This is a genomic window from Actinophytocola sp. (assembly GCF_009379765.1).
GTDB lineage: Bacteria > Actinomycetota > Actinomycetes > Mycobacteriales > Pseudonocardiaceae > Actinophytocola.
Genome location: NZ_WHTD01000026.1, coordinates 1 through 57,671, shown reverse-complemented (window position 1 = coordinate 57,671; position 57,671 = coordinate 1). Strand labels below are relative to the sequence as shown.

Below are 57,671 nucleotides of genomic sequence, written 5' to 3'. Positions count from 1 at the left end.
CGACGAGGTGTGCGCCGCGCTCGACCCGCACCTGGACCACCCGCTGCGCGCGGTGATCTTCGACCGGGCGGACCTGCTCGACGAGACCCAGTACACCCAGGTGGCGCTGTTCGCGATCGAGGTCGCGCTGTACCGGCTGGCCCGGCATTGCGGCCTCACCCCGGACTTCGTGCTCGGCCACTCGATCGGCGAGCTCACCGCGGCGCACGTCGCGGGTGTGCTGTCGCTGGCCGACGCCGCCGAGCTGGTCGCCGCCCGCGGCCGGTTCATGCAGTCCGCCCGGGCCGGTGGCGCGATGGTGTCGGTACAGGCCACCGAGGACGAGGTGCGTGCCGCGCTGACCCCGGGTGTGTCCGTCGCCGCCCTGAACGGTCCGAAGTCGACGGTCGTCTCCGGCGACACCGAGGCCGTGCTGGCGCTCGCCGAGCGGTTCGCCGCAGAGGGGCGCAAGACCAAGCGGCTGCGGGTGAGCCATGCCTTCCACTCGGCGCACATGGACTCGGCGCTGGAGGCGTTCCGCGCGGTCGCCGAGCGACTGACCTTCCACCCGCCGGCCATCCCGGTCGTCTCCAACGTCACCGGGCGCCTGGCCACCGAGGAGCAGCTTCTCTCGCCGGACTACTGGGCGAGCCACATCCGCGAGGCCGTGCGGTTCGCCGACGGCGTGCTGACCCTGTCCGACCTCGGCGTCGGCACGTTCGTCGAGCTCGGTCCGGACGGCGTGCTCACCGCGATGGCCCGGGAGTGCCTCGCCGACCGCCCGGTCGGCGCCCTGGTCTCCGTGCTGCGCAAGGACCGCGCCGAGCCTGACACGGTCACCACCGCGCTCGCCACCGCGCACTGCGGCGGGGTCGCCGTCGACTGGGTCGCCGTGCTCGGCGGCCGCGGCCGGCGCATCGCCCTGCCCACCTACCCGTTCCAGCGCCGCCGCTACTGGCTCGAGGGCACCCCTGTGCCCACCACCGCTGGTGTGCGGGTGGTCGCGGACGAGGAGCCGGTCGAGCTGGACGCGGCCGGTGAGCTGCGCCGGAGCCTCACCGGACTGTCCACGGCGGACGCGACGCGGCGGCTGCACGACCTCGTTCGGAACAACGTCGCCGTCGTGCTCGGCCACGCCGGCACCGACACCGTCGACACCGACCGCACGTTCAAGGAGCTCGGCTTCGACTCGCTCACCGCGGTGGAGCTGCGGGACCGCCTCGTCACGGTCACCGGCCTGCCGCTGCCGTCCGGGATGCTGTTCAGCTATCCGACCCCGGCCGAGCTGGTCGAGCACCTGCGCGAGCGGCTCACCGGCGGTGCGGGCACGACCACGGTCGAGACGCGCGAGCGGGTGGCCGACGAGCCGGTCGCGATCGTCGCGATGGCCTGCCGCTACCCGGGCGGGGTCGCGTCGCCCGAGGACCTGTGGCGCCTCGTCGCCGACGGCACCGACGCGATCGGCGGCTTCCCGACCAACCGCGGCTGGGACCTCGCGAACCTCTACCACCCGGACCCCGAACAGCCCGGCACCGTGTACACGAAGGACGGCGGGTTCCTGCACCGGGCCGACGAGTTCGACCCGGAGTTCTTCGGCATCAACCCGCGCGAGGCCGCCGCGATGGACCCGCAGCAGCGGCTGCTGCTGGAGATCGCGTGGGAGGCGTTCGAGCGGGCCGGCATCGTGCCCGAGTCGGTGCGCGGCGAGCGGGCCGGCGTGTACGTCGGTGCCACCACCCACGAGTACGGCCCTGGCCTGCACCGCGGCGCGGACGGCGCGGAGGGCTACCTGCTCACCGGCACCACGCCGAGCGTCGCGTCCGGCCGGATCGCCTACGCGCTGGGTCTCGGCGGCCCGGCGATCACCGTGGACACTGCGTGCTCGTCCTCGCTCGTCGCGCTGCATCTGGCCGCGCAGGCGTTGCGGCAGGGGGAGTGCACGCTCGCGCTCGCCGGCGGCGTCACCGTGATGCCCACGCCCGGCATGTTCCTCGAGTTCTCCCGCCAGCGCGGCCTTGCCGCCGACGGCCGCTGCAAGGCGTTCGCCGCGGCCGCCGACGGCACCGCGTGGGCCGAGGGCGCCGGCATGCTGCTGCTGGAGCGGCTGTCCGACGCGCGGGCCAACGGGCACCCCGTGCTGGCCGTGATCCGTGGCTCGGCGGTCAACCAGGACGGCGCGTCCAACGGCCTCACCGCACCCAACGGCCGCGCCCAGGAGCGGGTGATCCGCGCGGCGCTGGCCGGCGCAGGGTTGGCAGCGTCCGATGTGGACGTCGTGGAGGCGCACGGCACCGGCACCGAGCTCGGCGACCCGATCGAGGCCGAGGCGATCATCGCCACCTACGGCCAGGGTCGCCCGGCCGACCGTCCACTGTGGCTCGGCTCGCTCAAGTCCAACATCGGCCACGCCCAGGCCGCGGCCGGGGTCGGCGGCGTGATCAAGATGGTGGCCGCCATCCGGGACGGTGTACTGCCCAAGACCCTGCACGTGGACACCCCGACGGCCAAGGTGGACTGGACGGCCGGCGCGGTCGAGCTGCTGACCGAGCGGCGCGACTGGCCGGGCGTGGACCGGCCGCGGCGCGCGGCGGTGTCGTCGTTCGGGATCAGCGGCACCAACGCGCACCTGATCGTCGAGCAGGCCCCGGCCACCGAGCCGGCCGATGAAGAGCTGCGGCCGGTCGAGACGCCCGGCCTGCCGTGGGTGCTGTCGGCCAGGAACGACGCGGCGCTGCGCGCGCAGGCCGCACGGCTCGCCGAGGCAGTGCGGGCCGAACCGGAGCTCGACCCGTTGGACGTCGGCCTGTCGCTGGTCTCCGGCCGGGCCGCGTTCGACGAGCGGGCGGTGCTCGTGGCCGACGACCGGGACGCGTTCCTGCGCGGGCTGGACGCGTTGCGCGACGGGCAGGACAGCCCCGATGTCGTGCGTGGCCGGGCCGAGGCGGCCGGGCGGGTCGCGTTCCTGTTCACCGGGCAGGGCAGCCAACGACTCGGCATGGGCCGCGAGCTGTACCAGGACAACCCGGTCTACGCGGCCGCGCTGGGCGAGGTGCTCACCGAGCTCGACCGGCACCTCGACTGGCCGCTGAGGAAGGTCCTGTTCGCCCCGGCGGACACCGTCGACGCCGTGCTGCTCGACGAGACCCAGTACACCCAGGCCGCGCTGTTCGCTGTCGAGGTGGCGCTGTTCCGCCTGCTGGAGCACCACGGTCTGATGCCGGACTTCCTGTTCGGCCACTCGATCGGCGAGCTGGCCGCGGCGCACGTCGCCGGAGTGCTGTCGCTCGCCGACGCGGCCGCGCTGGTCGCCGCCCGCGGCCGGCTGATGCAGGCCGCGCCCGAGGGTGGCGCGATGGTGGCGATCCAGGCGTCCGAGGCCGAGGTGCTCGCCTCGCTCGCGGGATACGAGGACCAGGTGTCGATCGCGGCGCTGAACGGTCCGAACTCGACGGTCATCGCGGGTGACCGCCGGATCGCCAACCGGGTCGCCGGCGACTGGCGGGCCCAGGGCCGCAAGATCAAGCAACTGCGGGTGAGCCACGCCTTCCACTCGCCGCACATGGCCGGCGTGCTGGCGGAGTTCCGGGCCGTCGCCGCGGGCCTCGAGTTCCACCCGCCGCGGATCCCGCTCGTCTCCAGCCTCACCGGCGCGCTCGCCTCGGCCGAGGAGCTGGCCTCGCCGGACTACTGGGCCCAGCACGTGCGGCAGGCGGTCCGGTTCCTCGACGGCATCCGCTGCCTCGCCGACCAGGGCGTCACCGCGTACCTGGAGGTCGGCCCGGACGGCGTGCTCACCGCGATGGCCGCCGACTGCCTGGCCGATGCCGAGGTGGCGCCGGTGCTCGTGCCCGTGCTGCGCGCGAACCACCCGGAGGCGCACACGGTCACCGTGGCGCTCGCGCACGCCCACGTGCACGGCATGAGTCCGAAGTGGACGACGTTCTTCCCCGGCGCGGTCCGGGTCGACCTGCCGACCTATGCCTTCCAGCGGCAGCGGTACTGGCTCGCCGCGCCGGTCGGGGCGGGCGACGCCACCGGCCTCGGGCTCGGCCCGGCCGACCACCCGCTGCTCGGCGCCACCGTGGGCCTGGCCGACGGCGACGGCGTGCTGCTCACCGGCCGGCTCACCCGGCACACCAACCCGTGGCTCGCCGACCACACGATCGCCGGTGCGATCCTGTTGCCCGGCACCGCGTTCGTCGAGCTGGCCGTGCGGGCGGGCGACCAGGTCGGCCTGGACCGGGTCGAGGAGCTCACCGTCGAGGCGCCGCTGGTGCTGCCCACCGAAGGCGGGGTCGCGCTGCAGCTCGTGGTCGGTGGTCCGGACGCGGAGGGCCGGCGGACGGTCGGTGTCTACTCCCGGGTGGACGGTGCGGACGCGTGGACGCGGCACGCCACCGGGGTGCTCGCCGCCGGTGCGGTGGAACCGGCCTCGTTGACGGCGTGGCCGCCCGCCGGCGCGACTCCTCTCGACCTGACCGACGTGTACGGCCGGCTGGCCGGGCGCGGCTACGGCTACGGGCCGGCGTTCCAGGGTCTGCGTGCCGCGTGGCGCAAGGGCGACGAGCTGTACGCCGAGGTCACGTTGCCGGAGGACGTGGACGCGGCGCGGTTCGGGCTGCACCCGGCGCTGCTCGACGCGGCGCTGCACCCGCTCGTGCTGGACGCGCCGGACATGCCGGTCCCATTCGGGTGGAGCGGGGTGTCATTGCACGCCACGGGTGCCACCGCGTTGCGGGTGCGCTGGTCGCCGAGCGGTTCGGGGATGGCGCTCACCGTCGCGGACGCCACCGGCGCGCCGGTCGCGTCGATCGACTCGCTGGCGATGCGTGCGGTGTCCGCCGAGGCGCTGGCCCGGGCCACCGCCCGGCAGGACGACTCGCTGTACCGGGTGGACTGGGTACCTCTGTCCATATCGGATGCCACGGTCACCGTGACGGCGATCGGCGACGACGTGCCCACGCTCGGCGACCTCGTCGAGGTGCCGGACTTCGTACTGGCGCCGGTCGCGGGGGTCGGCGAGATCCCCGACGTGGCCCGGGCCGCGCACGCCGCCGCGCACGACGCGCTGGCGCTCGTGCGGGAGTGGCTCGCCGCCTGTGCTGTCACTGACCGGTTCGCCGCCGCCCGCCTGGTGCTCGTCACCCGGGGCGCGGTCGGCCCGGACGTCACCGACATCTCGGCCGCCACCGCGTGGGGCCTCGTCCGCTCCGCGCAGACCGAGCACCCGGACCGCTTCGTGCTGCTCGACCACGACGGTGGTTCCGGGGACGACGCCTCCGAGGACACTGTCGCGGCCGCGCTGGCGACCGGCGAGCCGCAGCTGGTCCTGCGCGACGGCGCCGCGTTCGTGCCCCGCCTGGCCCGCGCCCCGGGAAGCCCTGAACGACGCGCTGAGGACACTGAACGTCGCGAGCGCGTCGTTCAGGGCATGGTGCTGGTCACCGGCGCGAGCGGCACTCTCGGTGGGCTCGTGGCCCGGCACCTGGTGACCGAGCACGGCGCCCGCCGCCTGCTGCTGGTCTCCCGGCGCGGCCCTTCCCCCGAGTTGGCCGAGGAGCTGACCGCGCTCGGCGCCGACGTGCGGCTCGCCGCGTGTGACGTCACCGACCGCGCCGCGCTCGCCGAGCTGCTGGACGGCGTGGACCTGTCGGTGGTCGTGCACACCGCCGGCGTGCTCGACGACGCCACCGTCGAGGCGCTCACCCCGGACCGGATCGACACCGTGCTCGCTCCCAAGGTCGACGGCGCCTGGCAGCTGCACCGCGCCACCGAGGGCATGGACCTCACGGCGTTCGTGGTGTTCTCCTCGATCGTCGGCACCATCGGCATGCCCGGCCAGGCCAACTACGCGGCCGGCAACGCGTTCCTCGACGCGCTCGCCCAGCACCGCGCGGCGGGCGGCCTGCCCGCCACCTCGCTCGCGTGGAGTCTCTGGGCGCCGACCGGCGGGATGGCCGCCACCCTCGGCGACGCGGACCTCGCGCGCTGGCAGCGCAGCGGCATCGTCCCGCTCGACCCGGCACACGCGCTGACCCTGCTCGACGCCGCCCTCGACACCGGCGCGCCCGCGCTGGTCCCGGCCCGGCTCGACCCGGTCGCGCTGGGCGCCCAGGCCGGTGCGGGCCTGCTGCCGGCGATGTTCCGCAACCTCGTCCGCGCCCCGGCCCGCCGGGCCGCCACGGCGGCCCCGGTCGGGACGGGACTGGCCCAGCAGCTGGCGGGTGCCGCCGAGGCGGACCGGGAGCGGACCGTCCGCGATCTCGTCCGGGCCACGGTCGCGACGGTGCTGGGACACGCCTCGCCGGCCGCGATCGACGTGGACCGGGCGTTCAACGAGCTGGGCTTCGACTCGCTCACCGGCGTCGAGCTGCGCAACCGGCTGACCGCGGCCACCGGTCTTCGGCTGCCGACCACGGCGGTGTTCGACCACCCGTCCCCGGCCGCGCTCGCCCGTTTCGTGCTGGCGCAGGTGTCCGGCGCCGCGAAGCCCGCGCCCCGCAAGGCAACGGTGTCCGTGGCGAGCGACGAGCCGATCGCGATCGTCGGCATGGCCTGCCGCTACCCGGGCGGGGTCACCTCGCCGGAGGAGCTGTGGCGGCTCGTGGACACCGGCACCGACGCGGTCGGACCCTTTCCCGACAACCGCGGCTGGGACGTGGACAACCTCTACGACCCGGACCCCGACAAGCTCGGCAAGTCCTACGCCCGCGAGGGCGGCTTCCTCCACGACGCCGACCGGTTCGACCCGGAGCTGTTCGGCATCAACCGGCGCGAGGCGTTCGCCGCCGACCCGCAGCAGCGGCTGCTGCTGGAGATCGCGTGGGAGACGTTCGAGCGCGCCGGCATCGACCCGAACACGGTGCGCGGCAGCAACACCGGCGTGTTCGCCGGCGTGATGTACAACGACTACGGCTCGCGGCTGGCCAAGGCGCCGGACGGCTACGAGGGATACATGCTCACCGGCAACACCTCGAGTGTCCTCTCCGGACGGGTCGCCTACACCTACGGGCTGGAGGGCCCCGCGGTCACCATCGACACCGCGTGCTCGTCGTCGCTCGTGGCGCTGCACCTGGCCGCGCAGGCGCTGCGGAACGGCGAGTGCGACCTCGCGCTGGCCGGCGGCGTCACCGTGATGTCCACGCCCAACACGTTCATCGAGTTCTCCCGGCAGCGCGCGCTGTCCGAGGACGGCCGCTGCAAGTCGTTCGCCGCGGGCGCCAACGGCACCGGCTGGAGCGAGGGCGTGGGCCTGCTGCTCGTCGAGCGGCTGTCCGACGCGCAGCGCAACGGGCACCGGATCCTCGCCGTGGTACGGGGATCCGCGGTGAACCAGGACGGCGCGTCCAACGGCCTCACCGCGCCGAACGGCCCGTCGCAGGAGCGGGTGATCCTGGCCGCGCTGGCCAACGCCGGTCTGTCGACGTCCGATGTGGACGCCGTCGAGGCGCACGGCACCGGTACGACGCTCGGCGACCCGATCGAGGCGCAGGCGCTGCTCGCGACCTACGGCCAGGACCGGGAGCACCCGCTGTGGCTGGGCTCGCTGAAGTCCAACATCGGCCATGCCCAGGCGGCGGCCGGGGTCGGCGGGATCATCAAGATGGTCGAGGCGATGCGGCACGGCGTGCTGCCGCGCACCCTGCACGTCGACGAGCCGTCGCCGCACGTGGACTGGACGAGCGGCGCGGTGTCGCTGCTCACCGAGCCGCGGCCGTGGACGGAGCTGGACCGGCCGCGCCGCGCGGCGGTGTCCTCGTTCGGCATCAGCGGTACCAACTCCCACGTGATCATCGAGCAGGCACCGTCCACTCCGGACGCACCGGCCGGCTCGGTCTCACCGGCGCCGCCGGTGGTCCCGTGGGTGCTGTCGGCCAAGACTCCCGAGGCGCTGGCCGCCCAGGCCGCCCGGCTGCGCACCCACGCCGGCGACCCCGCCGACATCGGCTTCTCGCTGGCCACCACGCGGGCGGGGCTGCCACACCGGGCGGTCGTCCTGGGTGCCTCGTCCGACGAGCTGCTGGCCGGGCTGGACGCGCTGGCCGCGGGCGGCTCGTCGCCGGACGTGGTGACGGGCGAGGTCTCCTCGGGTCGGCTGGCGGTGTTGTTCACCGGTCAGGGGTCGCAGCGGGTGGGGATGGGTCGTGATCTCTACGAGCGGTTCCCGGTGTTCGCGCAAGCGTTCGACGAGGTGTGCGCCTATTTCTCCTTCGCGGTGCCGGTCTGGGACCTGGCCGAGGAGGAGCTGAACCGGACCGGGCTGGCCCAGCCCGCGTTGTTCGCGGTCGAGGTGGCGCTGTACCGCCAGTTCGAGTCGTGGGGCATCACCCCCGACCTGCTGGCCGGCCACTCGATCGGTGAGCTGGCCGCCGCCCACGTGAGCGGGGTGTGGTCCCTCGAGGACGCCTGCACGGTCGTCGCCGCGCGCGGCCGGTTGATGCAGGCGCTGCCGAGCGGGGGAGCGATGCTCTCCGCTCGGATCACCGAGCCGGAGGTGGAGCTGCGCTCTGATCGCGTGAGCATCGCCGCCGTCAACGGCCCCAGCTCGCTGGTCGTGTCGGGGGACGCGGACGAGATCGGTGCTCTCGAAGCGGAGTGGGTGTCACAGGGCCGGAAGGTCAAGCGGCTCGCGGTGTCCCACGCGTTCCACTCACCGCTGATGGAACCGATGCTCGACGAGTTCCGGGCCGTGTTGGCGACGGTCGGGTTCAACGAGCCCAGCATCCCGATCGTCTCGAACCTCACCGGCGAGCTGGCCACGCCGACCACCCCGGACTACTGGGTCCGCCATGTCCGCGAGGCGGTCCGGTTCGCCGACGGGATCAGGACGCTGGTCACCGAGGGCGTCACCACGTTCCTCGAGCTGGGCCCCGACGCCGTCCTGTCTGGCATGGGCGCCGAGACCGACGACCAGGCCGCCTTCGTCCCCGCGTCGCGGCGCAACCAGGACGAGACCGCCACCCTGATGAAGGCGCTGGCGCAACTGCACGTCCGCGGAGTCAGTCCGGAGTGGACGGCCATCTTCCCGGGTGCGCGGACCGTCGAGCTGCCCACGTACGCCTTCCAGCACCAGTCCTACTGGCTGGAGGCGCCGGAGGGCGCGGGTGACGTCACCTCCGCCGGCCTCGGCGCCACCGAGCACCCGCTGCTCGGCGCCGCCGTCACGCTCGCCGGCACCGACACCACCGTCTACACCGGACGGCTCGCGCTGGCCACCCACCCGTGGCTCGCCGACCACGCCGTCGCCGACACCGTGCTGGTGCCCGGCGCCGCGGTGGTCGAGCTCGCGGTGCACGCGGGCGACCGGCTGGGCTTCGGCCGGCTCGACGACCTGACCCTGGCCGCGCCGCTGGTGCTGCCCGAGCAGGGCGGCGTCCAGCTGCAGATCGTGGTCGGCCCTGTCGACGGCACCGGCGAGGACGACGGGCACCGCCCGGTGACCGTCCACTCCCGACTCGACCGGGCCGGCGCCACCGAGTGGACCCAGCACGCCACCGGCACGCTGTCCGCCGATCCCACCGACGGGACGCGGCTCATCGCATGGCCGCCCGCCGACGCGGAGGCCGTCGACCTCACCGGCGTCTACGACCGGTTCGCCGACCGCGGCTACGACTACGGCCCCGCCTTCCAAGGCCTGCGCAAGGTCTGGCGGCGCGGTGCCGACACGTTCGCCGAGGTGAGCCTTCCGGACGGCATGGGGACGACCGGCTTCGGCCTGCACCCCGCGCTGCTCGACGCCGCGCTGCACCCGCTGGTGCTCGCGGCGGTCGAGAGCGAGGGCACCGAGCTGCGGCTGCCGTTCTCGTGGGGTGGCGTGCGGATCCACGCCACGGGTGCCAGCACCCTGCGCGTCCGGCTGACCGGCACCGGTACCGACACGACCACCCTCACCGTCGCCGACGGCAGCGGTGCCCCCGTCGCCACGGTCGAGGCGCTGGTGCTGCGGGGTGTCTCGCCCGAGCAGCTCGCCGGCGCACGGGCCGCCCAGGACGACTCGCTGTTCGGGCTCGACTGGCCCGCTCTCGACATCGACGCGACGACCGAGCCGGGCGGGGGCGCCAGCTGGGCCGTCGTCGGCGGCACCGTCGGGGCGGCCGACCTCGACCGCGACACGTTGCGGGACAACGGGGTCTTCGCCGAGAACTACCACGACGTCACCGCCGTGCTCGAGGAGATCATCTGGGGCGCCCCGGTGCCCGACCTGATCGTCCTCACCTGCGCGGTACCCGAGAGCTCGGGCGACATCGCCGCCGCGGCACGCACGACCCTGCGGCACACCCTCACGGAGCTGCAGGCCTGGCTCGCCGAACCGCGGTTCGCGAACACCCGGCTGGCCGTCGTCACCAACGGCGCGGTCGCCGTCGGCCCCGACGAGCTGCCGAACCTCGCGCAGGCCGCCGTGCTGGGCCTCGTGCGCAGCGCGCAGGCCGAGCACCCCGACCGGATCACGCTGGTGGACACCGACGGCCACCCGCTGTCCAGGGGGATCCTGCCCGCCGCGCTCACCACCGGCGAGCCCCAGATCGCGCTCCGGGCCGGTGCCGTGCACGTGCCGCGCCTGGCCCGCCTCGCGTCCGATGTGGACGGTGTGGCCGCGCTCGACGGCACCGTGCTCGTCACCGGCGCCACCGGCACGCTCGGCAAGCTCTTCGCCCGGCACCTGGTGACCCGGCACGGCGCCACGCACCTGCTGCTGGTCAGCAGGCGCGGCCCGGCCGCGGCCGGGGCCACCGAGCTGGCCGGCGAGCTCACCGCGCTCGGTGCCGAGGTCACGCTCGCCGCGTGCGACGTGGCCGACGCGGACGCGTTGGCCGAGGTGCTCGCCGGCATCCCGGCCGAGCACCCGCTGGTCGGCGTCGTGCACACCGCGGGCGTGCTCGACGACGGCATCCTCTCCTCGCTCACCCCGCAGCGGCTCGACACCGTGCTGGCGCCCAAGGTCGACGCCGCCGTCAACCTGCACGAGCTCACCGGCGACCTGGCGATGTTCGTGCTGTTCTCCTCGATCGCCGGCACCGCCGGCACCGCGGGGCAGGCGAACTACGCGGCCGCCAACACCTTCCTCGACGCGCTCGCCGAGCACCGGCGCGCCACCGGGCAGGTCGCCACGTCGATGGCGTGGGGACTGTGGGGGCCGACCGATGACGAGGGCGGCATGGCCGACCACCTCAGCCAGGCCGACCTCGCCCGGCTCACCCGCGGCGGCATCGCGGCGCTGTCCGTCGAGCACGGCCTCGCGTTGTTCGACGCGGGCCTGCGCACCCGCCGGGGCATGGTCGTGCCGGCCAAGCTCGACATCGCGGGCCTGCGCACCGCCGCCGGCTCGGGCACCCTCGCCCCGGTGTTCCGCGGCCTGGTCCGCACCCGGCAGGCCGGTGCGGCGTCCACGTCGGACGGTCAGCAGCTGTCGCTCGCCGAGCGGCTCGGCACGCTGTCCGAGCCGGAGCGGCACCAGTTGCTGCTCGGCCTGGTCGCCGAGCACGTCGCGCCGGTTCTCGGGCACACCACGCCGGACACGATCACCCCGCACCGGCCGTTCACCGACCTCGGCTTCGACTCGCTGACCGGCGTGGAGCTGCGCAACCGGCTCAACGCGGCCACCGGGCTGCGGCTGCCGGCCACGCTCGTGTTCGACTACCCGTCGCCCAGCGCGCTCGCCGGCTACCTGCTGGGCGAGCTCGCCGGTGGTGGCGCGGACGCGCCGGTGGCGGTGGCGGCTCCGGTCGTCCAGGCCGTCGCCGACGAGCCGATCGCGATCGTCGGCATGGCCTGCCGCTACCCGGGCGGCGTCGCGTCGCCGGAGGACCTGTGGCAGCTGGTCGTCGAGGGCCGGGACGGCATCAGCGGGTTCCCGACCAACCGCGGCTGGGACCTCGACGGGCTCTATCACCCCGACCCCGAGCGTTCCGGCAAGTCCTACGTGCGGGAGGGCGGCTTCCTGCACGACGCGGGTGAGTTCGACGCCGAGTTCTTCGGCATCTCCCCGCGCGAGGCGCTGGCCACCGATCCGCAGCAGCGGCTGCTGCTGGAGACGTCGTGGGAGGCGCTCGAGCACGCGGGCATCGACCCGGCCTCGCTGCGCGGCAGCCGCACGGGCGTGTTCGCCGGCGCGATGTACCACGACTACGGCACCGGCATCATCGCAACTCCCGACCAGGTCGAGGGTTTCCTCGCGACCGGCACCTCGGGCAGCGTCGCGTCCGGCCGGGTCGCCTACACCTTCGGCCTCGAGGGCCCCGCGATCACCGTCGACACCGCGTGCTCGTCCTCGCTGGTGGCACTGCATCTCGCCGCGCAGGCGCTGCGCAAGGGGGAGTGCGACCTCGCGCTCGCCGGCGGCGTCACGGTGATGGCCACCCCGGCCACGTTCGTCGAGTTCTCCCGGCAGCGCGGGCTCGCGCCGGACGGGCGGTGCAAGCCGTTCGCCGGCGCCGCCGACGGCACCGCGTGGGCCGAGGGCGTCGGCGTGCTCCTGGTCGAGCGGCTGTCCGACGCGCAGCGCAACGGGCACCCGGTGCTCGCGGTCATGCGGGGCTCCGCGGTGAACCAGGACGGCGCGTCCAACGGCCTCACCGCACCCAACGGTCCCTCGCAGCAGCGGGTGATCCGGGCCGCGCTCGCCGACGCCGGGCTCACGACGTCCGATGTGGACGCGGTGGAGGCGCACGGCACCGGCACGGCGCTCGGCGACCCCATCGAGGCGCAGGCGTTGCTCGCCACCTACGGCCAGGCCCGGGTGGGCGACCCGCTGTGGCTCGGCTCGCTCAAGTCCAACATCGGCCACGCCCAAGCCGCCGCGGGCGTCGCCGGGATCATCAAGATGGTGCAGGCCATGCGGCACGGGCAGCTGCCCCGCATCCTGCACGTCGACGCCCCAACGTCCAAAGTGGACTGGACGGCGGGTGACGTGGAGCTGCTCACCGAGCCGATCGCCTGGCCGTCCACCGGACGCCCGTACCGGGCCGGCGTGTCCGCGTTCGGCATCAGCGGCACCAACGCGCACGTGATCCTCGAGCAGGCACCGGCCGTCGAGCCGGCCGAGGTGGATGACGACGGGCAGCCCGCCACGGTCCTCCCGCTCGTGCTGTCCGGCCGGTCCGACGAGGGGCTCGCCGCGCAGGCCGAGCGGCTGCGCGAGCTCGTCGCCGACCCGGCGGTCGACCTCGCGGACGTCGGCTTCTCGCTCGCCACCACCCGCGGCGTGCTGGCCCACCGCGCGGTGGTCACCGGCGCCTCGCGCGACGAGCTGCTCGCCGGGCTCGCCTCGCTCGCCGCGGGTGAGCCGGCCACGAACATCGTGCAGACCACCGGGGGAACGGACGGCAAGGTCGCGTTCGTCTTCCCGGGGCAGGGCGCGCAGTGGGCCGGCATGGCCGCCGGGCTGCTGGACACCGCAGAGGTGTTCGCCGCCCGCATGGCCGAGTGCGCGCAGGCCGTCGAGGAGTACGTGGACTGGTCGCTGATCGACGTGGTCCGCGGCGCGCCGGAGGCGCCGTCGCTGGACCGCGTGGACGTCGTGCAGCCCGCGCTGTGGGCGATGATGGTGTCGCTCGCCGCGCTGTGGCGCTCCTACGGCGTCACCCCCTCCGCGGTCGTCGGCCACTCGCAGGGCGAGATCGCCGCCGCGGTCGTCGCGGGTGCACTGTCCATCGAGGACGGTGCGCGCGTGGTGACCTTGCGCAGCCAGGCGCTGAAGGCGCTGTCCGGCCTCGGCGGGATGGTGTCGGTGCCGCTGCCGGTGGCCGAGGTCCAGCGGCTGCTGCTCCCGTGGGACGGCGTGCTCGGCGTGGCCACGGTGAACGGACCGTCGTCGGTGGTCGTGTCCGGTGAGGTAGCCGCGCTCGACGAGCTGCTGGCCGAGTGCGAGCGCCAAGAGGTCCGGGCTCGCCGGATCCCGGTGGACTACGCGTCGCACTCCGAGCAGGTCGAGCGGATCCGGCACCAGGTGCTGAACGCGCTCGCGCCCATCCGGCCGCGGTCGGGCGAGACTCCCTTCTACTCCACGGTGAGCGGCCAGCTCATCGACACGGTCGAGCTGGACGGTGAGTACTGGTACCGGAGCCTGCGGCACACCGTCGAGTTCGAGCAGACCACCCGCACCCTGCTGGTGGACGGCATCCGGCACTTCGTCGAGGTGAGCCCGCACCCGGTGCTCGCCGTCGGGGTGCGGGAGACCGTCGAGGACGCCGGCGTCGACGCCACGGTCGTCGGGTCGCTGCGCCGCGACCAGGGCGGGCTGGACCGGTTCGTCGGTTCGGTCGCCGAGGCACACGCGCGGGGCGTGGCACTGGACTGGGCCGCGGTCTTCCCCGGTGCCGGGCGGATCGACCTGCCCACCTACGCGTTCCAGCACCGGGCCTACTGGCTCGTGGCCGGTTCGGGCTCGGTGGACGCGGTCGGGCTCGGCCAGGTCGCGGCCGGGCACCCGCTGCTCGGTGCCGCGGTGGACCTGCCGGAGACCGGCGGGCACGTGTTCACCGGCCGGGTCTCGGTGCAGTCGCACCCGTGGCTCGCCGACCACGCGGTCGCCGACACCGTGCTGGTGCCGGGCGCCGCGTTGGTGGACATGGCGATCCGGGCCGCCGACCAGGTCGGCTGCGACGTCGTCGAGGAGCTGACGCTCGAGGCGCCGATGGTCGTGCCCGCGCCGATCCGGATCCAGCTCGTGGTCGGCGGGGCCGACGAGGACGGCCGGCGCACCGTGTCGGTGTACTCGCGGCCCGAGCTGGCGCCGGTCGAGCAGCCGTGGACCCGGCACGCCACCGGCGTGCTCGCCCCGGGTGCGCAGGCGCCCGGGTTCGATCTCGCGGCGTGGCCGCCTTCGGACGCCGAGCCGGTCGAGCTGGACGGGGCCTACGACGACCTGGCGCTCGCCGGGTTCGGGTACGGGCCGGTCTTCCAGGGCCTGCGGCAGCTGTGGCGGCGCGGGGAGGAGCTCTTCGCCGAGGTCGAGCTGGCCGAGGCGGCGCACCCCGACGCCGAGCGGTTCGGGGTGCACCCGGCGCTGCTCGACGCGGCCCTGCACGGGCTGCTCGCCGCCGAACGCGACGACGTGCGGGTGCGGCTGCCGTTCTCGTGGCGCGGGGTGTCCTTGCACGCGACCGGGGCCACCTCGGCCCGGGTCCGGCTGGCCCCCGACGGCTCCGCCGACGGCGTGGTCGTGCAGGTCGCGGACGCGGCGGGCACGCCGGTGGTGTCGGTCGGGTCGCTCGTGGCCCGGCCGGTGGAGCCGTCCGCCGTCCAGGCCGCGGCCGGCGCGCGGCACGCGTTGTTCGGTCTGGAGTGGACACCCGTCGCCGCCGCGGAGGACCCGGCAGAGGTCGAGGTCCACCGGGTCTCCTCACGCGACGTCCGGGCCGCGACGCACGAGACCCTCGCGCTGCTGCAGGAACGGCTCGCCTCGCCAACGGAGTCCCGGCTGGTGATCGTCACCAACGGCGCGGTCGCCCCGGACGGTGGCGACGTGACCGATCTCGCGGGTGCCGCGGTGTGGGGTCTGGTCCGGTCGGCGCAGTCCGAGCACCCGGGCGTGTTCGCCCTGCTGGACGCCGACCGCGACGACGCTGTCGCCGCGGCCCTGGCCGCGACGGCCGACGAGCCGCAGCTGGCGGTCCGCGACGGCCGCCTCCTCGCGCCCCGCCTCGCCCGGCTGGAATGCCCTGAACGCGTCATTGGAGACGGTGAACGTCCCGAGCGCGTCGTTCAGGGCACGGTGCTGGTGACAGGCGGGACCAGTGGGTTGGGCGCGACCGTGGCCCGGCACCTCGTGGCCGTGCACGGCGTCGAGCGGCTGCTCCTGGTGAGCCGGCGGGGCCCCGCCTCGCCCGGCGTCGAGGACCTGGTCGCCGAGCTGACCGGGCTCGGCGCGGAGGTCGCCGTGGCGGCGTGCGACGTCGCCGACCGGGACGCGCTGGCCGCGTTGCTCGGCGAGCACCGGGTCGACGGGGTCGTGCACTCCGCGGGCGTGCTCGACGACGGCGTCGTCGAGTCCCTCACCCCGGAGCGGGTCGACACCGTGCTGCGCGCCAAGGCGGACGCGGCGACGAACCTGCACGACCTCCTGCCCGACGCGAGGCTGTTCGTGCTGTTCTCGTCGGCCGCCGGGGTGCTGGGCAACGCGGGCCAGGCCAACTACGCGGCCGCCAACGCCTACCTCGACGCGCTCGCCCATCACCGGCAGGCCACCGGGAAGCCGGCGGTCTCGCTCGCCTGGGGCCTGTGGACGCAGGGCAGCGGCATGACCGACCACGTGGACGCGGCCGGCCTGGGTCGCGGCGGCGTGCGCGCGCTGTCCACAGCGGACGGGCTGGCGCTGTTCGACCAGGCGCTCACGCTCGGCAGGCCCGCGGTGATGCCCACCGACCTGGACACCGTCGCGCTGCGCGGCGAGGCCGCGGCCGGCACGCTGCGCCCGGTGTTCCGCGGCCTCATCCGGGTCCCCGCAAGGGGAACCGCGCACGGCAAGGCGGCGGGCGCCGCCGACTCGGCACTCGTCACCCGGCTCGCCGGGCTGCCAGAGCCCGACCAGCACCGTGCCCTGCTCGACCTCGTCTGCTCGCACGTCGCGCCCGTGCTCGGGCACGGCAACGCCGGCCGGATCGACGCCGGCCGCGCGTTCACCGAGCTCGGCTTCGACTCGCTCACCGCGGTCGAGCTGCGCAACCGGTTGAACAACGTCACCGGGCTGCGCCTGCCCGCGACGCTGATCTTCGACTACCCGACCCCGGGTGCGTTGGCGAGCCAGCTGCGGGCGGACCTGTTGCCGGATGACGGAACCGACGAGGACCTCGACGCGCGCGAGGGCGAGATCCGCCACGCGCTCGCCACCGTGCCGCTGCGCCAGCTGCGCGCGGCCGGGCTGCTGGAGACCCTCCTGCAGCTCGCCGGCACCGAGGAGCACGCGCCGGGACACGCCACGGCCGACGGGTCCGAACTGGACGGGATGGACGCGGACGATCTCATCAAGCGCGCGATGCGTGGTGCGGGATAAGGAAAAACCGCGCAGTTACCGGCCGGTTACGGGCCAGGAATAACGTGAAAGTGCGTCAGCCCACGGCGCTGTCGACATCGCAGATGATGCGCACCCAGCTGGCGGAGCCGGAAGTCGAAGAGAGGTTGGGTCGATGCTAATCACCCCGCAAAGCGGCAAGACGATGGGTGTCGTGGTCGAAGGTTTCGACGCCGAGAGCGCCACCGACGACGACATCGCGAAGATCAAGTGGACGGTGTACCAGGAGAAGATCGTCCTGGTGCGCAACCAGGACCTGACTCCGAGCGAGTTCCTGAGCCTCGGCCGCCGGTTCGGTGAGCCGGTCAGCTACTACGAACCGATGTACCACCACCCGGAGCACAAGGAGATCTTCGTCTCGTCGAACGTGCCGAAGGACGGCCAGCAGGTCGGCGTGCCGCGCACCGGCAAGTTCTGGCACGCGGACTACCAGTTCATGCCCGAGCCGTTCGCGATCACGCTGATCCATCCGCAGGTCGTGCCGACGCAGAACCGGGGCACCTACTTCATCAACATGTCGAAGGCCTACCAGCAGCTCTCCGACGAGCTGAAGGTCCGGGTCAAGGGCACCACCTCCCGGCACGGCGCGTCGCGTTACTTCAAGATCCGCCCGAGCGACGTCTACCGCCCGATCGGCGAGCTCGTCGCCGAGGTCCGCACGCACACCCCGCCTGCGGCTCACCCGACCGTGTTCATCCACCCGGTGACCGGTGAGCCCACCCTGTACCTGTCCGAGGGCTTCACCGAGTCGATCCACGACGCCGAGGGCAACCCGATCGAGGACGGCCTGCTGCAGGACCTGTTCGAGGCCACCGGTCAGCTGGACACCACGTTCACCCACGACAACATCCACCTGCAGACCTTCGAGAGGGGCGACCTGCTGCTGTGGGACAACCGCACGCTCATCCACCGGGCGCTGCACACCACGAAGCCGGAGCCCGTCGCCTCGCACCGCGTCACGGTGCTGGACGAGCACGACCGGCTCGGCAAGGAGGCGTGAGATGGCTCAGACGGTCACCCCGCTGTTCGACGCGGCGACCTCGCTGCGGTTCGAGGAGGACGAGCACCTGCTCGAGGGCGTGCTGCGGCCGTACAAGGAACACTGCCGCTACCTGAGGTCGGCGACGGTGACGGTGAAGAACGGCCTCGGTGTCGCACGTGGACAGTTCTCGATCCCGAGTCCCTGCTACATCGACGACACCGGCCACTTCAACGCGGTCGAGTTCAACATCTGCTACAACCAGCTCGTCTACTACCTGCTGGCCAAGTCCATCAAGGAGCACGCGGTGCCGGCGCTCGCCGACTGGTCGGTCGACGACTACTGGGTGCGGCAGCTGCCGGACATCCTCATCGCCCGGTTCCGCAGCATCTTCCGCTCGCAGATCGACTCGCTGTCCTTCAGCGGCGAGGTCGCGTTCGCCTCGATCACCCACAGCAACGTGCGCCAGCCGATGGTCCTCACCGACACGACGGTCCGGTTCTGGGACGCCCAGGACGGCCGCGCCGACGGCGAGGTCCTGCTGGCACTGCTGAACCCGCCGAGCTCGCGGACCGGTTCCGGTTCCGGCGCTGGTTCCGGCATCGAGGAGCGCCCGGCCGCCTAGTCGTTCTTCCTCATGCCGGCGGACTCCCCGTGGAGCCGCCGGCATGACCACTGCATCCACCCCGCGGTAGCCCGCGTCGACAAAGTCCACATCAGACTCGAGGGAGCATCCGGTGCTGCTGACCGTCCGGCGGACCGCCGCCGCGCCGACCCTGTCCCGCTCCGCGCTCGTGCTGGTCTGCGTGGCGCAGCTCCTGGTGGTCGCGGACCTGACCGCGGTGACCATGGCGCTGCCCAGCATCGGCGCCGATCTCCTGCTCGGGCCCGCGGTGCTGCCGTGGGTGCTGGCCGCCTACCCGCTGGCGTTCGGCTCCTTGGTGCTGCCCGCGTCGCGACTGCCCGGCTTCCTCGCCGGCGCGGCGTTGTTCACCGTGGCGTCGGCGGTCGCCGGCCTGGCGTCCTCGGGGGAGCTGCTGGTGTCGGCGCGGCTGGCCCAGGGCTTCGGCGCGGCCCTGGTCTCCGGTGCCGCGCTCGCGATGGTGGCCGCGTCCGGGGGCACCGGCCGGCACCGCGTGCTGCGCTGGTGGCTCGCCCTGGACGCGGTCGCCGCGGTCCTGGGCGTGCTGGTGGGCGGCGTCGCGGTGTCGTGGTTCGGCTGGCGCGCCGTGTTCTTCGCCGCGGCCGCCGTCGGCCTGCTGATCCTGCCCCTCGCCCGCCCAACCCCGCGAGTCCAACGCTCAGAACCCGCGAGTCCAACATTCAGGACCCGCGAGTCCAACGCTCAGAACCCGCGAGTCCCACACTCAGGATCCGCGAGTCCCCTGTTCGGCGGGGGACTCGCGGGCCGCGAACGGGGGACTCGCGGAGTAGGGGAGTGGCGGGGTGCGGCCGCGATGGGGGCTGCCGTCGTCCTGCTCGTGCACGGGTCCGTCGCGGCGGGGAGCGGGTCCCTCGTCGCCGGCGTGGCCGCCGTGGTGCTCGGGGCCGCGTGCGTCGCCGTGTTCGTACTGGTCGAGCCGCCCGTCACGCCGTTCATGGCGCACCGGTCGGTGTGGTCGGGGCTCGTCGTGCTCGTCGGGGCGGTCGGGCTGCTCGTCGCCGCCTTCGTGGGGAGCTCCGTGCGGCTGCAGCTCGCCGGGCTGTCGCCGCCGCGCGCCGCGCTGCTCCTCCTCCCCGCGGCCGTCGCGGCGCTGGCCGTGCTGCCGGTCGCCGGACGGCTCACCCGGCTGGTCGGCCGCCGCACGATGTCCCACCTCGGGTTCGCGTCCGCGGCCCTTGGCTTCTGGATGCTCACCGAGGGCCTGGTGGCCGCCGGCCTCGCGGTCGTCGCCGTCTGCCTCGCGCCGATGGTGGTCGTCGGCGCCGGCAGCGCCACCAGCCGCGTGGCCCAGCGCGACGCCGGCCAGGTGACCGGCCTGCTCGCGGGGTACCTCCAGCTGGGGACGGTGCTCGGGGTCGCGCTCGCCGGACAGGCCACTGTGGACGGCGCGGGTCTCACCGCGATCCTCGTGGCCGGCGTGCTCGCCGTCGTGCCCATGGCGCTGCTGCCGAAGCGCTGAGTGTCCACTCCGGTGCGCTGCGTGGCGGACCGGTCATGCGAGCGGCCGGTGGTCACCCGTACGATCTGGCCACATGTCCGGTCTCAGCCTGATGACCTTCAACATTGGCAGCCCCTCGGAGGAGCGTGCCCACCGCCAGCTGGCGTGGCTCGCCACCCGGCACGAGGACGTCTTCGTGCTCACCGAGACCAGGGCGTCCGACGGCTGCCGCCACCTGGCCGACGCGTTCCGCACGGCCGGCTACGCCGTGGTCTACCCGAGGCCGGGGCCGACCGACTACGGCGTGATGATCGTCAGCAGGGTGCCGGTGCGGGTCGACCCGATCTCCGAGCACCTGACGTTCCTGCCCGAGCGCGTCGCCGGCGTGATGGTCTCGACCGCCGCGGGCCTGGTCCGCATCGTGGGCGCCTACGCGCCGACCCGGGACGCCACCGCCGAGCGCACCGAGCGCAAGCGCCGCTGGCTCTCGGAGTTCTCCGCCGCGCTGGGTGCCGGCGGGCTCACCGACTCCGGCGCGGACACGGTGGTGCTCGGCGACCTCAACGTGATCGAGCCCGGCCACGTGCCCTCATACACCACGTTCCGCTGGTTCGAGTACGACTTCTACCGAGGCCTCACCGACAAGCACGGGCTCGTCGACGCGTTCCGGCACATGGAGCCCGAGCGGATCGAGCACAGCTGGATCGGCCGCACGGGGGACGGCTACCGCTACGACCACGCGCACTGCTCGAAGGAACTGGCCGCGGAGATCTCCGAGTGCGAGTACGTGCACGAGCCGCGCACCACCCGGCTCTCGGACCACTCGGCGCTGTCGGTGACGTTCGACTGCCTCCCCACCGCCGAGCTGGACACCATGGACCCGTACGAGGCCGCGAGCCCGCCCACACTGTTCTGAGCCACTCGCGGGGCGTGTCTTGTCGGTTACCGAGCGGTGGACGTTCCGCCATCGTCGGATCCAATTGTCCGGTTACGCTTGGTATGCCCACGAACGCACTTCTCTGTTTCCGGAGTGGACATTGCGAGCAGACACGAGAAGAGCGACGACCGGATCACCGGCCGCCGCTCCTGTCGTGCGTGGGTCACTCCAACGTCACGCAGTCGCACCACCACGGGGCCACCTGGGGGTTGCACCGTGCGACTACGCCGCCGGGAATGGCGGCGTAGTACGGGCTGCCGTCGAACCGGGAGGCGATACCCGGTACGGGGTAGTCCGTGCTCACCCACTGCGCGCCCGTGGCGAGCGCGGTGTCGCGAGTGGACACGTCGTTGTTGCGGGCCTGCATCGTGTCCGCGTCGGCGCGGGTGCGGACCAGGTAGCCGTCCTGGACCAGTTCGGTGATCTCCGCGGCGCCGTTCGGGTCCCAGACGTAGCGCTTCATGAACGCCGCGTCCGTGTTGCCGGGACTGCTGTTGGTGAACAGGAGCCGACCTTCGAGGTTGGGGTTTCCCTGAAGGTAGGAGTCCCGGTAGGTGCCGTTGTTGTCCATCGTGAACATGATCTTGCCGCGGGTGCCGTCGACCGTCGGCCAGCCGTCCTGCAGCACCGACTGCTCGAGCGTCTTGTCGGGCTTGCGCACGTTGTCCGGCGTCAGCAGGCGGTTGCGGGGGAACACCGACAGGATCTCCTGCTCCAGCGACAGCATCCGCGCCCGCGTCCACTGCAGCGGGATCACCGTGCCGGGGCGCGGCTCGGTCTCGCCGGGCACGATCAGCGGCCGGTCCTGGAACTCCAGCATGATCATGATCGCGATGTGCGCGGGGTGCTGGTCGGACCAGGACTTCACCTGCTGCAGGCACCTCACCAGGGTGAGGCAGCTCGAGTGGTAGTCGACGTCCTGCAGGTGCAGGACCTTCGAGCCGGGCTGCATCATGACCGGGTCCATCGGCCCGCCGTTCGTGGCCACCCGCAGGTACGGCGTCGCGTACTTGCCGCCGTCCGGGTCGGCGTAGACGTCGAACTCCACCTGGCGCACCTTCTGGTCACCCAGTTGGGTGGCGACCGGCGCGTGCGTGTACTCGATCGTCTGCTCCACCTCGGGTCCCGTCAGCTGCATCCGGAGCGTCTTCTCGGCTGCCGGTGGCTCCTGGTGGAAGCTGTTCTGGGTACCGATCACCTGGATCTGGTTGAGTCTGACCGAGCCGGATCGGTCGTGGCCCCACCCGCTCTGAGCGGCGCCCGCGTTGGCCACCGGCACAACGAGCAGCAGGCCGACCGCCAACCCGGCGCTGGCTAACTTACGCGCCCCTAAGGCTCTCAATGACATGTGCATCCTCCGTGATCGGGCCCCCGACTTCCGTCAGTGCCTTTCCTTACCGTCCACATGGAACGTGCGTGGCCAGCCTTCCTCGCGCGACCCACCCGCCGGTAACTGGGAGTCCATTCGCGACAACCGGCCGGGAACCGTCCGGTCACCCGGCGAGCCGCAGGTAGGGGTTCGCGCGGCACAGCTCCTCCACGCGCCGCCACCAGCGGTCGATGGTCGGCTCGGTGGCGAGGTCGCGGAACGTCACCGGCAGGCCGCGTACCCGCCACTCGTTCACCAGGCGCATCACGTCGAGCGAGGTGATGCCGAGCCCGACGAGGTCGGCGTCGGGCCTCAAGTCCTCTTGGGACAGTCCGAGCAGCCCGGCGACCTTGCGCAGCAGGTGGTCTCTGGTCAGTGCGGCGTCGGTGGTCACGGTGCGTCGCCTCCCGGCACGGGCCCGGGTCGCGCCTCGCCCGGGGCTTGTAGATGATGATGTGCACCGTGGCTATAACTGGGCCAGACACCGGCTCGTATCTCACTCGGCCCCAGCCAGACTCATGCCGCGTTCACGACGTGTTCCAGCCGCGTGGCGCAGGGTGATGCGGATGTGACGGGGGATACCCTTGCAAATACCATGGGGGGGTATAGTACAGTCGACGAGTATCGACCCACGAAGCAACAGGAGACGTAACGTGTCCACCTCCACTTACACGGTGACCGGAATGACCTGCGAGCACTGCGTCGGCGCGGTGACGGAGGAGGTCGGCCGCATCCCGGGAGTCACCGACGTGGCCGTCGACCTGCCCACCGGCCACGTCACCGTCATCAGTGCGCGGCCCGTCGACGCCGCCGACGTGCGGGCCATGGTCGACGAGGCCGGCTACACACTGGCGAGCTGACGGGAGCGAGAGACATGGCGATCTCCGGCACGACACGCAAGCTCGGCGGGTTCGGCCTGGCCCTGGCGGTGGCGTTCGCTGCCGCGTACGGCGTCGGCCAGGCGGTCGGACCGGTCGCGGCCGAGCCGGAGCCCGCCGCCGCCGAGCACGAGGGCATGGGCGGCGCCGACGGTGCCGAGGACGGCATGGCGGACATGGGCGGGCACGGCGACGCGCATGGCGGCGAGCCGGCCGGGGTACCCAAGGGCCTGATGGTCTCCGCCGACGGCGTCACCCTCGACGTGCTGAGCGACGGCCTGCGGGCCGGCGTCGCGACCGACTTCGCGTTCCGCATCCTCGACGACCACGGCTCGCCGGTCACGGCGTTCGCGCCCACCCACGACAAGCTGATGCATCTGGTCGTGGCCCGGCGCGACCTGTCCGGCTTCCAGCACGTGCACCCGACGATGGCCGCCGACGGCACCTGGCGGATCCCGCTGACCGTCGCCTCCGCGGGGGACTACCGGGTGTTCGCGGACTTCCTGCCGCGCGGTCGCGAAGAAGGCGTCACGCTCGGCGCGGACGTCCCGGTGTCCGGCGCCTACCAGCCGAAACCGCTGCCCGCGCCGGCGCTCGCCGCCGACGTCGACGGCTACCGGGTGACGCTCGCGGGCGCGCTCGTCCCGGGCACCACCAGCAAGCTCACGCTGTCGGTCGACAAGGGCGGCGTGCCGGTCACCGACCTGCAGCCCTACCTGGCCGCCTACGGCCACCTGATCGCGCTGCGCCAGGGCGACCTCGCCTACCTGCACGTCCACCCGGACGGTGAGCCGGGCGACGGCAAGACCCCGGCCGGCCCCTCGATCACGTTCTACGCCGAGGTGCCCACCGCCGGCACCTACCGGCTGTACCTGGACTTCAAGCACGGCGGTGTGGTGCGCACCGCGGAGCTCACCGCGGTCGCCACACCGAACGAGTCCGAGTCGCACGAGTCCGAACCACACGGGGAGAAGTGATGTCCAGCCAGGTGGAGCTCGTGATCGGCGGCATGACGTGCGCGTCGTGCGCGGCCCGCATCGAGAAGCGGCTGAACCGGTTGGACGGCGTCGAGGCCAGCGTCAACTACGCCACCGAGAAGGCCGTCGTGTCCGCGCCGGAGTCGGTGACCTCGGACGTCCTGGTGGCGGTCGTGGAGAAGATGGGCTACACCGCCGCCCCGCCCGACCCCGACCCGGCGCCCGCCGAGGAGGAGCCGGCCGACCAGGAGCTGCGCGCGCTGCGCAACCGGGTGCTGGTGAGCCTCGTGCTGTCGGTCCCGGTCGTCGCGATGGCGATGTCGTCGTGGCTGCAGTTCGAGTACTGGCAGTGGGCGTCGCTGGTGCTGGCCGCGCCGGTCGTGGTGTGGGGCGCGCTGCCGTTCCACCGGGCCGCGTGGCTCAACCTGCGGCACGGCGCGGCGACCATGGACACGCTGATCTCGATGGGCACGCTGGCCGCGTTCGCGTGGTCGCTGTACGCGCTGTTCCTCGGCACCGCGGGCATCCCGGGCATGGAGCACCCGTTCCGGCTGACGATCGAGCGCTCGGGCGGCGACGGCAACATCTACCTCGAGGTCGCGGCGGGCGTCACCACGTTCATCCTCGCCGGCCGGTACTTCGAGGCGCGGGCCAAGACCCGCGCCGGGTCGGCGCTGCGCGCGCTGCTGTCGTTGGGTGCCAAGGACGTCGCGGTGCTGCGCGGTGGGCTCGAGACGCGCGTCCCGATCGAGCGGCTGGCCGTCGGCGACAGGTTCGTCGTGCGGCCGGGCGAGAAGATCGCCACCGACGGCGTGGTCGAGGACGGCTCGTCCGCGGTGGACGAGAGCATGCTCACCGGCGAGTCGGTACCGGTCGAGGTCTCCGCCGGCTCGCGGGTCGTGGGGGCGACGGTCAACGCGGGCGGGCGGCTCGTGGTGGCGGCCACCCGGGTCGGGTCGGACACGCAGCTCGCGCAGATGGCGAAGCTGGTCGAGCAGGCGCAGACCGGCAAGGCGAAGGTGCAGCGGCTGGCCGACCGGGTGTCCGCGGTGTTCGTGCCGGTCGTGATCGTGCTGGCGCTCGCGGCGCTGGGGTTCTGGCTCGGCACGGGAGCGTCCGCGTCGGCGTCGTTCACCGCGGCGGTGGCCGTGCTGATCATCGCGTGCCCGTGCGCGCTGGGCCTCGCGACGCCCACCGCGTTGCTGGTCGGCACCGGGCGGGGCGCGCAGCTCGGCATCCTGATCAAGGGGCCGGAGGTGCTCGAGTCGACCCGCCGGGTGGACACGATCGTGCTGGACAAGACCGGCACGGTGACCACCGGCCAGATGTCGCTGGTCGAGGTCGTGCCGGCGCCCGGGGTACCCGCCGAGCAGCTGCTGCGGCTCGCGGGCGCGCTCGAGGACGCCTCCTCGCACCCGATCGCCGCCGCGGTCGCGACCGCGGCGCGGGAGCGGGTCGGATCGCTGCCGGCCGTGTCCGGGTTCGCCTCGGTCGACGGGCTCGGCGTGCGGGGCGAGGTCGAGGGGCATGCCGTCGCGGCGGGCCGGGCGCACGAGTCGACCTCGTGGCTGCCGGCGCTGCCGGCCGAGCTGGTGTCGGCCAAGGCCGACGCGGAGGCGCTGGGGCGGACCGCGGTGACCGTCGCCTGGGACGGCGCGGCGCGTGGCCTGCTGGTGGTGGCCGACACGGTGAAGCCGACCAGCGCGGCGGCGGTGCGCCAGCTGAAGGCGCTGGGGCTCACGCCGGTGATGCTCACCGGTGACCACGAGGCGGTGGCGCGCGCGGTGGCCGACGAGGTCGGCATCGACGAGGTGATCGCGGGCGTGCTGCCGGCGGGCAAGGTCGACGAGGTGAAGCGGCTGCAGTCGGCGGGCGGGGTGGTCGCGATGGTCGGCGACGGCGTGAACGACGCGGCCGCGCTGGCGCAGGCGGACCTGGGGCTGGCGATGGGCACCGGCACGGACGTCGCGATCGAGTCGAGCGACCTGACGCTGGTGCGCGGCGACCTGCGTGCCGCGGCGGACGCGATCCGGCTGTCGCGGCGGACGCTGAACACCATTCGGGGCAACCTGTTCTGGGCGTTCGCGTACAACGTGGCGACCATCCCGCTCGCCGCGGCGGGCCTGCTGAACCCGATGCTGGCGGGTGCGGTGATGGCGTTCAGCTCGGTGTTCGTGGTGTCGAACAGCTTGCGGCTGCGGGGTTTCCAGGCGCTGGCGGGCAACACCTCGGCACCGCTCGCGGGCGCCGCCGCGCCGCGGTCCCGGTCGTTCGCGGACGCCGCCTAGAATCTCAGTGGAGCGCGGGTTTCCGATGACTCGGAAATTGCCTGCCGCGCTGTCGCCGACCACACACGGAACGTATTCTGGCCAGACGGCTTGTGTGATGTCGGGGGCTGTCGATGAATTCATTTCCGCCATTGTTGCTCTTGCACGATGGCGGTGACAACGGCGTCTGGGAGCCCATTCTCGACAAGCTCCCCGGTTTCGTGCAGGTCGCCGTCGTCGACATGCCGGCCGTGCACCGCGCCGGCGTGCCGCGGCTCGCGGATCTTCTGGCGGACCGGGCCCGCGAGCTCGGGCTGGAAGCACCGCACGTGGTCGGCCACGCGCTGGGTGGCGCGGTGGCGTTGGAGCTGGCCCGCCGGATGCCGGTGTCCGGCGTGACGGCGTTCTGCCCCATCGGCTTCTGGACCAGGTCGCATGCCTGGTACATGGCGGTCCGGTTCCGTCTCTCCTGCGACCCGGCCCGGCTGCTGGCGACCTCGGACATCCAGGCGGCGCGCGACGCCGCGGGCCGGGTGGCCGGGATGTGGCGCTATGCGTTCCGCCACCCCGAGTCGATCACCGCCCCGGTCCTGCTGGCCTGGGCCATGCGCGATCGCCTGGTGCCGCCGACCGACGCGAACCGGGCCCGCCGCCGGCTGCCCCAGGCCCGCCAGGTGATGATTCCGAGCGGCGGCCACCTCGTGACACACGACGACCCGACCACGGTCGCGGCGGTTTTGTTCGACTGGCACCAGAAGATTTCCGGAAATTGACTCCCCGGCCGCGCGGCACGGGCCGGGACACCCCGATTGTTCCCACTGACCGGGGCTGTTCCGGCCGCTTTTTCCGCGGCGGTGTCAGTCGGCGCTGCCGCCGCTACCCGCGGGGCTGTCCGCGGGGTAGACCGGAACGGGACGCTTCTTCCGCGCGGGCGCCGGCGAACCCGGCCACCGCGATCGTCGCGCTGACCACGACCCGGGTGCGCTTGATGTTCGTTCGCTTCGCCCATCGGTGTTGTCGAGCCACCGTTCGGCGAGCTCGATCCGTCGGGTGGTGGCCTGGTGCCGACCCGGCTCCCGCACCCGGTGTGGCCCGGTGGCGAGCGACAGCATGACGGTGGCCGTGCGCCGGCCGAGCGCGTCGGGGTCGAGGTCACGGGTGAGGCGGTGGTGGAGCATTCGGGCGAGCCGGCTGTTGAGCGACAGATGAGAAAACTTTCATCCAGCGTTTGGCACCGGACCCCACTTTGCGGTCCAATCATCCGATGAGTCGGGGTGACGAGGCACGCGGGCGGCTGGGTGACCCGTCGCTGCTGCGGCGGCTGAACGTCGCCGCGGCGCTCAGCGCGTTCCTCGACGCCCCGCACCTGACGCTGCGCGACCTGCGGGACGCGGTCGGCGTCTCGCGGCCGACGGCGGAGCACCTGCTCGCAGACCTGCTCGACACCGGCCGGGTCGAGGAGATCGAGCCGCCGCCGGCGCGCGGTTCCGGGCGGCCCGCCCGGCACTTCCGGTTCCGCGCCGGGTCGGGGTACGTCAGCGGCATCGACATCGGCGCGCACAAGACGATGGCCCTGGTGACGAACCTGCGCGGGGAGACGCTCGCGGTGCGCCGCCGCGAGCTCGACCCGAACCAGGACGCGCCGAGCCGGCTGCGCGACGCGGTCGACACGGCCCTCGCCTGCTGGGCCGGCGCAGGCCTGCGGCCGGCGGACGTCACGGCCGTTGCGTGCGGGGTCACCGGCGCGCTGCGCGCCGACCACGGTGCGCGCGACGTCTCCGTCGGGCCCACCGGCGCCGGCCTCGCGCCGTACTCGCTGCCCGGGTTCACCGACGTCGACGTGGCCGCGACGCTCGCGGCCGGCACCGGCCACGAGGTCACCGTCGCGAACGACGTGAAGCTGGCGGCGCTCGCCGAGCACTGGCAGGGCGCGGCCACCGAGCACGCCAACCTGGTCTACATGTTCGCCGGCCACCGCGCGGGCGCCGGTGTGCTGTTCGGCGGCCGCGTGCACGAGGGCCGCCACGGCGCCGCCGGCGAGATCGGCGCGCTGCCCATGCTTGGGTGGGAGGCCGCGGTGGCCGACCTGCACGCCCGCGGCGCAGACCTAGCCACGGACCTCGGGCCGGAGCCCGGCGCTCGGGGGTGGGTTGGGCGGGAGGGGGAGCTGGTGATCGCGGCGGCCGCTGCCGGGGATCCGGACAGTGTCGCCGTGCTCACCGAGTTCGCCACCGTGCTTGCTCGCGGGGCCGCCGTTCTCGCGCTCGCGGTGGATCCGCAGGTCGTCGTGCTCGGAGGTGGGATGTCGCGTGGGGGCGCGGTGATCGCCGAGCCGTTTCGGCGGGAGTTGGCGCGGCTGACGCTCTTCCCCGTCGAGGTGGTCATCTCCACGCTCGGGGCCGAGTCGGTCGCGCTCGGGGCCGCGCGGCTCGCGTTGGACGAGGTCATGGCGGGCCTGCTCCACGTGCCGAACAGCTGAGGGTTGACCCACACCCGCTTGAGCGCAATCATCGGACGTCTGCAGTTATGCAGCTTTGTTGACATATCCCTCGCCCAACGGAGCGCGACATGGGAAAGCGGCTCACCCGCACGGTCCTCGCACTCGCCCTGTTCGCCGGCCTGCTCGGCGGCGGCGCCATGATCGCCGCACCCGCGGCGGCCGAGGTCGAGCACCCCCGCCAGGAGTGGCTGCGCGACTCGACCGCCGGACTCTTCCTGCACTGGGGCATGTTCACCGACCCGGTGCACCTGAGCTGCGCGGAATGGGAGCACGACGTCACCGCCGGCGGCTGGACACCGGACTACTGGGTGGACGAGGCGACCAAGCTCGGTGCGTCCTACCTCGTCCTGGCCACCTTCCACAGCCGCCTCGGCTACGCGCGCCCCTGGCCGTCGGCGATCCCCGGCAGCTGTGCCACCCGGCGCGACTTCCTCGGCGAGCTCGTCCGGGCCGGCAAGGCCAAGGGCGTGCGCGTCCTCCTCTACATGACCGACGACCCGCAGTGGCACAACGAGCAGGGCGTCGAGACCCTCGACTCGGCCGCGTACTCCGCCTACACGGGCGAGGACGTCGACCTCACCACCCGCGACGGCTTCGGCCGGTTCAGCTACGACCTGTTCTTCGAGGTCATGGCCGACTACCCGGACCTCGCGGGGTTCTGGATCGACAACGACAACGCCTACTGGGAGAACCACGACCTCTACGAGCAGATCCGCGAGCGGCGCCCGTCCTGGTTGCTGAGCAACAACAACGAGGACACGCCGATCATGGACACGGTCAGCAACGAGCAGAAGACCGGCATGACCCCGCCCTACGACTACCCGCAGGCCGCGTTCACCCCGATGCCGCGGCTCACCGAGGCCGACTACAAGCTCCCGACCTCCGGCGACTGGTGGTACGACGGCGAGGACCACGCGGTCGACTACCGCCTGTCCACCGGGCGCTACATCACCAACGCAGGCTCGTCGATGAAGTCGCTGATGGCCGAGACCGCGATGGTCAACGGCAGGTTCCCGCCCGCACAGGAGGCGTTCAACGACTTCATGGCCTCGTGGCGGCCACCGATCGAGGCGTCGCTGCGCGGCACCGAGGGCGGTGGGTACATGTACGGCGGCATGCAGCCCGGGTTCTGGAACGACGGCGCGCACGGCGTGGTGACCGTCAAGGACCGCACCCAGTACGTGCACGTGCTCACCAGGCCGCGGACCGACATGGTTCGGTTGCGGGACAACGGGTACCAGGTCACCAGGGTGACCGACCTGCGCACCGGCGAGCGGATGCGGTTCGGCCGGTCCGGCGGTTATCTGTCCATCATGGACATCCGGGACTGGGACGACTACGACACCGTGTTCCAGGTGGACACGGCAGGTAGGCGGGGTGCGCTGGACGGCGTACGCGCGACCGCGTCGGCCGAGAGCGACGGCCACCCGGCGCCGAGCCTCGTGGACGGCAGCTACCAGGACTACTGGGACAGCGACGGGCAGCTGCCGGTGTCGGTGACGCTCGACCTCGGCAAGCGTCGCGCCGCCGACCACCTCGCGGTGCACCAGCGGGAGTGGTCGCCGACCTACGCGCGGGAGACGTTCGGCCGCCCGGAGGACTCGGCTCGCATCAAGGACTACCGCGTCTCGGTGAGCGACGACCGGGTGCACTGGCGGGAGGTTCGCGCCGGTGCGCTCCCGAGCGCCCGCGGCGTGCGGTTCATCGACATCGGCGCGCAGCGGGCCCGGTACGTCAGGCTGGACGTGCTGAACACGTGGGGAGGTGCGCAGGCGCCGAACTTCGTGCACCAGCTGCGGATCGACGAGATCGAGGTCGCGCACGGCTATCCGACCGCGGGCCGGCCGCTGCCGCTCGAGGCGGAGCACGCGTCCCTGTCCGGGTCGGCGCGGCCGGTGTGGTGCGCGGCCTGCTCGGGCTCGTTCGCGGTCGGCGGGCGCGGCTCGGTGACCTACCGCGACGTGCGGGTGGCCGAGGCGGGCACCTACCGGCTGCAGCTCGACCACACCGGCGCGGGGACGCTCTCGGTGCGGGTCAACGGGGTCGGGTCGGAGGTCCATGTGCCGGCCGGCGCCGACGACGTCCCGGCCAGCACGGCCGTGGCGGTACCGCTGCGGGCCGGGGCGAACACGATCACGGTGTCCGGCGGGCCGGCGCTCGACCGGATCGCGGTCGGGCCGCTGCCGCCGGAGTCCTACGTGCCGACCACGACGACGACCGTCGACCCGACCGGCCTGCAGTGGGTCGGCGCCGGGCAGCAGTCGCTCACCGTCTCGGCCACCCTGCGGCTCGACGTCGACGACGCGCTCGACCAGGTCCGGCTCGCGCCGTCGGTGCCGCCGGGCTGGACCGTGACCGGCAACCCGGCCACCGCGGAAAGCTTGCGGTTGGGCCAAACCGTGTCCGGCACGTGGACCGTCACCTCGCCGCCCGGCGCCGATGTGTCCGGTGTGGACATCCCGGTCACCGCGTCGTTCCAGGTGTTGGGCCGGGCGAAGGAGGTCGTGCGGAAGGTCGGCGTGCGGCCGCGGCCGGCGGACCGGGTGTTCATGCGCGAGGCCGAGGACTCGCGCAACCGGCTGGGCAGCGCGGGGATCACCGGCTGCTCGCCGTGCTCGGGTGGCCAGAAGGTGCGCAACCTCGGCGGCAGCGTGGCCGCGCACCTGGTGTTCGAGCACGTCACCGTGCCGTCGGCCGGCGAGTACACGCTGTACCTCGACTACACGGTCAACGGCGACCGGTCGTTCTTCGTCACCGCCGGCGACGGCGCACCGGTCGAGGCGGCGGTGAGCGGGGTCGGCAACAGCCGGCCGGAGACCACGTCGGTGCGGATCGTGCTCGCCGCTGGGGACAACACGATCACGATCGGCAACGACGCGGCCTCCGCCCCGGACCTCGACCGGGTGTCTATCGGTGAGTGAGCACCATCAGCCACAGCTCACGGGCGACCCGGTAGCCGGTAGTTGGTTCCCAGTGCGGCCCCGCGGTCCGGCTTGTACTGGTCGTACCCGCGCGGGTCGCACTGCAGGCCGCCGTTGATGCAGTGGCTCACCAGCGCGGCCAGGGTCGGCTCGTCCCAGGCGTTGAAGAAGTCGTAGTGCCAGGAGTAGCCGCGGCCGCTCGCCAGCCGTACCTGTGAGGTGTCGCCGTCGACCGGGAACGCGATCTTGAACTCGAGCATCGGCACCGGGTTTGGATGCGAGGCCGGGCAGTAGCCGTCGACCGGGTAGGCCAGGTGGCTCTTGTGGTCGGCCGAGTCCAGGTGCACGCCGTCCCAGCAGCTCGGGGCCTGGTACCGGATGTTCATCTGGGAGCCCACGTCACAGTGGGTCGGGAAGTCCCAGTTGAAGAAGCTGTTCCCGCACTCCCAGCCTTCGATGTGCCCCGGCGCGGTGCGGAACTCGTCGAGTGTCGCGACAGGACTGCCGGCCACGTAACGAAGTCCCGGCGGGAACGGCCGCACACTCGGGTAGTCGATGACGCCGGACTTGTAGTAGATGACCTGGCGACCGGACGGGATCACCGGGGTGTCACCGTTGAACATCGTGGGGAACCAGTACGCGGACAGGTCGTCGGGCGCGAGGCACGACGTCGCGCCGAGCCCGGCGCCCTGGAGCGACTCGAGCGTCGTGTGCGCGTTCGTCGTGGTGTTGCCGGTGAAGCTGTGCTCGTGCGACGCGCCGGGCAGGTTGGGGAAGACGATCGGGTCGTCCGGCAGCCGGTGCGTCACCGAGCAGTTGACCTGGAACTCGTGGTGCGTGACGTCGTCCGCGGCCTGACTCTGCGGCGCGACGAGGAACAGCGCGGTGACGGCGACGCCGCACGCCACCGCCAGATGTCGTTTCACGGGGGGACTCCTCCTCGGCAGGGATCGAGGGAGAGCGCTCTCCCATAGAGAGTGGCGAACGGTCGGGTGCGCTGTCAAGGCATGCGCCGTACCTGGCCCTTGACATGCCTGTAACCCACAGACGACACTCGGTAGGCGAGTGGGAGAGCGCTCTCCGAACCCACTCAAACCCTGCTGAGGAGACGCAATGACGCGCGTTCCCCCTGTACCGCGCCGACATCGCGCCGGTGCCTTCCTGGCCGTGCTCGCCGTACTGCTCGCCGGTGTGGTGGTCACCGCGGCGCCCGCGGCGGCCGCGCCCAGCGTCGTGCGGGTGACCGGGTCCCAGGGCAGCTGGCAGCTCACCGTCGACGGCGCGCTTTACACGGTCAAGGGCCTGACCTGGGGGCCACCGATCGGCGAGGCCGCGTCGCGGATGCCGGACCTGCGGGCGATGGGCGTGAACACCGTCCGCACCTGGGGTACCGACGGCACCACCCGGCCGCTGCTCGACGCCGCCGCGGCCAACGGGGTCAAGGTGATCAGCGGGTTCTGGCTGCAGCCCGGCGGCGGTCCCGGCAGCGGCGGCTGCGTCGACTACGTCACCGACGCGAACTACAAGACCACGATGCTCAACGAGTTCCTCCGCTGGGTGACCGAGTACCGCGACCACCCGGGCGTGCTGCTGTGGAACGTCGGCAACGAGTCGATCCTGGGCATGCAGAACTGCTTCGGCGGTACGGAGCTGGAGGACCAGCGGGTCGCGTACACGCGATTCGTCAACGATGTCGCCCGGGCGATCCACGCCGCCGACCCGAACCACCCGGTCACCTCGACCGACGCGTGGACCGGGGCGTGGCCGTACTACAAGGCCCACGCGCCGGACCTCGACCTGTACGCGGTCAACTCCTACGGCGCGGTCTGCGACATCCGCCAGACCTGGGTCGACGGCGGCTACACCAAGCCCTACATCCTCACCGAGGGCGGCCCGGCGGGGGAGTGGGAGGTCGCCGACGACGCCAACGGCGTGCCCGACGAGCCGACCGACGTCGAGAAGCGGGACGGCTACCCGGCCGCGTGGAACTGCCTGATGTCGCACCAGGGCGTGGCGCTCGGCGGGACGCTCTTCCACTACGGCACCGAACAGGACTTCGGCGGCGTGTGGTTCAACCTGTTGCCAGGCAACGAGAAGCGGCTGTCCTATTACTCGGTGGCGCGAGCATACGGCGGTGCCCAGCCCGCCAACACGCCGCCGGTGATCACGTCGATGTCCTCGCTCGGCGACGTCCCGGCCGGCGGAACCTTCACCGTCGACGTGTCGGCGAGCGACCCCGATGGCGACCAGATCTCCTACGACCTACGGCTGAACAGCAAGTACGTCGACAACTCCGGCTCGCTGGTGCCGGCGTCGTTCACCGGCACGGACCCGTTCACGGTGACCGCGCCGGACCGGCTCGGGGTGTGGAAGGTCTACGTCTTCGCGCGGGACGGGCGGGGGAACGTGGGCATCGAGACCCGCTCGTTCCGGGTGGTGCCGCCGTCCGAACCGGGGACGAACATCGCGGTGGGGCGGCCCACGTCGGCGTCGTCGTACCAGGCGCAGGGGGACGGCGCGCCGTTCCTGCCGTCGCTGGCCACCGACGGTTCGCTGACCTCTCGATGGGCCAGCGACTGGAGCGATCCACAGTGGATCCAGGTGGACCTCGGCGCGGTGACGTCGTTCGACCACGTGCAGCTGGTGTGGGAGTCCGCTTTCGGTCGCGCCTACGAGGTCCAGGTCTCCGACGACGGCTCGTCGTGGCGCGCCGTCTACTCGACGACCACCGGTGACGGCGGCGTCGACTCGCTGGCCGTCAACGGGACGGGCAGGTACGTGCGGGTGCACGCCACCCAACGCGGCACGGCCTGGGGCTACTCCCTCTACGAGCTGGGCGTCTACCGCCCCTGACCAGAGCCCGCGAGTCCCCCACTCCTGACCCCGCGAGTCCAACGCCCAGGACCCGCGAGTCCAACGCTCCGAACGGGGGACTCGCGGGTCGAGAGTGGGGACTCGCGGGGTCAGTGGGCGCGGGCCCTGCGGATCGTGTCGCGGTACCAGAGGGCGCTCTGCTTCGGGGTCCGCACCAGGGTCTCGTAGTCCACGTGCACCAGGCCGAACCGCTTCGCGTAGCCGTAGGACCACTCGAAGTTGTCCATCAGCGACCACGCGAAGTACCCGCGCACGTCGGCCCCCCGCGCCCGCGCGGCCGCGACCGCCGCGATGTGTGCCGACAGGTATGCCGTCCGGTCCACGTCCGCGACGTACCCCGAGGGGTCGGCCTCGTCGTCGAACGCGGCGCCGTTCTCCGTAATCACCATCGGCATGCCCGGGTAGTCGCGGGACAGCCGTACCAGGAGGTCCGTGAAGCCCTCCGGCACGATCTCCCAGTCCATCGCGGTCACCGGCCGGCCCATGCGCACGGTGGACTGAACGGGGTTGCCCTCGGCGTCCTCGGTGCGCCCCGCGGAGTCCACACCGGACACCAGGTGGCTCGAGTAGTAGTTCACCCCGAGCACGTCGATGGGCTCGCCGATGATCTGCAGGTCGCCATCGACCACCGGGAGCTTCACGCCGCGCACCGACAGGTCGTCGACGATGTCGCCCGGATACTGGCCGCGCAGCAAGGGATCCAGGTAGATCCGGACACCGAGGCCGTCGGCGCGCCGGGTCGCCTCCTGGTCGGCCGTGCTCTGCGTCGCCGGCATGGACGTGCCCATGTTCAGCGTGATCCCGAGCTCGACCGGCGTCGAGGCCGCCGCACGCATTCGCCGCACCGCCAGACCGTGGCCCAGCAGCAGGTGGTGCACGGCCTCCATCGCGGCCGGGAAGTCCTGCCGGCCCGGCGCCTGCCGGCCCTCGTGGTAGCCGAGCATCGCAGAGCACCACGGCTCGTTCAGCGTGGTCCACGTGCGCACCCGGTCCTGCAACGCGTCGAACACCAGCATCGCGTAGTCGGCGAACCGGTACGCGGTGTCCCGGGCCGGCCAGCCACCCGCGTCCTCCAGCTCCTGGGGCAGGTCCCAGTGGTACAGCGTCACCCACGGGTCGACACCCTTGCCCAGCAGCTCGTCGACGAGCCGGTCGTAGAAGCCGAGCCCCAGCGGGTTCGCCGGCCCACGGCCGCCCGGCTGCACCCGCGGCCACGCCACGGAGAACCGGTAGACGTCCACGCCGAGCGACTTGATCAGCGCGACGTCCGCCGGCATCCGGTGGTAGTGGTCGCACGCGACGTCACCGTTGTCGCCGCCCTCCACCATGCCAGGGGTCCGGCAGTACGTGTCCCAGATGGACGGTCCGCGGCCGTCCTGGTCGTACGCCCCTTCGATCTGGTACGCGGATGTCGCCACGCCCCAACGGAAGTCCGCGGGCAGGCTCGCGATCAGGTCTGCCTCCGCCGCGGGTTCCACCACAGCCGCAGTCGTGTCCAAGATCCATCCTCCATGTGTCGTGGCTCCCGGGTCAGGTCGTGACCCGCTCGGCCGGCTCGTGGGCGCTGTGCAGCCAGCAGGCCACGGACCGGTCCGAACCCCCGTGGCCGGCCGGTTCCTCCGATACCGGCGAACGCTCGGCGCACGGGTCAAAGGCTTTCGGGCAGCGGGGATGGAACGCACACCCCGTCGGCATCGCGCGCAGGTCCGGCGGCGAGCCCGGGATGCCGGTCAGCTCGCGCCGCGGGCCGCGCAGCGCGGGGAACGAGTGCAGGAGGCCGTCGCTGTAGGGATGCAGCGACGAGCGGTACAGCTCGGCGGCCGGCGCGGACTCGACGATGCGGCCGCCGTACATGATCGCGATCCGGTCGGAGAACTCCACCAGCAGCGACAGGTCGTGGGTGATGAACAGGACCGAGAACCCGATCCGCTCGCGCAGCTCGACGAGCTGGCGCAGGATCTGGCGCTGCATCACGACGTCGAGCGCGGTGGTCGGCTCGTCCATCACGACCACCCGCGGCTCCAGCGCGAGCGCCATCGCGATCATCACCCGCTGCCGCATGCCGCCGGAGAGCTGGTGCGGGTAGCTCGTCAGCCGGTCCGCGTTGATGCCGACGAGGTTCAGCAGCTCCACCGCCCGCGCCTTGCGCGCGGCCGCCGTCGTGCGCGGCTCGTGCGCGGCGATCACGTCGGTCAGCTGGGTGACGACCATGTGCACCGGGTTGAGCGAGTTCATCGCGCCCTGGAACACGATCGAGACCTCGGCCCAGCGGAACCGGCGCAACCGGGACCGGGACAGCGACATCAGGTCGATCGGCTCGCCGTCGCGCGGGCGGTAGGTCACCTGTCCACTTCGGATCACCCCGGGAGGCGGCAGCAGCCGCAGCATCCCGTAGGCCAGTGTGGACTTCCCGCTGCCGCTCTCGCCGGCGAGGCCGAGCACCTCGCCGCGGTGCAGGGTCAGGTCGACGTCGCGGACCGCGTGCACGGCGTCCTCGCCGAGGCCGTAGTCGACCGACAGCCCGCGGATGTCCAGCACCGGCTCGCCCGTCACCGGCTCTCCTTTCCGAGGACCGGGGTGAACCCGACCCGCATCTTCACGCCGCGCACCCGCTGCGGCCCGCTGCGCAGCCGCGGGTTGACGTACTCGTCGATGCCGAAGTTGAGCAGCGCGAGGCCCGTGCCGAGCAACGCGATCGCGAGCCCGGCCGGCACGAACCACCACCACGCGCCCTGCGCGAGTGCCTGCTGGCTCTGCGCCCAGAACAGGATCGCGCCCCAGTTCCACTCCGACACCCCGGGAACGCCGATGAACGCCAGGGTGATCTCCGACAGCACCGCGAAGATCACCGTGCCGACGAAGCTCGCGGCGATCACCGCGGTGAGGTTCGGCAGGATCTCGAAGCCCAGGACGCGCCAGGTCGACTCGCCGGTGGCCCTGGCCGCCTCCACGTAGTCCCTGCGCCGCAACGACAGCGTCTGCGCCCGGAGCACCCGCGCTCCCCATGCCCACGACGTGCAGCCGATCACCAGCGCGATCGTGAGGTCGTCGGTGTCCGGCAGGGACAGCGTGATGATGAGGATCAGCGGCAGCGCCGGGATCACCAGGAACACGTTGGAGACCGCGGAAAGGCTCTCGCCGCCGAACCCGCCGAAGTAGCCGGAGGTGACGCCGAACAGGATCGCGAGCACCGTCGCCACGAACCCCGCGACCAGCCCCACGAGCATCACGCTGCGGGTGCCGTCGAGGATCTGGCTGAGGATGTCCTGGCCGAGGTGGGTGGTGCCGAACCAGTGCGCGGCGCTCGGCCCGACGAGCAGGTCGTCGCCGCGCTTGCCCGGGTCGTACGGCGTGATCCACGGACCGATGACCGCGAACACGAGCAGGACCACGACGATCGCCAGTCCGGCCACCGCCTTGCGGTTGGCCAGGAACGCCGAGCGGCGGCGCCCGCGGCCGCCTGAAGCTGCCGGCTCGTCGGCGGGCACCGGCACGATGTCGGTGGTGGGCAGTGCCACGGGCTCAGCCCTCCTTCCTCGTGCGCGGGTCGAGCAGCAGGTAGACCACGTCCGCGAGCAGGTTGGCCACCAGCACGGACAGCGTGATGATCAGGAAGATGCCCTGGATCAGCGGGTAGTCCTTGGCACCGACCGCCGCGAAGAGCTGGAACCCGACACCGGGGTAGGAGAACACGATCTCCACCAGCAGCGTGCCGCCGACGATCAGGCCGAGCGCCAGCGCGAACGCGGACACGCTGGGCAGCAGGGCGTTGCGGGCCGCGTAGCTCACCATCACCCGGCGCTCGGGCAGGCCCTTCGCGTGCGCGACGGTGATGTAGTCCTCACTGGACACCGTGAGCATCATGTTGCGCATCGACAGCACCCAGCCGCTCATCGAGGTGATGAGGATCGTGATCGCGGGGAGGATGCTGTGGTAGACCGCGCTGCCGATGAAGTCCCAGTCCCAGCTCGGCACGACGCCCGGGTCGTAGCCGCCGGAGGACGGGAACGCGCCGCCCTGGTCGGCGAACAGGGTGATCGCGATCAGGCCCAGCCAGAAGTACGGGATGGACGACAGGAACGTCGTCACCGGCATCACGGCGTCCACCCAGGACCCGCGCCACCAGCCGGCCATCATGCCGAGCGCGGTGCCGAGCAGGAAGCTGATCACGGTGGTGAACCCGACGAGCGCGAGCGTCCACGGCAGGCTGTCCGCGATCACCTCGGACACCGGGGTGGGGAAGAACGTGAAGGACAGCCCCAGGTCGCCGCGCAGCAGCTGGCCCCAGTAGTCGATGTACTGGGAGAACAGGTTTTGCTCGTCGTCGAGTCCGAAGAGGATGTACAGCGACTGGATCGCCTGGGTGTCCAGCATCCCGTGCGCCCGGCTGATCAGCGCCTGCACCGGGTCGCCGGGGATGAGCCGCGGCAGGAAGAAGTTGATGGTGATCGCGGCCCAGGCGGTGAACGCGTAGAAGCCGAGCCGGCGCAGGAGATATGTCATGGCTAGACCGCCTCCCCGGAATTCAAAGTTGTGGTCGCCGTGGGTTGGTGGCGTCCGGTTCGGTGCGTACCGGTGGCTGGGTCGCGTCCCGGTCCCCTTGGGTGCGGTTGGCAGGCGCGCGGGTCGTGCGGGTTCCCCGCTGCTGAGGTTGACACAAGGGGGGTCATGATGCCGGCTCCGAGCCCGCCGCCGCTGACTCCGAGACCGTCTTCGCGTCGTAGAGCCAGCAGGCCGCCCAGTGCCCGGTCCCGTTGCCGGTCACCGGAAGCCGAGGCGGCGCCTCGGTCCGACACCGCGCCATGACGTGCGGGCAGCGCGGGTGGAACCGGCAGCCGGACGGCGGGTTGATCAGGCTCGGCGGCTCGCCGCCGGCCTCGGGCTCCTCGACGACCGCCGCACCGGCGATCCGGTCCGGGTCGGGCGCGGAGGAGACCAGCAGCTGGGTGTACGGGTGCGCGGCGCGCTGGGTGACCGCCTCGCCGTCGCCGCCCTCGACGACCTGGCCCGCGTACATCACCAGCACCTCGTCGGCGAAGTAGCGGGCCGAGGCGATGTCGTGGGTGATGTAGAGGATCGCGAGGTCGAGCCGGTCCCGCAGGTCCCGCAGCAGGTTCAGCACGCCGAGCCGGATCGAGACGTCCAACATGGACACCGGCTCGTCGGCCAGCAGCGCCTCCGGCCCGGCGGCCAGCGCCCGCGCGATCGCGACCCGCTGGCGCTGCCCGCCGGAGAGCTCGTGCGGGTACTTCGACAGGAACAGTTCCGGCGGGGTCAGCTGCACCCGGGTGAGCAGGTCGTCGAGCCCGGCCCAGAGGTCCTCGCCGCGCCGGTGGATCCGCAGCGCCCTGGTGAGGTGGTAGCGGACGGTGTGGATCGGGTTGAGCGAGGCGAACGGGTCCTGGAAGACCATCTGGACCCGCCGGCAGTACGCGCGGAACGCGCGCCCGCGCGACGCCCGGATCGCCTTGTCGTGCAACCGGATCTCGCCCGCGGTCTGCCCGACGAGCTGGGCCAGCAGCCGGGCCACGGTGGACTTGCCCGACCCGGACTCACCGACCATCGCGGTGACCTGGCCGCGGCGCAGCACGAGGCTGACGTCGTCGACCGCGCGGACGCTGCGCCGCGCGCGACCCAGCTCGCGGAGCCTTCGCCGCACGGGGAAGTGTTTGGTGAGACCCACCGCCTCCAGCACCACGTCGGTGGTGCCGGAGGCGGTGGGCGCAGGGCTCGCGGTCATTCCTCGGCTCACGCCGCGGGCTTCAGGTGCAGCACCACGTCGAGCGAGTTGACCAGGGTCGGCTGCGCGGGCGCGTACTGGTTGTTCTCGTCCGGCCAGCCCTCCCAGTTCTTGGTGCTGTACTCGCCGCCCGCGTTGGCCGCGGAGGTGACGAGCACCGGCATCTGCTCGACGAAGATCCGCTGCAGCTCGTTCATCGCCTCGGTGCGGGTGGCGTCGTCCTCGGCGTTGGCGTAGCTGTCGAGCGCGGCGGTGGCCTTGTCGTTGCGGAACCGGCCCCAGTTGCCGTTGGTGCCAGCCTCGCCGCGAGCCTTGTACAGCGCACCGTCCATCATGGACTGGTAGAGGTCGTACGGGGTCGCGCCGCCGTTGGTCCAGTGCATGGCGGCCTCGAACTCACCGGTGTCGATGTTGGTGGTCCAGGCGTCGGTGTTGGCCTTGTCGACGGTGACCTCGATGCCGATCTGGGAGAAGTTGTCCTTGAGGATCTCCAGGTCGGTGATGTAGTCCGACCAGCCGGCGGGGTTGGACAGGGTGATCTTGACCGGCTTGCCGGTCTTGTCGAGCAGGGTGTCGCCGTCGTAGCGGTAGCCGTTGCTCGTGAGCTCCTTCTTGGCGCCGTCGACGTCGATCTCGAAGTTCTTGCCCTTGAGCTCGGGCGCGATGAACGCGTCACCCGCGGGCGTCGGGATGCCGGTCACGCTGGTGACCTGGGGGTAGAAGTAGCCGGCCTCGCCCTGGTTGAAGATGTCCTCGCGGTCGACGACCATGCTCATCGCGCGGCGCAGGGCCGGGTCGTCGAACGGCTTCAGCTCGGTGTTGAAGAACAGGCCGTGGATCGCGAGCGTGCCGGGGAACCACAGCTTGTGGTGCTCGGGGTCCTTGTCGACGTAGACGGCCTTGTAGTTGGAGATGAACGTGAACGCCCACTCGGACGAGCCGTTGGCGAGCGCCGTGGTCTGCGCGTTGTTGTCGTTGTAGGAGGTGTAGCGCAGCTCCTTGGGCTCCGGCAGGTCCTGCCAGTACTCGGCGCGCCTGGTGAGCGTGACGGTCTGCGGGGTGAACGTCTTCAGCTCGTAGGGGCCGGTGCCGACCGGCTTCTTGAGCGTGTCGGTGGCCGGGTCGTCGAGTGTGGACCACTGGTGCTCGGGCACCACGATCGAGCTCAGGATGTCGACCTGGTTGACGAACTGGGACGAGGTGAACGTCGCGGTCACCTGGTTGCCGCTCGCGGTCACCGTGTCGAACGGGATGGCGTTGATGTTGAGCGCCGGGGTCTTCTTCAGCAGGTTGTAGGTGTAGGCGACGTCGTTGGCGGTCATCGCCTTGCCGTCGGACCACTTCACGCCGTCGCGGATGGTCAGGACGAGCTTCTTGTAGTTGTCCGACCACTCCCACGCCGTGGCGAGCCAGGGTTTGCCCTCCTCGGACGGCTTCACCTGGTTGGTCATCACGAGGGGCTCGAAGATCATCCACTTGTAGCCGAGCGAGGCGCCGGACGACGACGGGAGGAACGGGTTGTGGTTCTCCGTCTGCGGCCCGTTGGGCATGCCGATGTTCAGCACCCCGGCCGCGTTGCCCGCGTCGTCACCGGAACCGCTGCCGCAGGCGGCCACTCCGGTCAGGGTGATCGTGAGCGCGGCGACCAACGCGGCAGTGCGCCTGAGTCGCATGGTTTTCCTCCTCGGGGGCGGGGGAGAGCAGCGCAACGAGTCAATCGGGGTGACGGCCATCACGTCAATAACATCCAGGTAACGAATTTAGTCTAATTTTAAGCTACGAATTAAGTCGCCCCATGAACTATCGTCGGCTCCGGTTAGGCTTCTGCACGGCCGGGGGTCGGGAGGGACGAGTTCCAATGGAGGCGAAGCGCGCCACGGTCCGGGACCTGCGGCGGCGCAACCGGTCGACGCTGCTGTCGACGCTGTTCTTCGAAGGGCCGCTCAGCCGCTACGAGCTCGGTCAGCGCACCGGCCTGTCCGCCGCCACGGTCAGCAACGTGGTCGGCGAGATGGTCGAGGACCGGCTGGTGGTCGAGGCCGGCCTGGTCGAGTCCGACGGCGGCCGGCCGCGGGTGCTGCTGCGGGTGAACCCCGGCTACGGCAACGTGATCGGGGTCGATGTCGGCGAGACCGGCGTGAAGATGGAGCTCTTCGACCTGAGCATGACCCGGCTCGCCGCGGTCGACCGGCCACTGCCGCCGCCGCAGCCCGACCCCGGGCTCGTCGGTCCGCTGATCGCGGCCGGCCTGGAGGAGCTGCTGGGTCAGGCCTCCGTCGCGGAAGGCGACGTGCTCGGGGTCGGCATCGGGGTGCCCGGCACGGTCGAGCAGGGCGACACGGTCCGGGTGCACGCGCAGGCCATCGGTTGGGACGGGATCGCGCTCGCCGAGCTGGTGCGTGCGTGCGGGGTGAGTGCGCCGCTGTTCGTGGAGAACGGCGCGAAGACCCAAGGCCAGGCGGAGATGTGGTTCGGCGCCGGTCGCGGGGCGCGGCACGCGGTGATCGCGCTGATCGGCTCCGGGGTGGGCGCCACGGTGATCGCCGACGGCACGACCTACCGGGGATCGACCAGCAGCGCGGGGGAGTGGGGGCACACCACGCTGGTGTTCGGCGGGCGGCTGTGCCGGTGCGGCGCGCGTGGGTGCCTCGAGGCCTACGTCGGCGCCGAGGGCGTCCTCGACCGGTTCCGCAAGGCACGCGGCGGGCGGGCCGTCCCGCGGTCGGACGAGCAGTCCCAGTTGGACTTCCTGCTGGCCTCGGCGGACCGGTCCGCGACCGCGGCCGCGGTGGTCGAGGAGACCGTCGGCTTCCTCGGCGCGGGCATCGCGAACCTCGTCAACCTGTTCAACCCGGAGCGGATCGTGCTCGGCGGCTGGGCGGGTCTCGCGCTCGGCACCCGGCTGCTGCCGGAGATCCGCCGGGCCACCGCGGCCCACGCGCTCCGGCACGCCTACGAGCAGACGTCGATCGAGCTGTGCCAGCTCGGCCCGGACGCGGTCGCGGTCGGCGCGGCCACGCTGCCGGTCGAGGCGCTGCTCAACCTCGGCTCCGACCCCAGGGAACCGCGGTCGGCGCGGCGTCCCGCGGTGGCTCCGGTCACCTGACCTGATGTCCCCCGCCGGGAGTTCGTCACGTGATTCGCCGGCCCAGCTTCCTGCTGGCGGCGTTGCCGGTCCGCCCAAACTGGCGCTACGCCACCGAGCCCGACAAGTAACAGCACCAGTACGAGGACGAACCGGCGCCTTGCCAGCAGAAACCTGGACTCGCCGACGCACGCAACAGACTCCCGACGGGGGACACCAGCAGCGTCCAGGGCACGCGGCTCGACGACGAGTGGGAGAGCGCTCTCCCGGAAAGGTGGCACCAGTGCGCACCGAGGAGCTTCGGCGGCTGGTCGGCAAGCTCGACCTCGACCAGAAGGTCCGGCTGCTGACCGGCGCGACCCAGTGGCGGATCCACGCCGAGCCGGCGATCGGCCTGCGGCCGGTGGTCATGTCGGACGGGCCGGTCGGCGTGCGGGGTGAGCGATGGGACGAGCGGGACACCTCGCTGGTGCTGCCGTCGCCGACCGCGCTGGCGGCGACCTGGTCACCCGAGCTGGTCGCCCGGCTGGGCGGGCTGCTCGCCGCGGAGGCTCGGCGCAAGGGCGTGGACGTGCTGCTCGCGCCGACGCTGAACCTGCACCGCTCGCCGGTCGGTGGCCGGCATTTCGAGTGCTACAGCGAGGATCCTTGGCTGACCGCGTGGATCGGCGCGGCCTACGTCCGGGGCGTGCAGGCCGGCGGGGTGGCGGCGACCGCGAAGCACTACGTGGCCAACGACTCGGAGACCGAGCGGATGACCCTCGACGCGGCCGTCGACGAGCGGGTGCTGCGCGAGGTGTACCTGGTGCCGTTCGAGGCCGCGGTGGCCGCGGGCGTGTGGGCGGTGATGTCGGCCTACAACGGGGTGAACGGCGCGCCGATGTCGGAGAACCCGCTCCTGGCCGACCCGCTGAAGGGGGAGTGGGGGTTCACCGGGCCGGTGGTGTCGGACTGGGGCGCGGTGCGCTCGACCATGCCGTCCGCGCGGGCCGCGCAGGACCTGGTGATGCCGGGACCGCGCGGGCCGTGGGGGGACGCGCTGGCGGCGGCGGTGCGCTCGGGCGAGATCATGGAGTCCACTGTGGATGACAAGGTGGAGCGGTTGCTGCGGCTGGCCGACCTGGTGGGCGCCTTGGGCTCGCCGCGACCGCGTCCCGATCTCATGTCCACTATGGAGTCCGAGCTGGCGTTGCTGCGCACGGCGGTCGCGTCGAGCGCGGTGCTGGTGCGCAACGAGGGCGTGCTGCCGGTCGACCCGACGTCGGTGCGCCGGGTGGCGGTGCTCGGCTGGAACGCCGTGACCGCGCGGATCCAGGGCGGCGGCAGCGCGGGGGTGTACCCGGCCGCGCCGGTCTCGCCGCTGGACGGGATCCGGGCCGCGCTCGCCGGGACCGCGGACGTCGTGCACGCGGTCGGCGCGTACCCGAGCGAGTCGCCGACCCCGCTCGACCCGGCGTACTCGGGTGATCCGGTCTCGGGCGAGCCGGGCGTGCTGGTGCGGCTGCTCGACGCCGGGGGTGGCGAGCTGCACGCCGAGCGGCGGCTGTCCGGACGGATCCTCGAGCCGGCCCGGGTGTCCGGCGCGGTGACCGTGGAGATCCAGGCGTTGCTGCGGCCCCCGTCGAGCGGTGAGTGGCGGCTCGCGGTCGGCGGCTGGGGCCCGGTGTCGCTGACCGCGGACGGGCGGCCACTCGTCGACGAGGACATCGCGGTCGACACCGACGACCCGGCGACGATGCACCTGGCGCCCGCGTTCCGGGCCGGCATGCTGCGGGTCACCGAGGGCGAGGAGGTGCACCTGGTGGCGCGCCGTTCGCTGGTGCCGGGCACCGGGGTCGCGACGCTGCTGGCCGCCGACCCGCCCCGGCGTGGGGCGGTCCGCGAGCTCACCGCCGCGGTCGAGCTCGCTCAGGGCGCCGACCTGGCGGTCGTGGTCGTCGGCACGACGGACGAGATCGAGAGCGAGGGCTTCGACCGGACGTCGCTGGCGTTGCCGGGTGCGCAGGACGAGCTGGTTCGCGCGGTCGCGGCGGCGAACCCGAACACCGTGGTGATCGTCAACTCGGGTGGGCCGGTGCTGCTGCCGTGGCGCGAGGAGGTGCCGGCGGTGCTGCTGAGCTGGTTTCCCGGCGAGCAGGCCGGGCACGGCCTGGCCGACGTGCTGTTCGGCGCGGCCGAGCCGGGCGGGCGGCTGCCCACCACCTGGGCGGCCGGTGCGGCGGACGTCCCGGTGCTCGACACTCGGCCGGTGGACGGGGTGCTGCGCTACGCGGAGGGGCTGGACATCGGCTACCGGGCGTGGCTCGGAGCGGGGTCCCCGCCCGCGTACTGGTTCGGCCACGGGCTCGGCTACACCACCTGGTCCTATGAGGACATCTCGGTGTCCGAACCGGACGGTCACGCGTGCTCGGTGCGGATCCGGGTGCGCAACACGGGCTCCCGGCCCGGCCGCGAGGTCGTGCAGGTGTACCTGTCCCGTTCGGACGGTACGGTCGCGCGCCCGCCGCGCTGGCTCGCCGGCTTCACGGCGGTGACCGCCGCGCCGGGCGGCGTGGTCGACGCGGTGGTCGACGTGCCGGCGCGGATGGTGGAGCACTGGACGCCCGGCGGGTGGGCGGTCGAGCCGGGCGAGTTCGCGGTCCACGCGGGCCGGTCGGCCGGGGACCTGCCGCTGTCCGCGCGGATGGCGATCGGAGGTTGACGGAGAGCGCTCTCCCGTACCATGGGGAGCCATGAGTGATGCTTCGCCGACGCTCGAGGACGTCGCCCGGGTGGCCGGCGTGTCCCGGGCGACCGTGTCCCGGGTGATCAACGGCATCCGAAACGTGGACACGGAGATCCAGAAGGTGGTCCGGCGGGCCATCGAGGAGACCGGCTACGCGCCCAACCGGGTCGCGCGCTCGCTGGTCACCCGGCGGACCGGGGCCATCGCGCTGGTGGTGTCGGGCGCGGGCGAGCCCGACGGCCCGGTCGACCCCCGGTACTCGACCAGGGTGTTCGGCGACCCGTTCTTCGGCCGGGTGGTCGGCGGGGTGGTCGACTTCCTGCGCCGGCACGCCATGCACCCGCTGCTGATGCTGGCCGACACCGAGCAGGCGCGCGCGGACGTGGTCGGGCACCTGCGCCAGGGCGGCGCGGACGGCGCGCTGCTGGTGTCGACCCACGCGGAGGACCCGCTGCCGGGGATGTGCGTGCGGGCGGCGCTGCCCGCGGTGCTGTTCGCCCGCCCGACGCCGCCGATCCCGATCAGCTACGTGGACCTCGCGCACCGGGCGGGTGCGGGGCTGGCGGCCGACCACCTGGTGGCGCGCGGCTGCCGGCGGATGGCGACGATCTCCGGGCCGCTGGACGTGCCGGCGAGCCAGGACCGGCTGGCGGGCTTCCGGGACGCGATGGCGCGGCACGGCCACGCCTTCGTGCCGAACGAGACCGGCAACTTCACCCACGAGAGCGGCGAGGTGGCGATGACCCGGCTGCTTCGTGCCGCTCCGGACGTGGACGGCGTCTTCGTGGCGAACGACCTGATGGCGGCCGGCGCGTTGGGCGTGCTCGGTCGCGAGGGTCGCCGCGTGCCCGACGACGTGGCGCTCATCGGCTTCGACGACAGCAGCCCCGCGCAGTCCTGCCGGCCGCAGCTGACGACGGTCCGCCAGCCGGTGGAGGACATGGGTGCGGAGATGGCCAGGTTGCTGCTGACCCACATCGACGACCCGGCCGTGCCGCCTCGGTCGGTGATCTTCGACCCGACCCTGGTGGTCCGCGAGTCCGCCTAGAATGCCGTGGTGACAAGCCAAAAAGAGCGCATGCTGGCCGGCGAGCTGTACATCGCCGACGACCCGGAGCTGGCCGCGGACCTGCGGCGGGCCACCGAGCTGATGTCCTCGTTCAACACCGGCGGCTCGCGTGCGGTCCTGGCGTCGCTGCTGGGCTCGCTGGGCGAGGGTGCCGAGGTCCGCCCACCGTTGCATGTGGACTACGGCTACCAGGTCACGATCGGCCGGGGCACGTTCCTGAACTTCGGCGCGGTCCTCCTCGACGTCGCCCCGATCACCATCGGCGCGGACGTCCAGATCGGTCCGAACGTCCAGCTCCTGACCCCGACGCATCCGCTGGACCCGGCGCTGCGCCGGGCGAGGTGGGAGGCCGCGAAGCCGTCGGCAACCCGGCCCGCGTGGCCAAGGAGCTCTGAGACCGGAGCGGGGGCGCCGCGGGCAGGACCGCGGCGCCCCCTTTCTCACCGGACGACTACGGGTAGTTCGGTACGTAGCTCACCTGGTGCGGCAGGTTCGCCACCTCACCCGTGTCGTTGATGACGCGGTTGATCGTGCCCACGCCGCCGAGGGAAACCGTTACCAGGCCGTGGAAACGCACCCCGGAGGTGTTCGGGACCTCGAAGCCGCGGCTGGCCGTCACCGCGGGGTTGGTGTTGAAGAAGCAGTACACGCCGACACCCCAGGCCTCGTGCGTGGTCACCGAGTCGGCGACCTTGTACGACGCCCAGCCCAGTGCTCCGCCGCCGCTGCTGCCCCACGCCGCGTTGCTCGGCGGGTCGTACGGCATCTCGTTCTGGTAGAAGTACGTCCGGCCGCCGTTGCCGTTCCAGATGGTGTTGTACTGCTGATAGTGCTCGACGAACAGGCCGTACATCGTCACGTTGTCGCCGTTGACCACCAGGCCGTTGGCGGCGGTGTTGGCGTCCCAGCCGATGCCGGTGCCGTGGTCGCCGCGCCACAACCACATGTGGTCGCCGATCACGTCGCGGCTGTTGACCCGCAAGGAGACCGACGCCTTGCCGACGTGGGCGCCGCCGACCCGGAAGAACACGTCGTGCAGCGACGTCGGGTTCGCCGAGTGGTTCGCCGACGAGCCGGACGGACCGATCTCCGCCAGCACCGGCGAGCTCACCGGCCCGGCGTCGATCAGCAGCCCTGCCAGCTTCACACCATCCACATCGGACACCTGGATGGCCGCCTGGCCGGTGTCGGGGGTGAGCGTCGCGAGGCCGAGACCGAGCACGACCGTGTTCGGGTTGGTCACCCGCAGCGCCTCACCGAGGTGGTGCACGCCCGGCGTGAACAGCAGGTGCTTGCCCTCGGCCAGCGCGGCGTTGATCGTCGACGCGGGCGTGCCGACCTGCACGACGTAGAAGTCCGCCAGGGAGATCGACGTGCCCTGCGCCGCGCCGTTGCCCCACGAGGTGCCGCTCGTGTTCTCCCGCAGCGCGGGCACGAACACCCGGTACTCGCCGTCACCGGCGACGTAGAGGAACGGCTTCTCGCGGATCTTGGGTGTGGTCCCCACGACGGTGTGCGACGGGTTGGGGAAGTTCTGCGGCGGTGCGCCCGCGGTGCCGGCGAACACCATGTTCCACACCGAGCCGGACCAGCCGCCGCGCAGGTCGCTGTTGCGGGTGAAGAACTGTTGCTGCGACCCGGACTCCACGACGCCGTCGATGCGCGAGTCGGCGATGAGGCCGCCCGACGCCCAGCCGTCGCCGCCGTTCCACAGCTGCACCTGGCCGCGCAGGTGCATCCGCCGGTAGGGCGCCGCCTGCGACACGGCCCACCGCTCGATCTGGCCGGCCGGCAGGGTCACCGACAGGTTCTCCGCGGACCGCCAGAAGTTCTGCGTCGCGTTGCCCAGGTTGTTCGGGTTGTCGCCCTGCTGCAGCCAGTCCGCCTCCACCCGCACGTGCCCGTTGAGGTTCACGTCGTCCGGCGAGAGGCCCAGGCCCGCGACCTGGGTGTAGAAGCGCAGGTTCACGTCGGCGTTGTAGGTGCCCGGCTTGAACAGCACGGCGTAGCGCTCGGTGCCGAACTGGTTGGTCTTCATCTGCGCGGCGATCGAGTCGAGCCTGCTCTGGATCGTGCCGGCCGGTGTGGACGGGTCGTAGACGAACGTGTTCGGCCCGAGGTTCGGGTTGTACGGGTCGGTGTCCGGCGTACCCGGGCCGCCGCCGGTGGTGAACACGGAGAGCTCCCAGAGCGAGTAGCCGTACCCGGTGGCCCGGACGGTGCCGTTCAGCCGGACGTAGCGGCCGGTGCCGGTGACGTCGAGGGTCTGGGTGCCGCCGGCGCCGGTGGTCGTCGTGTAGACGGGCGTCCAGCTGGATCCGTTGTCGGACACCTGGATCTGGAACGCGCTGCCGTACGCGGCCTCCCAGCTCAGCCCCACCCGGCAGATCGACTGCGAGCTGCCGAGGTCGACCTGGATCCACTGCGGGTCGCTGAACGCGCTGGACCAGCGGGTGCCGGCGTTGCCGTCGACCGCGGCGCTCGCCGGGGTGCCGGCGTTCTCCGTGGACGACGCGGTGGCGGTCCGGCCCTGTGCGACGTCGGTGGTGCCGCACGCCGCGAGCGCGGCGGCGGTGCGGCCCTGGGCGAGCGGGGTGGGCGCGGCGGCGGCCGGGGTGCTCGCGTTGAGCACGGTGGCGGTCGCCAGGGCGGTTGCCGCGACCGCGATCAGCGAAGTGAGGCGCCGGGGTCGGGTGGGTGGTCGGGGGTGCAGGGAAAGTCGCATCGTCTGTCCTACCTGGGGACGCAGGGTGGATCGATCCAGTCTGGGAGGAAACCGGTTCCGGAACCGGTTCCAGAGACCTGTGATGCATTTAACAACCACGCAATCCGCCCGTCAAGAACCCGCCCGCCCGGACTCGCGGTACCTGGGCGTTGGACTCGCGGGGTCAGGCGGGGGCGGACTCTCGGATCACCAGGGACGTGGGGACCACGTGGGGCTCGTCGGGGAGCTCGTCGCCTGCCAGGTTGTCCAGCAGCATCGTGGCCGCCGCCTCGCCCATCTCGCGCGACGGCTGGCGGACCGTGGTCAGCGCGGGGCGGGTGTGCGCGGCGATCGAGATGTCGTCGAAGCCGATCACCGCGACGTCGTCGGGCACCGTGCGGCCCGCGGCACGCAGGCCGTCGAGCACGCCGACGGCCATCAGGTCGTTGTGCGCGAACACCGCGTCGAACGCCACGCCCGCACCGAGCAGCTCCTCCAGCGCGGCCTGCCCGCCGCCGCGGGTGAAGTCACCCTCGACCAGCAGCCGCTCGTCGAACGCGACGCCGGCGTCGGCGAGCCGGGCGCGCAGGCCCGCGGTGCGGTCGCGGGTGCAGCCGAACTCGACCGGCCCGGACACCATCGCGAGGTGGCTGCGGCCGGAGCTCAGCAGGTGCGCGGCGGCGTCCGCGCCGCCCGCGTGGTTGCTGGTGGCCACCGACGGGAAGCCGGGGTGGTGGCCGCGGTCGTCGATCATGACGACCGGCAGCCCCGACTCGTGCAGCGAGGTGATGTAGTTCAGCGTGTCCGGCGGCTCGACCAGAAGCAGCCCGTCGAACGCGTTGGCCGACACGTGCCGGGCGAACTGGGTGAGCGAGTCCGCACCGCGGTTCATCGTGTTGAGCAGCAGGCCGTAGCCGCGTGCCTCGAGCACGTCGGCCACGCCCTGCAGGACGTCACCCATCCACGGCCAGGTGAGGCCCGGCACGAGCATCCCGACCGTCTGGGTGCGCCCCCGGGCGAGGTTGACCGCGCCGGCGCTGGGCGTGTAGCCCGTGGCCGCGATGACCTCGCGGACCCGGATGGCGGTGCTCGCGTCCACGTCGCCCTTGTTGTTGAGCACGCGGGACACGGTCGTCTTGCTGACCCTGGCCCGCCGGGCGACTTCGGCGATCGTGACGCGCATGTTCCCGCCTCGGGGTTCGGCTGCGGGGCTCAGAATACGTTCTGTGCCGAATGGTTCGCTTCGCTCCCGCGCTACCCGCCGTCTTCGCTTCCGCGCTGCTCACTCGCTCGTTCGCGCCCCCCGACGCTGAGCACGATCTTGCCGCGAGTTCGTCCACTCTCCCCGAGCCGGTGCGCCTCGGCGGCCTGCTCCAGCGGCAGCACCCGGTCGACCTCGACGCGCAGCAGGCCCCGCTCGACGAGCTCGGTCAGCTGCTCGAGGTCGTGGTGGTCCGGCTCGACGAGCACCAGCTGCCCGGCTCGGACGTCGGCCGCGTCGACCAGCGCCTGCCACGCGGTCAGCCCGACCCGCGGGAGCGCCGCCGCGTGCCCGTGGCCGAGGTTTCTCGGCTTGCGGGCGACGTGGCGTGAGGGCGCGGTGACGTACTCGGCACAGGTGCGGCCGGGGCGCGGGAAGCGCGGCATCCCGTACAGCACCTCGGTGGGGATCGGTTCGCGAGCATGCCCGTCGGTGATCCTTCCTCGTCGCAGCACACCACTGTTCCGCTGTTGGTCACTCGTTGCAATTAGGCACTCTTCCGTGCTATAGGTACCTGATGGGAACCATCTGTGACGTGCAGGAACCCGACACGCGCGACGTCTACCTTCGCAACTGTCCGTGCCGGGACGTGCTTGACCTGCTCGCGAACAAGTGGACGGCGCTCGCGATCGGCGCGCTGGAGGAGGGCCCGCGCCGGTTCGGTGAGCTGCGCCGCCGGCTCGAGGGCGTCAGCCAGAAGATGCTCACCCAGACGCTGCGCGAGCTCGAGAAGGACGGGCTCGTGACGCGGACGGTGTACCCGGTGGTGCCGCTGCGGGTGGACTATGCGCTCACCGAGCTGGGCCACAGCGTCGCGGAGCCGCTGGCCGCGATCCGGCGCTGGTCGGAGGACAACATCATGCTCGTGCAGCGGGCCAGGGTGGACTACGCGGCGCGCGCCGAGGCCGGTCCGATCGGGGCTGCAGTGGGATGACCGCGGCGTTCCAGCGGGCCCGGCGGCCCGAGCAGGTGGCGGCCCGCCGCGAGGCGATCCTGAACGCGGCCGCGGCGATGCTGGGGGAGCGGCCGGTCGCGGACATCTCGCTGCGCGAGCTGGCCGGCCGGGTGGGGCTCGCGAAGTCCAACGTGCTGCGCTACTTCGACAGCCGCGAGGCGATCTTCCTCGAGGTCCTGGACCGGACGTGGACCGCGTGGCTCGACGGTCTCTCGCTGTCCCCCGGCCGCGGGTCGGCCGGGTTCGCGCGCGAGACCCGGGTGGCGACGGCGATCGCGACCTCGCTGATCGCCGAGCCGTTGCTGTGCGAGCTGTTCAGCACGATGGGCGCGGTCCTGGAGCGCAACATCTCGCTCGAGGTGGCACGCGACTTCAAGACCCGGTTCAGCATGAACACCGCGCGGCTGGCCGGGACGGTGCGTGCCTGCGTCCCCGCGCTCGACGAGCCGGGCGCCACGCACTTCGCCGGCGCGGCGGTCGTGGTCGTGGCCGGCCTCTGGCCGTTCGCCAACCCGACCGAGGTGGTCGCCACGGTCTCCGCCGAGCTCGGCGCCCCGTGCGCGGCCGACCTGTTCTCCGAGGGCCTCACCGAGGCGCTGGTCAACCAGCTCATCGGCCTGGTCGCCCGCGCGGGCCGAGCATCGGACCTACGCGCGTCGGCCCGCCCGGACCCGCTTCCCCGATGATGAGAATCATCGCGGGCCCGGGCGAGTCCGGGGGTCAGCCGGTGCCCAGCTCGACGGCGACCCGGTGGGTGAGTGGTGCGAGACGCCCGTCCTCGAGCAGTCCGTGGTCGGCCAGCCGGCGGACCGCCGGTGTCGTCAACGCCTCCACCGTCGCGCCGTCGGTGCCCAGGTACTGGAACGCGGCCGCCGCTCCTTGGTCCACAGTGGACATCGCGCGGTACCGGGACAGCAGGCGGGCGCGTGGATCGAGGTCGTCGACCGCCAGCTCGTCCAGGATCGCCTCGCCCGACAGGCGGGCGGCGAGGTCGGGCAGGGTCAGCCGCGGGTCCCCGATCAGCACGGCCGCGGCCGCGCGCACCGCCAGCGCCAGGTGGTCACAGCGCTTGACCAGCTCGGCGGCCGCCCAGGCCGGGGTCACCCGTGAGCGGCCGATCAGCCTGCCCAGCATGGCCACCGCGGCCGGGGTGCTCAGCCGGCCGACCGGGATCCGGGTGGTCGCGTCGACCGCTGCCAGCGGTGTGTCCGCGGTGACCAGGAAGCCGCAACCCGGCTCCGCGACCAGCAACGGCCGCAGCTGCGCGGCCGACGTGCAGTGGTCCACCACCACCAGCTCGCGTCGCCCGGCGAGCGTCGCCCGCCAGGACGCGCCGTCCAGCGGGATCTCCGTCAGGTCCACGTAACGCTGGCCGTCCGGGTAGGACCACGCCGCCTGGTGTGCGGCCCGCAACGCCACCGCCGACTTGCCGGCGCCGGGCGGCCCGTGCACGACGACCACCCGCGGTTCGTCCTCGTCCAGCGCGCACAATGCCGCGACCACCGTGCGCACCTCCTCGGCCCGGTTCACCAGGCCTACCTGGCGTGGCAGCTCGCACCGGGTGCCGCCGCGCACGACCGCGGCCGCGGGCGGCCGGTCCAGCAGCGCCGGGTCCCGGTTGAGCATCGCCGTGTGCAGCTGCTGCAGCCGCGGCCCTGGCTCCAGGCCGAGCCCCTCGACCAGCCGGTTCCGCGCCTCGGTGAACGCCTCCAACGCGGCGCCCACGTCGCCGCCGCGGTACAGCGCCAGCATCAGCTCCGCCCAGCCCCGCTCCCGCAGCGGGTGCTCGGTGACCAGGCGCCGGGCGGTGCCGACCAGCTCCGCGTTGCCCCCGACGGCGAGCTCGGCCTCCAGCAGGTCCTCCTCGACCAGCAGCCGCTGCTCGGTCAACGCGTCCAGCGCGCCGGCCAGCGCCCGGCGCCGCGGCAGCCCTTCGGCGGGGTGGCCCCGCCACAGCCCCAACGCCTGCCGCAAGTGTGTGCGGGCGCTCGCCGGCTCCCCATCCGCGAGCGCCCGCCGGCCGATCTCGGCGAGCCTGCCGAACACCTGCACATCCAGCTCGTCGGGATCCGTGCTGAGGAGGTAGCCGCCGCCGCGCGAGACCAGCCGGTTGCGGCATCCCTGGTCCAGTACCCGGCGCAGCGTCGTCGCGTAGGTGCGCACATTCGACCGGGCCGACGGTGGCGCGCCGCCGTCCCACAGGACCTGGCCCAGCTGGTCGAACGAGACCACCGTGTTGGGCGCCAGGGCCAGCGCGGTCAACATCAGCCGCACCTTGGTCGACGCCAGGTCGACGGCCTCCCCCTCGTGATACAGCTCCACCGGGCCCAGCAGCCGGTAGCGGATGCCCTCGAACGTCTCCACGCGGTCACCTCCACGCACAAGGGTGGGCAATCGCGCTAACAACTTGCTAATCGACCGCAGCGTGACCGGCCGGTCATCCTGCGTATGCCTTGATCTCCGCGGACGGGCGAGCCGGTAGGTTCCTGGCGTGATCGTGGATGTGGTGCTCGCGGCGCGGGCCCGACTCGGTGAAGGACCGCTCTGGGACCGGCGCGCGGCGGTGCTGCGCTGGGTCGACATCAAACGCGGTGAGGTGCACCGGTTCGACCCGGCGACCGGCGAGGACACCTCTTTCGAGGCAGGCGAGCAGGTCGGCACGGTCGCGGTGCGGCGCTCCGGCGGGCTGGTGCTCGCGACCGAGACCGGCATCGTCACCTGTGCCGAGGACGGGTCGGACCGCGAGCGGCTGCACGAGGTGGCGACGAACCCGCCGGGCGGCCGCTTCAACGACGGCAAGGCCGACCCGTGGGGCCGGTTCTGGGCCGGGACGATGGTCGAGGGCACCGACGGTGCGGGTGCGTTCTACCGGCTCGACCCGGACGGTGACCTGTACACGATGCTCACCGGGGTGTCGGTGTCCAACGGTCTCGGCTGGTCGCCAGACGGCACGACGATGTACTACGTGGACACCCGGACCGGCGGCGTGGACGCGTTCGACCACGATCCGGCCACCGGTGACATCTCGGGCCGCCGCCGGGTCGTCGAGATCGACCGCGGCTGGCCGGACGGGCTCACCGTGGACGCCGAGGGCAACCTGTGGGTGGCGCTGTGGGACGGCTGGGCGGTGCGCCGGTACACACCGGACGGCCGGCTGACCGAGACCGTCGAGGTGCCCGCGCAACGGGTGACCAGCTGCGCGTTCGGCGGCGCCGATCTGTCCACTTTGTACATCACGACCGCGCGGACCGGGCTGGCCGAGGAGGTTCTGGCCCGCCAGCCGGAGGCCGGGTCGCTGTTCGCGGTGTCCCCCGGGGTGCCCGGCCAGGCACCCGGCGAGTGGGCCGGATGAGTCGCTGGCCCGCGCGGCTGCGGGATACCGGCGAGGACCCGGATCCCCGGTTCAGCTTCGCGAACGAGCGCACGTTCCTCGCGTGGATCCGCACCTCGCTCGCGCTGATGGCAGGCGGTATCGGGCTGGAGGCGTTCGTGCCGCCGCTCGTGGTGCCGGGGCTGCGCCAGGTGCTCGCGGCGCTGCTGGTGCTGTCCGGGGTGGCCACGAGCGCGATGGCGTTCCGCCGCTGGCTGCGCAGCGAGCAGGCCATGCGCGAGCGCCGGCCGCTGCCGCCGCCGACGGTCGCGCCGTGGCTGTCCTACGGCGTGGCCGTGGTCGCGCTGGCGGTGTTCGTGCTGGTCGTGGTGGCGAACTTGTGAGCGCCGCCCGGTGAGTACCGATCACGGTGTCCAGAACGAGCGGACGTCGCTCGCCTGGGTGCGCACCGGGCTCGGGCTGGCCGGCTGCGCGCTGCTCGCCGGGCGGCTCGCCATCGTCCGGCAGTCCCCGTGGGCGGTCGGCGCGGCGGCCGCGGCGGCGCTGCTGGCGTTCGGCGTGCTCGGCTGGTCCCACGACCACTACCGCCGCGCCGCCCGCCAGCTGCGCGAGCAGCGCCCGGTGGACCACGCCTTGCCGGCGCTGCTGGTCACGTGTGCGGTGTTCCTGCTCGGCGCGCTGGCCCTGCTGCTGATCGCCCTGCCCTAGTCGGTTTGTCCCACGGGGTGTGGGGCCGGAGACGCAGACCGAGGTGTCCATGATCATTGTGGTGCGCCAGAGGCGCTGTCTGTTCCGGATGGAGGTGTGAGACCTTTGTTGGCCTGCTGTCGTAGCGGTGGGGTGCGTTCACGGCGCGCCGGCGGTCTGGGCGGACTCGATGAGCGTGAATGCCATGGCGAGTCCGGCGGCTCGGGAGCCCGGGCCTTTGATGATCTTGCTGCGGTGCCGGACGGTGGCGAAGGTGGACTCGATCGGGTTGGTGGTGTGCAGATGCTGCCCGTGCTCGGCGGGTAGTCGCGTGCTGGCGAAGATGCCGCGCAGCCGCTGGGCACACGGCTTTGCGCAGAAGCGTCGAGAGTCGTGGCGTGGTCAACATCGCGGCCGTGGTGGGCTCGGGTGCCGCCGCGAGGACCGCGCGGGCTTCCCGGGAGTCCGGCCCGATACCCCGGACCTGGAATGCGGCCAGGGCGGCCGGGAGGTACTGCTTTGAGGTGCGAGCGCAGAGCTCAACGACTCGCGTTACAAGGAGAAAGCACCGTGCGGACGGCTCGGATCACGATCATGGCTCCCTCGCGGGGCCGGAACGCCAGCGACACGCCAGGTCCGCCCACATCCACTTGGTGGCCGGGACCACGGCCCGCCGCTCGCGGTCGGAGCGGACACGGTGGGTGCATGCCGACCCGATGGGGTGAAACTGTTGCCGTGCAACGGAAAACGTGCCGCGGTTCGGGTAGAATCGACCACATGTGCGAGCCGATTGTCGATCTACCCGAGGATGCTTCCCCCGAGGCGGTGCCGTTGGCGACGGCGCGCGGGTTCACGCGAGCGGCGTGGCAGAACGAGGGACACTCACTGGAACAACTCGCCCGGTACGCCGCGGCCAGCGGCAGCGAGTTCGATGCTGTGGAGGTCGCCGCGCTGCTGGTGATCTCACCCCGCGCCGCGCAACACCGCCTCGATCTCGCGGTCACCCTGTCCACCCGGTTGCCGCGCACGTTGGCGGCGATCAAAGCCGGCCGTCTCGACCCCTACCGAGCGTCGAAGATCGCCGACGCGACCCTGCCGTTGTCACTTGAGGCTGCGGCGATCGTGGAAGGAGAGATCCTGGACCGGGTCGAGGACATGCCGGCCGTCAAGCTCAGCCGCGCACTGCGGCGGATCGTCGCGCGAGTGAACGCCGACGCCCTGCAGGCGTTGCACGAGCAGCGGGTGGCGCAGCGGCGGGTGGACATGTATCCGACCGAGGACGGGTGTTCCGTGTTGACCGTGCACGGCTCAGCCGCGCGGGTC

35 protein-coding genes and 1 pseudogene (1 of these 36 running past the window's edge) are annotated in these 57,671 nt (G+C 72.5%); 22 read left to right on the top strand and 14 right to left on the bottom strand.

All coding sequences use genetic code 11. From position 1 onward, the window contains the following. The 5 genes from GEV28_RS10870 to GEV28_RS10850 form a co-directional block, all read left to right on the top strand. A protein-coding gene (locus GEV28_RS10870; RefSeq protein WP_291411261.1) for a type I polyketide synthase crosses the window boundary here: on the top strand, positions 1-16,969 show its 3' portion. The gene continues 1,709 nt to the left of window position 1, outside the view; the window shows 16,969 of its 18,678 coding nt (coding positions 1,710-18,678); its start codon lies beyond the left edge, outside the window; the stop codon is at positions 16,967-16,969. Between the two features lie 133 nt (positions 16,970-17,102). Next, a complete protein-coding gene (locus GEV28_RS10865) occupies positions 17,103-17,987 on the top strand; it encodes a TauD/TfdA family dioxygenase (protein ID WP_291411259.1) in 885 nt (294 codons plus the stop codon). A 1-nt stretch (position 17,988) separates the two neighbouring features. Continuing rightward, positions 17,989-18,591 (top strand): FcoT family thioesterase, encoded by a 603-nt coding sequence (locus tag GEV28_RS10860; RefSeq protein WP_291411257.1) that lies wholly within the window; start codon positions 17,989-17,991, stop codon positions 18,589-18,591. A 112-nt stretch (positions 18,592-18,703) separates the two neighbouring features. Beyond that, the gene (locus GEV28_RS10855) at positions 18,704-20,089 is read left to right on the top strand and encodes an MFS transporter (protein WP_291411255.1); all 1,386 of its coding nucleotides are present in this window, start codon (positions 18,704-18,706) and stop codon (positions 20,087-20,089) included. A gap of 73 nt (positions 20,090-20,162) precedes the next feature. After that, entirely contained in the window at positions 20,163-20,984 is an 822-nt protein-coding gene (locus GEV28_RS10850) for an endonuclease/exonuclease/phosphatase family protein (RefSeq protein WP_291411253.1), read from the top strand. A 184-nt stretch (positions 20,985-21,168) separates the two neighbouring features. Here the strand turns inward: GEV28_RS10850 and GEV28_RS10845 are convergent, their stop codons facing one another. Both GEV28_RS10845 and GEV28_RS10840 read right to left on the bottom strand, forming a co-directional pair. Beyond that, a complete protein-coding gene (locus GEV28_RS10845; RefSeq protein ID WP_291411251.1) occupies positions 21,169-22,308 on the bottom strand; it encodes a phosphatidylinositol-specific phospholipase C1-like protein in 1,140 nt (379 codons plus the stop codon). A 190-nt stretch (positions 22,309-22,498) separates the two neighbouring features. Further along, a complete protein-coding gene (locus tag GEV28_RS10840; RefSeq protein WP_291411249.1) occupies positions 22,499-22,768 on the bottom strand; it encodes a phosphopantetheine-binding protein in 270 nt (89 codons plus the stop codon). 259 nt (positions 22,769-23,027) lie between these two features. On the opposite strand from GEV28_RS10840, the gene GEV28_RS10835 reads away from it, so the two are divergent. From GEV28_RS10835 to GEV28_RS10810, 6 genes are all read left to right on the top strand, one after another. After that, positions 23,028-23,234: a heavy-metal-associated domain-containing protein gene (locus GEV28_RS10835; protein ID WP_291411247.1), complete on the top strand. Its 207-nt coding sequence runs from the start codon at positions 23,028-23,030 to the stop codon at positions 23,232-23,234. 14 nt (positions 23,235-23,248) lie between these two features. Next, entirely contained in the window at positions 23,249-24,229 is a 981-nt protein-coding gene (locus GEV28_RS10830) for a hypothetical protein (RefSeq protein WP_291411246.1), read from the top strand. Next, positions 24,229-26,517 (top strand): cation-translocating P-type ATPase, encoded by a 2,289-nt coding sequence (locus tag GEV28_RS10825; protein ID WP_291411244.1) that lies wholly within the window; start codon positions 24,229-24,231, stop codon positions 26,515-26,517. The genes GEV28_RS10830 and GEV28_RS10825 overlap by 1 nt, the downstream gene beginning before the upstream one ends. A 140-nt stretch (positions 26,518-26,657) precedes the next feature. Beyond that, entirely contained in the window at positions 26,658-27,269 is a 612-nt protein-coding gene (locus tag GEV28_RS10820) for an alpha/beta fold hydrolase (protein ID WP_291411243.1), read from the top strand. A 491-nt stretch (positions 27,270-27,760) separates the two neighbouring features. Beyond that, the gene (locus tag GEV28_RS10815; protein WP_291411240.1) at positions 27,761-28,975 is read left to right on the top strand and encodes an ROK family protein; all 1,215 of its coding nucleotides are present in this window, start codon (positions 27,761-27,763) and stop codon (positions 28,973-28,975) included. 158 nt (positions 28,976-29,133) lie between these two features. Then, positions 29,134-31,917: an alpha-L-fucosidase gene (locus GEV28_RS10810; protein ID WP_291411270.1), complete on the top strand. Its 2,784-nt coding sequence runs from the start codon at positions 29,134-29,136 to the stop codon at positions 31,915-31,917. Positions 31,918-31,934: 17 nt separating this feature from the next. Here GEV28_RS10810 and GEV28_RS10805 read toward each other — a convergent pair whose 3' ends face one another. Further along, positions 31,935-32,843 carry a DUF1996 domain-containing protein gene (locus GEV28_RS10805; RefSeq protein WP_291411238.1) on the bottom strand — a complete coding sequence of 303 codons (909 nt, stop codon included), beginning with the start codon at positions 32,841-32,843 and terminating at the stop codon, positions 31,935-31,937. A gap of 187 nt (positions 32,844-33,030) precedes the next feature. Here GEV28_RS10805 and GEV28_RS10800 point away from each other — a divergent pair, with 187 nt between their 5' ends. Beyond that, the gene (locus GEV28_RS10800) at positions 33,031-34,770 is read left to right on the top strand and encodes a discoidin domain-containing protein (protein WP_291411236.1); all 1,740 of its coding nucleotides are present in this window, start codon (positions 33,031-33,033) and stop codon (positions 34,768-34,770) included. A gap of 110 nt (positions 34,771-34,880) precedes the next feature. Here GEV28_RS10800 and GEV28_RS10795 read toward each other — a convergent pair whose 3' ends face one another. The 6 genes from GEV28_RS10795 to GEV28_RS10770 all read right to left on the bottom strand — a co-directional run bounded on the left by GEV28_RS10795 (position 34,881) and on the right by GEV28_RS10770 (position 42,204). After that, positions 34,881-36,293 carry a GH1 family beta-glucosidase gene (locus tag GEV28_RS10795; protein ID WP_291411268.1) on the bottom strand — a complete coding sequence of 471 codons (1,413 nt, stop codon included), beginning with the start codon at positions 36,291-36,293 and terminating at the stop codon, positions 34,881-34,883. A gap of 28 nt (positions 36,294-36,321) precedes the next feature. Continuing rightward, entirely contained in the window at positions 36,322-37,344 is a 1,023-nt protein-coding gene (locus tag GEV28_RS10790; protein ID WP_291411233.1) for an ABC transporter ATP-binding protein, read from the bottom strand. Next, positions 37,341-38,309 carry an ABC transporter permease gene (locus tag GEV28_RS10785; protein ID WP_291411231.1) on the bottom strand — a complete coding sequence of 323 codons (969 nt, stop codon included), beginning with the start codon at positions 38,307-38,309 and terminating at the stop codon, positions 37,341-37,343. The genes GEV28_RS10790 and GEV28_RS10785 overlap by 4 nt, the downstream gene beginning before the upstream one ends. A gap of 4 nt (positions 38,310-38,313) precedes the next feature. Further along, positions 38,314-39,294: an ABC transporter permease gene (locus GEV28_RS10780; protein ID WP_291411229.1), complete on the bottom strand. Its 981-nt coding sequence runs from the start codon at positions 39,292-39,294 to the stop codon at positions 38,314-38,316. Positions 39,295-39,457: 163 nt separating this feature from the next. Beyond that, a complete protein-coding gene (locus tag GEV28_RS10775) occupies positions 39,458-40,531 on the bottom strand; it encodes an ABC transporter ATP-binding protein (protein WP_291411227.1) in 1,074 nt (357 codons plus the stop codon). A gap of 8 nt (positions 40,532-40,539) precedes the next feature. Then, complete coding sequence (locus GEV28_RS10770; RefSeq protein ID WP_291411226.1) at positions 40,540-42,204, bottom strand: ABC transporter substrate-binding protein; 1,665 nt, start codon at positions 42,202-42,204, stop codon at positions 40,540-40,542. 185 nt (positions 42,205-42,389) lie between these two features. Between GEV28_RS10770 and GEV28_RS10765 the strand changes: the two genes are divergently transcribed. The 4 genes from GEV28_RS10765 (at position 42,390) to GEV28_RS10750 (ending at position 47,926) form a co-directional block, all read left to right on the top strand. Then, a complete protein-coding gene (locus GEV28_RS10765; RefSeq protein WP_291411223.1) occupies positions 42,390-43,637 on the top strand; it encodes an ROK family transcriptional regulator in 1,248 nt (415 codons plus the stop codon). 262 nt (positions 43,638-43,899) lie between these two features. Continuing rightward, entirely contained in the window at positions 43,900-46,317 is a 2,418-nt protein-coding gene (locus tag GEV28_RS10760) for a glycoside hydrolase family 3 C-terminal domain-containing protein (RefSeq protein WP_291411222.1), read from the top strand. Positions 46,318-46,348: 31 nt separating this feature from the next. Continuing rightward, positions 46,349-47,389 carry a LacI family DNA-binding transcriptional regulator gene (locus GEV28_RS10755; protein ID WP_291411220.1) on the top strand — a complete coding sequence of 347 codons (1,041 nt, stop codon included), beginning with the start codon at positions 46,349-46,351 and terminating at the stop codon, positions 47,387-47,389. A gap of 9 nt (positions 47,390-47,398) precedes the next feature. Beyond that, the gene (locus GEV28_RS10750) at positions 47,399-47,926 is read left to right on the top strand and encodes a maltose acetyltransferase domain-containing protein (RefSeq protein WP_291411218.1); all 528 of its coding nucleotides are present in this window, start codon (positions 47,399-47,401) and stop codon (positions 47,924-47,926) included. Here GEV28_RS10750 and GEV28_RS10745 read toward each other — a convergent pair. The 3 genes from GEV28_RS10745 to GEV28_RS10735 form a co-directional block, all read right to left on the bottom strand. Beyond that, a complete protein-coding gene (locus GEV28_RS10745; RefSeq protein WP_291411216.1) occupies positions 47,862-50,135 on the bottom strand; it encodes a discoidin domain-containing protein in 2,274 nt (757 codons plus the stop codon). The two genes, GEV28_RS10750 and GEV28_RS10745, sit on opposite strands and share 65 nt — an antisense overlap. A 163-nt stretch (positions 50,136-50,298) precedes the next feature. Next, complete coding sequence (locus GEV28_RS10740; RefSeq protein ID WP_291411214.1) at positions 50,299-51,297, bottom strand: LacI family DNA-binding transcriptional regulator; 999 nt, start codon at positions 51,295-51,297, stop codon at positions 50,299-50,301. Between the two features lie 71 nt (positions 51,298-51,368). Further along, positions 51,369-51,830 (bottom strand): zinc-binding dehydrogenase, encoded by a 462-nt coding sequence (locus GEV28_RS10735; RefSeq protein WP_291411212.1) that lies wholly within the window; start codon positions 51,828-51,830, stop codon positions 51,369-51,371. Positions 51,831-51,892: 62 nt separating this feature from the next. On the opposite strand from GEV28_RS10735, the gene GEV28_RS10730 reads away from it, so the two are divergent. Beyond that, a complete protein-coding gene (locus tag GEV28_RS10730) occupies positions 51,893-52,309 on the top strand; it encodes a helix-turn-helix domain-containing protein (protein ID WP_291411210.1) in 417 nt (138 codons plus the stop codon). Continuing rightward, entirely contained in the window at positions 52,306-53,016 is a 711-nt protein-coding gene (locus GEV28_RS10725; protein ID WP_291411208.1) for a TetR family transcriptional regulator, read from the top strand. Before GEV28_RS10730 ends, GEV28_RS10725 begins: the two co-directional genes overlap by 4 nt. Positions 53,017-53,050: 34 nt before the next feature. Here GEV28_RS10725 and GEV28_RS10720 read toward each other — a convergent pair whose 3' ends face one another. After that, entirely contained in the window at positions 53,051-54,694 is a 1,644-nt protein-coding gene (locus GEV28_RS10720) for a BTAD domain-containing putative transcriptional regulator (protein ID WP_291411206.1), read from the bottom strand. 127 nt (positions 54,695-54,821) lie between these two features. On the opposite strand from GEV28_RS10720, the gene GEV28_RS10715 reads away from it, so the two are divergent. From GEV28_RS10715 to GEV28_RS10705, 3 genes are read left to right on the top strand one after another with little or no spacing between them, the layout of a single operon-like run. Continuing rightward, positions 54,822-55,682 carry an SMP-30/gluconolactonase/LRE family protein gene (locus GEV28_RS10715; RefSeq protein ID WP_291411204.1) on the top strand — a complete coding sequence of 287 codons (861 nt, stop codon included), beginning with the start codon at positions 54,822-54,824 and terminating at the stop codon, positions 55,680-55,682. Beyond that, positions 55,679-56,044: a DUF202 domain-containing protein gene (locus tag GEV28_RS10710; RefSeq protein ID WP_291411202.1), complete on the top strand. Its 366-nt coding sequence runs from the start codon at positions 55,679-55,681 to the stop codon at positions 56,042-56,044. The genes GEV28_RS10715 and GEV28_RS10710 overlap by 4 nt, the downstream gene beginning before the upstream one ends. Positions 56,045-56,054: 10 nt before the next feature. Then, on the top strand, positions 56,055-56,369 hold the full coding sequence (locus GEV28_RS10705; protein ID WP_291411200.1) for a DUF202 domain-containing protein: 315 nt from the start codon (positions 56,055-56,057) through the stop codon (positions 56,367-56,369). A 127-nt stretch (positions 56,370-56,496) separates the two neighbouring features. On the opposite strand, the pseudogene GEV28_RS10700 reads toward GEV28_RS10705, so the two are convergent. Next, positions 56,497-56,672 (bottom strand): annotated as a pseudogene (locus GEV28_RS10700) (IS256 family transposase); the annotation flags it as partial. Positions 56,673-57,125: 453 nt separating this feature from the next. On the opposite strand from GEV28_RS10700, the gene GEV28_RS10695 reads away from it, so the two are divergent. Then, positions 57,126-57,671: DUF222 domain-containing protein (locus GEV28_RS10695; protein ID WP_291411198.1), on the top strand; the 546-nt coding region annotated here is incomplete at its 3' end.

Coding starts and splice junctions, on each gene's coding strand:
- GEV28_RS10825 (WP_291411244.1), top strand. CDS start 24,229: ATGTCCAGCCAGGTGGAGCTCGTGATCGGCGGCATGACGTGCGCGTCG.
- GEV28_RS10860 (WP_291411257.1), top strand. CDS start 17,989: ATGGCTCAGACGGTCACCCCGCTGTTCGACGCGGCGACCTCGCTGCGG.
- GEV28_RS10850 (WP_291411253.1), top strand. CDS start 20,163: ATGTCCGGTCTCAGCCTGATGACCTTCAACATTGGCAGCCCCTCGGAG.
- GEV28_RS10810 (WP_291411270.1), top strand. CDS start 29,134: ATGATCGCCGCACCCGCGGCGGCCGAGGTCGAGCACCCCCGCCAGGAG.
- GEV28_RS10730 (WP_291411210.1), top strand. CDS start 51,893: ATGGGAACCATCTGTGACGTGCAGGAACCCGACACGCGCGACGTCTAC.
- GEV28_RS10740 (WP_291411214.1), bottom strand. CDS start 51,297: ATGCGCGTCACGATCGCCGAAGTCGCCCGGCGGGCCAGGGTCAGCAAG.
- GEV28_RS10830 (WP_291411246.1), top strand. CDS start 23,249: ATGGCGATCTCCGGCACGACACGCAAGCTCGGCGGGTTCGGCCTGGCC.
- GEV28_RS10780 (WP_291411229.1), bottom strand. CDS start 39,294: ATGACATATCTCCTGCGCCGGCTCGGCTTCTACGCGTTCACCGCCTGG.
- GEV28_RS10755 (WP_291411220.1), top strand. CDS start 46,349: ATGAGTGATGCTTCGCCGACGCTCGAGGACGTCGCCCGGGTGGCCGGC.
- GEV28_RS10815 (WP_291411240.1), top strand. CDS start 27,761: ATGAGTCGGGGTGACGAGGCACGCGGGCGGCTGGGTGACCCGTCGCTG.
- GEV28_RS10865 (WP_291411259.1), top strand. CDS start 17,103: ATGCTAATCACCCCGCAAAGCGGCAAGACGATGGGTGTCGTGGTCGAA.
- GEV28_RS10710 (WP_291411202.1), top strand. CDS start 55,679: ATGAGTCGCTGGCCCGCGCGGCTGCGGGATACCGGCGAGGACCCGGAT.
- GEV28_RS10725 (WP_291411208.1), top strand. CDS start 52,306: ATGACCGCGGCGTTCCAGCGGGCCCGGCGGCCCGAGCAGGTGGCGGCC.
- GEV28_RS10770 (WP_291411226.1), bottom strand. CDS start 42,204: ATGCGACTCAGGCGCACTGCCGCGTTGGTCGCCGCGCTCACGATCACC.
- GEV28_RS10800 (WP_291411236.1), top strand. CDS start 33,031: ATGACGCGCGTTCCCCCTGTACCGCGCCGACATCGCGCCGGTGCCTTC.
- GEV28_RS10775 (WP_291411227.1), bottom strand. CDS start 40,531: ATGACCGCGAGCCCTGCGCCCACCGCCTCCGGCACCACCGACGTGGTG.
- GEV28_RS10745 (WP_291411216.1), bottom strand. CDS start 50,135: ATGCGACTTTCCCTGCACCCCCGACCACCCACCCGACCCCGGCGCCTC.
- GEV28_RS10765 (WP_291411223.1), top strand. CDS start 42,390: ATGGAGGCGAAGCGCGCCACGGTCCGGGACCTGCGGCGGCGCAACCGG.